The sequence below is a fragment of the Pseudoalteromonas sp. P1-7a genome (assembly GCF_001401855.1).
In the GTDB taxonomy this organism is placed as follows: domain Bacteria; phylum Pseudomonadota; class Gammaproteobacteria; order Enterobacterales; family Alteromonadaceae; genus Pseudoalteromonas.
The window spans coordinates 1-57,671 of record NZ_LKDU01000006.1; the positions used below are offsets into that span (position 1 = coordinate 1).

A 57,671-nucleotide genomic window follows, 5' to 3' on the forward strand; every position below is an offset into this window, starting at 1 on the left:
GGAGTGGCGGAATTGGTAGACGCGCTGGATTTAGGTTCCAGTATCTTAGGATGTGAGAGTTCAAGTCTCTCCTTCCGCACCATGTTCTTAATTAGAACTAAAACTCATCCAAATTTAAAGTTGGGATATCGCCAAGCGGTAAGGCACCAGGTTTTGATCCTGGCATTCCCAGGTTCAAATCCTGGTATCCCAGCCACTTTCTAAATTATCCTGTATTTTTCCTCATTAGCATATTTGTGTATAAATTCATTTATATTAACTGGCTTGCTAAAATAATACCCTTGTAAATAATCACAATCCATTAGCGTTAATGTTTGTTTAAGATCTTTATTTTCTATTCCTTCTGCAACTACTTTACAATTAAGCCGTGTGGCTAAAAACAATGTCGACTCAACAATCGCATAATCAGCTATTTGTGTAAGCATATCTTTTATGAATGATTGATCTATTTTTATTTGGCTTACAGGCAACTCTCGCAGTAATACTAAAGACGAAAAACCAGTACCAAAGTCATCTACACTAAATTCAAACCCTCTATTATTTAAATTTTGCATCATTGTGCGAGCGGCTTCTAGGTTTGTCATCATAGCGCATTCGGTTATTTCAAATATAATCGCGTCGCTTAGTGTTGGGTCATGCTTTACTAGCTCTTCAACAAACTCGTAAAACTCTGGGCTTTCTAAATCTTTAGTTGAAAGATTCACGTGCAACTGCCCTATAAAGCCAGCTGCTTTTAACGCTTTTAAATGTTTTATTGTTTCGAGCAGTACCCATTTTGAAATATTCAATATCAGCCCACTTTGCTCTGCAATACTAATAAACACTTCAGGGCTGATAAACGAGCCATCGCTTTGCGGCCAGCGTATTAATGCCTCTGCACCATGTACCTCGTTAGCTTTAGCATCAAAAATAGGTTGCAAGTAAAGCTCAAACTCATGGTTCTGAATCGCTTGTTTAATACGCGAGGTCATATTTGAAAGCTCGTTAGCACGAGCGCTCAGCGCCTCAAAGTAATGTACGTACAGTTGGTGCGTAGCTTTGGCTTCATGCAGTGCTAAGTCAGCTTGTTTTAATAACTCATTAGCATGCGACGAATGATTAGCAAAGGTGGTTATCCCGACAGTAACGTGGACACGTAAGCTGTGCTCGTAAATGTGAAATGGATGCTTGGTTGATTTTTTTATCGCTTCAATGCATAAATCAACAGTCTCATTAGTTGAGTCATCAATAATAAGTGCAAATTCATCGCCGCCCAAACGATATAGCTTAGCTATGCCGATAATATTATGACTGAGAGTTTTCGAAAAAATGCTGAGCAACATATCCCCTACTTTATTGCCGTATGAGTCATTAACAGACTTAAAGCGGTTTAAATCTATCAGCATTAAATAAAACGAAGGCTCGTACTTAACGTGTTTGTTAAGCACTTGGAAAAACTTTTTTCGATTAGGAAGGCCGGTTAAACTGTCGTTTTCGGCAAGGGTTCGTTGGCGCTTTGCAAAGCGGTCTATTTTTAAAATACTTTTATAACTAAGCTGAATAACTAAATATACAAAAGCCCCGCCGCCAAACAAAATGAGTGATACACTCGTTGCAATAAAGCCGTCAATATCGTTATTTACAAAATAATAAAGCACATACCAATAACCCACTATAAAGCTAAAAATAAGCGCTAGTAACAAAATCCACGATACACGGTTAGTTTTTTTACAAATTTTTATTGTAGGCACAATACTAAGCGTTAATAGCAAAGCGCCAACGATGAGTATAAAAATAAAAAAATTATCCACAAACACACTACTTTTATTTGATTAGTAGTTTGAGTATGGCAAAAAAATGTAATAACGGAATAAATTAATAGCAGATGTTCTAGTTACGTCAGAAGGGGAGTGATTGGCTGTGCATTTGTGCAGTTAGCCAATCACTTAAGTTGATTTAATTAAGCTCTCCACTAATGGCATATTTTAATACCCAGTTTTTTAAAGGACCGGTATTGTTAGCCATTTTTAAAAACTGACTACGCGCCCATTTAAGCGGCGTAATGTGATTAGAAAAACCAAAATAACACGCATCCATCATGCTCATCATTAACAGATTAGCCTTACGGCGGCTTCGCTCGTACTCTTTTAGCTTTATCGGGCAGCCAATATCATCAGCACCTTCAAGCTCCTGTGCCAGAGCAACCACATCTTGAAAACCTAAATTAACGCCCTGCCCTGCTAATGGATTAATTGTGTGTGCTGCATCACCCACTAGCACTACTCGCCCATTAGAGTAATTATTTGCATGCTGGCGAGTAAGCGGAAATACCGCATGGCTTTGTACCTCAAAATCGCCAGCAAGGGATGGAAATTTATTTAAAATATGCGCCTTAATTTGCTCAGCCGTTAATCCTTTAAACTTTTGTAAGGTGCTAGCGCTGTCGTACCAAATTAAATTTGCGTAGGGCGCCTGCATCGGTAGAAATGCTATAGGGCCTGTAGGGGTAAATTGTTGCCATGTTTTTACTTGCTGCGGCGCATCAAGCTTTATTAGTACACCCATGCAATGCTGCTGATATTGCCACCCCGTTACACCAATATTAGCTTTTGCACGTAGCTGTGATTGCCCACCATCAGCTGCTATAACTAAATCAGCAGTATAATGGGTATCGCCATAAATAAGGGTGATTGACGCACTATCTTGCTTAATAGCCGTTAAGGGAGCTGATTGCTCAATAACCTCAATGTTATAATGTGCAAACTGCTGCCAAAGGCTTGCTTGTATTAAATTGTTTTCAATTAAGTGGCCTAGGTGCGAGGTATTAATATCATCACAATCAAATAATAGGTTGTCGCCACCACGTTCAAACGCTTCTAACTGCTGATAAGGCGCTAAACGGTTTTGCCTTAAAATAGGCATAGCCCCTAGCTCATCCAGCAAGTTTTCTGAAAAACGATTAATAGCCGATACTCGAATATCTACTTGTTCACTTGCTAAAATAGCGTCGGCGTTTATCAGTTTTTTTTCTATTATTTGTACTGATTTTCCTTGCTGAGCAAGCTTTATTGCCATGGCCGCTCCGACCATCCCTGCGCCTACAACAATCACTTTGTTTTTAGTCATGTTTTTCATCATTTGGTTAATACGTGAAACTGTTTTGATTGTACCGTAACTCACAGGATGTATGCGAGAGTATATAACTATCACGCTATTAAACTGCCTATGTATTGATTTGAGATCACAAACATGAAAACTATACTTGGATCTGGGCGGGTATCCAGCTAAAATACGCGTCCTTTAAGTGAGCAACCTTGCTCCTTAATCCCGTTTTAAGCACATTTTTGTGCCACTACCGAATTGAACACGAGGCTATATTTCAATGAGCAAAAAGCTGCATATCAAAACTTGGGGTTGTCAGATGAACGAGTACGACTCTCAGAAGATGGCTGATCTTTTAGATTCAACCAACGGCTACCAGCTAACGGAAGAAGCAGCAGACGCCGACGTTATTTTACTTAATACCTGTTCAATTCGTGAAAAAGCGCAAGAAAAAGTATTTCACCAATTAGGCCGCTGGAAGTTGTTAAAAGACGACAAGCCAGATTTAATTATTGGTGTAGGTGGGTGTGTTGCCTCACAAGAAGGTGACTCTATTCGCCAGCGTGCCCCCTTTGTTGATGTTATTTTTGGCCCGCAAACTCTGCACCGTTTACCAGAAATGATTAAACAAGTGCAAGGCGACAAAGGCTCATCGGTGGTTGATATTTCGTTCCCAGAAATTGAAAAATTTGACCGCTTACCAGAGCCAAAAGCAGAAGGCCCGTCTGCATTTGTATCAATAATGGAAGGGTGTTCTAAGTACTGTACTTTTTGTGTTGTACCTTACACCCGTGGTGAAGAAGTTAGCCGCCCATTAGATGACGTATTATTAGAAGTTGCACAACTTGCTGAGCAAGGCGTACGTGAAGTAAATTTACTAGGCCAAAACGTAAATGCATACCGCGGTGAAACACACGATGGTGAAATTTGTTACTTCTCTGATTTAATTCGTTACGTAGCAGCAATTGACGGTATTGACCGTATTCGTTACACCACTTCGCACCCGGTTGAATTTACGCCAGATATTATTGATGCTTACGCCGATGTACCAGAGCTTGTAGATCACTTACACCTACCTGTGCAAAGTGGTTCAGACCGTATTCTTAATTTAATGAAACGTGGTCATACAGCGCTTGAGTACAAATCAACAATACGTAAACTACGCAAAATTCGCCCTAATTTAAGCATGTCGTCAGACTTCATTATTGGTTTCCCAGGTGAGAGCAAAGCCGACTTTGAAGCCACCATGAACCTGATTAACGACATTGGCTTTGATATGAGCTTTAGCTTTATTTACAGTGCGCGTCCAGGTACCCCTGCCGCCGACTTGCCTGATGACGTATCAGAGCAAGAGAAAAAAGAGCGCTTATACCTACTACAAAATCGCATTACGCAAATGGCACAGCAAATTAGCCGCCAAATGTTTGATACAGAGCAACGTATTTTAGTTGAAGGTCCTTCTAAAAAGAACCCAATGGAATTACGTGGCCGCACCGAAAACAACCGTGTAGTTAACTTTGTTGGCCCACACACAGTGATCGGTCAGTTTGTTGATGTACGTATCACCGAAGCGTTACCAAACTCTTTACGTGGCGATTTAATTCGTACAGAATCAGAAATGAACTTACGTCGTGATGTTGCTCCTTCAGCTATTTTAACAAAAGCGGCAAGCGTGGAGCCAAAAATCGATACAACCAACGAAATTGGCGTAGCTACTTTCGTACCGTAGTTGTATAAATTCATTGCGCCAGTAACGCTTACTGGCGCACCCGAATAGGAAGTAATTTTGAGTAATCAGTTAAAAACATTAGAGATTTATTTAGAACCTGCCGACAACAAACGCCTTTCTTCTTTATGTGGACCGTTTGACGAAAATATCAAACAAATTGAACGCCGCCTAGGTGTTGAAATAATCCACCGCGACAACTTTTTTAAAGTAACAGGTAAATTGCACTCAAGTGCCGCGGCCGTAGAAATTTTAAAAAACCTTTATGTTGATACTCAGCCTGTTCGTGGTGAAATTGGTGAAATAGAGCCCGATGACGTTCATTTAGCCATTACCGAATCAAAAGCCCTAGAACAAGACGTGCCGCAAAGTGCCTACGGCAAAGAAATGTTTATTAAAACCCGCCGTGGCGTAATTAAACCCAGAAACGATAACCAAGGTTTGTATGTTGCTAATATTTTGCACCACGACATTACCTTTGGTATTGGCCCTGCCGGTACAGGTAAAACCTACCTTGCTGTTGCCGCCGCAGTTGATGCCCTAGAGCGCCAAGAAATTCGTCGAATATTACTTACCCGCCCTGCGGTAGAGGCCGGCGAAAAACTAGGTTTTTTACCAGGCGATTTAAGCCAAAAGGTCGACCCATATCTGCGCCCGCTTTACGATGCGCTATTTGAAATGCTTGGCTTTGAAAGAGTAGAAAAACTGATTGAAAAACACATTATTGAAATTGCCCCACTTGCATACATGCGTGGACGCACATTAAATGATGCATTTATTATTTTAGATGAAAGCCAAAATACCACCGCTGAGCAAATGAAAATGTTTTTAACCCGTATAGGCTTTAACTCTAAAGCAGTAATAACGGGTGATATAACACAAGTTGATTTGCCACGCGGTGCGCGCTCAGGCCTTCGCCACGCAATAGAAGTACTTAGCGATGTTGAAGAAATTAGCTTTAACTTTTTCCAATCGCACGACATAGTTCGCCACCCTGTAGTTGGTCGTATTGTAGAAGCCTACGAGCGTAATGACGAAAGCGAGCGACTAAAGCGTATAGAAAAGCAAAAAGCCAAAGAGCAACTTGCCGCTCAACAGCCGCCGTCGACTAAAGAGTAATATTGTGAGCACCGAATTAGATTTACAAATAGCGTGTGAGTTTGACAACCTCCCAAGCGAAGAACAATTTGCACTGTGGGCCGACAAAGCCCTGAGTAAGTTTCGTGATGAGTCTGAGCTGAGCATTGTTATAAGCGATGAAGCCCAATCACAACAATTAAACAACGACTACCGTGGTAAAAATAAACCAACTAATGTGTTGTCGTTCGAATTTGAAGCACCGCCAGGCATTGATTTGCCATTAGTAGGTGATTTAATAATTTGCCCAGCCATTGTATTGGCCGAGGCAATCGAGCAAGAAAAGTCATTTCATGACCACTTTGCCCATATGGTTATTCATGGATGCTTGCATTTACTTGGATTTGACCATATAAAGAGTGAAGACGCTTTTGAGATGGAAAGCATAGAAAAGCAATTACTTGCAGAGCTAAACATAGCTGACCCATACCGGGACGAAATTTAAATTAACGGAGCATTTAGACGCAATGAGCGACGATAACTCGCAATCTAGCCAGGGTTCTTCTGGCAAAACGTGGATGGGCCGCATAGCCCAAATGTTGCAAGGGGAACCCCAGAATAGAGAAGAGCTGGTTGAAGTAATTGCCGACGCGCAAGAGCGTGACGTAATCGACCCAGAAACCAAAGAAATGATTGAAGGTGTGCTTGGTGTATCCAAGCTTAAAGTGCGCGATATAATGATCCCGCGCTCACAAATGGTCACACTTGAGGTCGACAGCCCCCTTGAAGATTTGATCCCCATGATGGTCGACTCCACCCACTCGCGTTTTCCGGTGGTGTGTGAAGACAAAGACCACGTTGAAGGTATTTTGCTCGCAAAAGACTTGCTGCCGCTTATTTTAAATAAAGATGAGCACCTACCCTCACTGCGAGAATATTTACGCCCTGCCATGGTAGTGCCTGAAAGCAAGCGCGTAGATACCCTACTAAATGAGTTTCGCCAGCAACGCTATCACATGGCAATTGTCATTGACGAATACGGCGGTGTGTCGGGCCTTGTCACCATTGAGGATATTCTTGAAATAATCGTTGGCGAAATCGAAGATGAGCACGACGAAGAAGAGGATCAACAAGACATTCGCCAACTTGCTAAGCATGTATACGTAGTACAAGCGCTCACCCCTGTTGATGACTTTAATGAGTACTTTAAAACAGGTTACAGCACCGATGAAGCCGATACCATTGGCGGCACGGTACTACACGCATTTGGCCATATGCCAAGTCGCGGCGAAACAATTGAAATAGACGACTATCAGTTCAAAGTAACTAATTCTGATAACCGTCGTATTTTACAACTGCAAGTCACCGTTCCTAAGGTTGATGAAAACGACAGTGAAGAAACTACTAACTAAACTCACCCTGTTAGTAAAAGATAAAAAAGCATGGCTCGCACTGGTTGCGGGCCTTATTTTAACTTTTGGCTACGCCCCTTACCAAATTTGGCCCATCGCATTTTTTAGCATTGCCGCCATTATTTTTTGTATCAACCCAAACAACACAGGTAAAGCGCACGCAAAAAGCGCCGCTAAATATGGCTTTATATTTGGCTTAGGCTGGTTTGGCGCAGGTATTAGCTGGGTGCATGTATCTATTGCCACCTTTGGCGGCATGCCGCTTATAGCATCGATCTCGTTAATGGCTTTACTGTGCTCATATTTAGCGCTGTTTCCAGCACTCGCGTTTTGGGCTGCAACTCGCTTTGCAAGCGGCCCTAAAAGCATGGGTGCACTGCTCATTGCCACCATAGCCATGAGTGAATATTTACGTGGGCACTTACTAACTGGCTTTCCGTGGCTAAGTTTTGGCTATACACAAACAGATGGCCCGCTCAGGCTACTTGCGCCCTTTATTGGCGAATTTGGCTTAACGCTTACCTGTGTAGCTATTGGTTTTGCCCTTTACAGGCTCACCCAAAAAGAGTTTAAAACCCCACTAATAAGCGCAGCCGCTTTAGCGTTACTCGTTATTGGCGCATTAAATACCGGTAATAATCGCTACTCTGGCAAAGAAATGTCGACCTTATTGGTGCAAGGTAATATTAAACAACACCTGCGCTTTGAACCCAGTGAGTTTTGGACCACCATGAGTAAGTACCAAGACCTAACGCGCCCACATTGGGATGCTGATCTTGTGGTATGGCCCGAAGCCGCGGTGCCCGAAATAGAAGCCCTGGCCGACACCTATTTAGCCAATTTAGACAGCGCGGCCTCGTTTAATAAAACCGCGTTAGTAACCGGTATTGTTGACTACCAGCTCGACACCAAAACCATTTACAACACCCTTATTGTGGTCGGTAATAAAGAGCACAACGACGAGCACGGCCATTACCGCTACCTAGACAAAAACCGCTACCGTAAGCACCAGTTGTTACCTATCGGCGAATTTGTACCATTTCAGGATATACTACGCCCTATAGCACCATTGTTTGATTTACCTATGTCATCGTTTACCCGTGGCGATAGAGTGCAAAACAACTTACGCGCCAATGGCTTTAACCTGCTGCCAGCCATTTGCTACGAAATCGTGTTTGCCGATTTAGTGCGCGGTAATTACCAAAGCGACTCAGACTTACTCTTTACGGTAAGTAACGATGCCTGGTTTGGCGACTCCATCGGGCCATTGCAACACATGCAAATAGCCCGCATGCGCGCATTAGAGTTACAACGCCCGCTGGTACGTGTTACCAACAATGGCGTAAGCGCCGTATACGACCCAATAAGCCACACACAGCAAACCATGCCACAGTTTGAAGCGGCGACCATGAAAGCCAATATAAAGCTTATACAAGGCGACAGCGTATACAGCCAATATGGCAATGTGTTTGTATGGGGATTTGTGTTGTTATTAGTGATTGGTGGATTTGGGGTTAGATTTAGGAAATAAAATAGGGTTGATAGCTGTGTGAAAACAGCTATTGAAAGAAAGGTGTCCTGTTGGGGTTCGCTTCGCTCTACCCAACCTACACAAATTACTTTTTAATCCAACCTATGCTTAAAATATAGCGAGTACCTTGCTCTATTTTTAATACTTGGTGCCGCTCAATATCAGGCCTGAAAAGTTTAACTCGGCTGTAATTCATAATTGGATTTTCACACAAAAACTCACCACCTTTCGCAGCATGCTTCAATACAATATTAAGCCTAAAATGTCTGCCAGTTTTAACTTTATCGGTATGCGGTTTTATTTCACTCCCCTGCGGGAATTTAATTAAGTAAGCATCAAATTTAAAAGGGAAGAGCATGTAGCACAATAACATTTTATCGTAGCCCGACTTTTGTCGGCCACGTTGCCAACTAAATAATTTATTTGCCATAAACTACACTTTCACTTGTTCTTAAAATCCCATAGAAAGAATATCAAAACCACTTAAATTTCAGTTTGGCTGAGTGTACTCTGCTCGCCTGTGGTCTTAGTAGATTGCAGTGAATATCAATATAGCTACTCTTACTTGGTTCTATAAACATGTCATCGCTTTTGCCTAAACAATTTCCAACAAACTTTCCGTTTTCATCAAATGTGGACGCAATAACACCACCAGCATAAATGCTTTCGTTGGTTGTATTTTTTAACTCTGCAGTAATTCTTACGCGCCCATTTTCTTTAAAAATATCAGAAAGGGTAAGTTTGTAATCATTACTTAAATCAGACGCGCTATCTAATGCTTTATTAGAAACCAGCTCTTTAAATCCACTATCCACCTCAGCAGCTATGGTAAGCGCGTATACACTGATGCCACCTAGCGTTGCTATTACAAACCCTACTCCCCAAAAAAAGCCTTTTAAAGTCTCATTAAAATTAGTACTCATTTAGTTCCTTTTTAATTTTTTACCACTGAATTTCATTAACGATGTATCCAAAGTAACTTTTTTCACCGACTAAGTTTATTCTCTTATTTCTAATTTTTTGTAGCTTGTGCGTATCTAAGTACCATCTAAATGAGCGTTCCTCGCCAGAGGATAAATCAATAAGGTTTAACCTTATACATTGCTGCTCATCATTTATAGTACAGGCACTTACATCGGTTAATAAATATTCTTTAGAGCATGGTTCCCCTAAATTATTTTCAGCATAATATAAGATGGGAACTACGCTTAAATTCCATAACGCTGTATATATTAAACAAGGGTACATCACTATCAAAAAACCTTTTACTAACTTACTGCCTTTAAAAAAGTGATTAGTCATTAAATAATTAAAGTTGTCATCACACCCATACTTTTTAAATAATGTATATATTACTGCCATGCTTAATATAGGTAATACTATCACCTCTATAATATGTAATTTTTTATTTGCAATGAAAGACGGATCGTTAAACTCGTACCACGTAATAAGTAACGCTAGATAACTCGTTAGTACGCATGCAATTAATAAATATACAAAGCTTTTATGAAGCTCTTTATGCTTTACATTTAACAATTAAAGTCTCATTTAATTTTTATGGTGAAATTATCTTTTAAGTATGCTTTTAAACCCATAATACCAGCTAAGCGCTGCGACTGTGCCATGAGTTTCATCTTCAAAGTAGCGTTGATTTATAACTAGATCATCGCTTGAGTGTGCTTTTAACTTTTTAGCGAATGCTAAGCCCCACTGGTAATTTGCTTTACCAATTTCGCCAAACGCTTCGCCGTTATTTGCAAAGGTAAAATATACATTGCCATTAAGCGGCTTATTTATAAGCTGTTTCTCATCAAAATAACGGTTTAGGTAGTTGTTATCCCACAGGTAGGTTGCATCAATAATTAAGTAATCTGTAAATAGCGCATGATTGCTAAGCAATACATAGCTGGCAAACAAGCCGCCAAAAGACTCACCTATTAATACGCGTTTAGTTGATGTTCGGTAATTTTTATTAATCAGTGGAATAAGTTCTTTTTCAAAAAAGGCGCTGTAGTTTGCAGCGTTGCCAATATTTTCAAACTTTTCGAGTAGCATCCCGTTAAATGTCCAATCAACATTGGTTGGGGTAAAATCGCGCTCTCTTATCGCATTTTTACTATTTGGAATGGCGACTATAATTGCTTGCTGTATTTGCTGCTCAAGCCGCTGAGTACTAAGTGCCTCGACTAGCCCGGCTACGGCTTTTAGATGTGTGTGGTCACCATCGAGCAAGTAAATAACTGGGTATACCTGGTTGGGGCTTTGATTGTAGCTTGGCGGTAAATAAACGCTAAAGCTGCGTTGTTCACCTAAAATAACGGACTTAAGCTGATAGGTTTTGGCTAAAGTAATAGGCTCTGAGGCATTTACATTTATTGTAAAAAATAAATATAAAAATATTATTGATAAGACTTTCATACATATCCTTGTATTAAATTAATAGCAAACCAAGAAGAAACGCCCTTCTTTCAACAATCAAAACACCGCTTTTATCACTATGCTATTCCTTAGCTCTTGAGGCTAACTTTTTATATATTGCATCTTTATCGCGTTTACCAATTGCGAGTACATACACCACAACTTCGTCATCAATGACTTCATAAGCAAGGCGGTACCCTGCCGTACGCAATTTTATTTTATAAACATTATCAAAGCCGCGTAGCTTTGAGGCTGGCACGTGGGGGTTATCTAAGCGCTCAGCAAGTTTCTTTTTAAACTGGCTTTTAAGTGATGGCGCGAGTTTTTCCCACTCCTTTAAGGCTGCTGGTAAAAACTTTAACTTATAAGTCATCTATATTAACTTCAACCGCTTGAGATAAATCGCCTCTGCGGCTCTCAACAACTTTAGTTAATTCATAATCATCCAATTGTTCCATTAGTTGCTCATACATTTGTGCAGGCACTAAGTACGCTGCAGGCTTATTATGATTTAATATGGCTATTGCAGCGCCATCTGCTTCATTTAAAAGCGCGGTTGGGTTTTTTTTAAGTTCTGAAATACTTGCTGAACAATCAGCTAAAACCTGTCTCATATAACACCTATAAAGAACTAAATTAAGATCTTATTTTAGCCCTTTTTTTATCTAAAGCTATATATTTTATAATTACTTATTTTCTAAGTAGTTTTTAAAGTCTCTTCTAGCGTTTGTGTATTTACAACCTGGTTCACACTGCCCTGAATAACCACTGTCGCTGATATTTTATCTTGAATGGCTTGCCTGTTTGGGTCCCAATATACTTGTAAAAAGCCTAATAAGCCCGTGGCAAAACCAGCGCCGTAACCGCCGTATCGGCCAAAGCAATCAAGCATACCTAACGGCTCACCGCTTAGTGCTACTACGCGGATATTACATACTTTTTTACCTGGTGTTTGTCCGCGCCATAATAACGAGAACAACGTAAAATAAACGGCGGCTCAACCAAAGCCAAGGCCTAGGTCTTGAATAATGCCTTTGCCCCACTGCAAAATGCTGGTGACAGGTTTGGTTTTCTCGCTTTTAGTGTCTGCTTTTTCAGTGATATTGCTTTTATGAGTTATTTCGCCCGAAATACTCTTTAGCTCTGTCTCATTATTTTTAAAATCATCTGCCGCAACGGGCTCATCATCAGATATGGCCATTAAGTGCAATAATGTGCGCGTAACTTCAATCCCTCCTACGTTTTGCATTTCAGCAAGCGCTGGCAATTGGCCAACTAAATTAGCACGAGCAACGCTTTGGCAAACATCATCGCAGTTTTTATTGTCGTCTGTTTGCGTTAAATAGGTGCGTATTATTGCTTTATCATGCACGCTTAGCTCATCGTTTTGCTGTGCTTTTTCTATTTGAGATGTTTGTATAGCGGTATCGCCTTCAAAAAAATCTATCGCTAATGAGAGCACGGTGAGTGCGCTTACAAATAAAAAGCTCGCTGCAAAAAGTTTTAGGGCTCTGCGCCAAAACGATGACATTTTTGGCAGGTATTGCTGCGCAGTGCCTTTATAAAAAGCCATGGCAGCCACAAAGGCAATTAAAGTGGCGCTTAGCTTAGCGGCCATAAATATCAAAGTGACATCAATAGTCATCGCCATTGCACGTTTGCTTGGGCTCGCTAATGGAATACCTAATAACGCTTGGTCAATTTTAAAGGCATATGGGGTGATCACGTCTTTGGTTTCAGAGTCTGATAACGCGAGTTGCTCTATCTCTTTGGTTTTCATTTTTATTTTTATGTTTTTAAAGTGGGTAAGCTATTTAACTTACGCGCTTTTTATTTTTATATCAATCCGCTTAATTAAGTGATCTATTTTGCAGATTGGTATTAGCTCAAGTTAAAAGTATTGATTTACCGGCATAAAAAAAGGGCTGCATACATGCAGCCCTTAAAATACTTTATTTATAAATAATTAAGCGGTTGGGTAATCGGTATAGCCTTGCTCTGCGCCACCAAATAAAGTGTCGGGGTTGTGGCTATTTAGCGGTTTACCTTGCTCTAAACGTGCTGGTAAATCTGGGTTAGACACAAACGGGCGGCCAAAGCCAATCATGTCGGCCCAGCCTTGTGCTAGGGCTTCATCGGCGCGCTCTTTGGTGTATTTACCTGCATAAATTAATACCCCGCTGTACGCTTTACGAATAGCCTGTTTAAACTCCACACTCATTAAAGGGGCGTCATCCCAGTCGGCTTCAGCAATATGCATATAACCTACGCCAGCATCATTTAGTGCGTGTGCCACGGCCAAATATGTTTGCTCTGGGTTATCGTCAACCGTGCCGTTAAGCGTGGTAAGTGGCGCAAGCCTTACACCTACTTTTTGACTGCCAATTGCATCACTTACTGCATTGACTACTTCAACTAAAAAGCGCAAACGGTTTTGTACACTGCCACCATATTCATCAGTACGCGCATTTGATTGCGAGTCTAAAAATTGGTTAATTAAATAGCCATTAGCGGCGTGTAGCTCTATGCCGTCAAAGCCTGCGTCTACTGCATTTATGGCCGCTTGGCGAAATTCGCCTATTACGTGTGTAATATCTTGCTTGCTCATCTCACGCGGTAACTGAGTATCTACAAAGCCAGGCTCGCCGTTAGTATCTACAAATACTTTTACGCCTTTTGCTGCAATGGCCGATGCTGATATTGGCTGCACGCCCCCTGTGTTATCGCTGTGTGTTACTCGCCCTACATGCCAAAGCTGAGCAAACATAACGCCACCAGCGTTATGTACTTTATTAGTTACTTTACTCCAGCCTGCTACTTGCTCGTTTGAATAAATACCCGGTGTCCAAGCGTAACCTTTGCCAAGTTTACTAATTTGTGTGCCTTCGCTAACTATTAACCCAGCACTTGCGCGTTGTGCGTAGTAAGTGGCCATTAAATCGTTTGCTATATCGCCGGGCTGCGTGGAGCGCGAGCGTGTCATTGGTGGCATAACAATGCGGTTTTTTAACGTTTTACCTGCAAGTTCTATTGGTGAAAAAAGTAATGTCATAATGCCTCCTAAGTTTGATGGCGCTCATAGTAACGCGTTTGAATAAATTCAAAAACAACAAAAAATGCAAAATAGTTTTGTCGAATTTGCAATAAAAACGAACGGTTACTAATCCTCCAAAATTATATCTATTTCCTTACAAGTACCTAGTAAAACTACATTCATTAAAAAAGCATACTACGGCTAGAATATTTAATTGATACAATATAACATACCAATAAATACATATTAGTAAGTAAAATTAAATGATAAATAAACTGCCCGTCACAGTGTTATCAGGCTTTTTAGGCGCTGGTAAAACAACCGTTCTTAGCCACATTCTTAACAACCGCCAAGCTAAAAAAGTGGCTGTTATAGTTAACGATATGAGCGACATAAACATAGATGCCGCCACTATTAAAAACGATATATCGCTCAGTCACAGCGATGAAAAACTCGTAGAGATGAGTAATGGCTGTATTTGCTGCACGCTGCGTGAAGATTTACTGCTTGAGGTAAGCAAACTTGCAAAAGAAGGTCGTTTTGATCATCTCGTTATTGAGTCAACCGGTATTTCTGAGCCACTGCCTGTTGCCGAAACATTTACCTTTGCTGATGAAAATGGCGTATCGCTAGGAGATATTGCCACTCTTGATACTATGGTAACGGTGGTTGATGCGGTTAATTTTTTAACTGATTACGAGCAAGCTAACGACTTACAAGATACAGGTGAATCCCTTGGTGAAGAGGACGAGCGAAGCGTTACCGATCTACTTATTGACCAAGTTGAATTTGCCGATGTAATTTTAATAAGTAAAACCGACTTAGTCACCAAAGCACAATTAAATAAACTCACAGCTATTTTAAACACACTCAATACCCAAGCTGAAATCATCCCTATATCAGCTGGAAAAGTTGATATTAATAAAGTAATGAACACCGGCCTTTTTGACTTTGAACGCGCAAAACAAGCCCCTGGCTGGCTTAAAGAAATGCGCGGTGAGCACATCCCTGAGACTGAAGAATACGGTATTAGCAGCTTTAATTACATTGCCCATCGCCCGTTTGACCCTGAAAAGTTTTATACGTTTTTGCACGGTACTGAGCAATTTGGCAAGCTCATTCGCTCTAAAGGCTACTTTTGGCTTGCCACACGCCCGCTATTTTGCGGCCAGTGGAACCAAGCAGGCGGCATTGCCCACTATGGGTTTGCAGGCATGTTTTATAAAGCCATCCCTAAAAAAGACTGGCCAACCGATCCTGAGCTACTTGCCGATATAAACAGCAAATGGGTAGAACCCTTTGGCGATATGCGCCAAGAGCTGGTTTTTATTGGTCAATCATTAAATAAGCAAGCCATGATTAAAGCGCTAGATGACTGCCTACTGCCTGAAGATGCCGTACTTAAAGGTAAAGATTTTTGGAGAACCTACAACGATCCGTTTCCAATTTGGGAGGAATTATAATGAACGCCCTAGCTCCTTTATCAGCGCAAGTAAAACCCACCGAACCACTACATAGACGTGCAGCTATAAATAGTGATGCCAACGTGCTACCGCAAATTTATAACGAAAATATCAACATTGCGGTTTGGCAAAGAAACCTCGAAAGCACATTAACAGAGGCGGTTAATACGCTCATAAATACAAATGCATTAAAACCACTTGAACTTGCACTATCGCCCGATAATGCGTTTGATCAATTAATTAAAGCGCTAAAGCCAACAGAACAAAATTACAATGAAGCTAAAGCGCTATGTGAAGATATAGCCCTACTCATTGAAATGTTTTGCTGCTTGTTTGATTTAAAACGTGCGGGTTTAAGGCTAAAAGTGTTAAACAACCCCATGTGCCCGCGTTTTCATGTAGACAAAATTCCATGCCGACTAGTAGCAACTTATCAAGGGGTTGCAACGCAGTGGCTAAATCACAGCGATGTAGACCGCTCAAAATTGGGGGCTGGTAATTTAGGTAAGCCCGATGAAGAGTCTGGCTTATTTACATCAACCAGCCATATTAATCAGCTAAATCAAGGCGATATTGCCCTACTTAAAGGTGAATACTGGGACGAAAACGAAGGCGCAGGCTTAGTGCACCGTTCACCACCGGTCGCTGCAAACGAGCAACGCTTATTGCTCACCCTCGATTTTATTTAAAATTTGCTTCGGTGATAAACTAGTGCGCGTTTATCACCCTGGTGATTACATTATACAAGCCTTGCGTATTAACCGGTTTAGAAACAAAGTCATCCATACCTACGCTTAAACAACGCTGCTTATCATCTTCGTAGGCATTAGCAGTAATCGCCACAATAGGGACATGAGCTTTAGTGTTTACCTCATTAGCCCTAATCGTTTGGGTACATTCGTAGCCATCCATATTAGGCATTTGGCAATCCATTAAAATTAAATCAAATCGGTTGCCTTCAAGTACTTTCAGCGCTTCTATACCGTCGGTTGCCATTACTAAGTTTGCCTTAGTGGGCTCTAACATTTTTGCAATTACTTGACGATTTATGGGGTTATCTTCAACTAATAATAGTGTTTTATCGTTCAAATTTGGCAGCGACTGTTGTTGTTTAACGGGCTTTGGTTTGTTTGACTGTGCTTTAGGTGCACTCACGTAAAACTTGAGTATGCTGCCTTTGCCAGGCTCGCTATTAAGGGTAATTTCACCCTGCATTTTTTTTATTAACCCTTGGCTAATCGCTAACCCTAATCCTGTACCGCCATATTTACGTGCAACACCTACATCTGCTTGTGTAAACTCGCTAAATAACAGCGCTTGTTGATCTTTTTCAATACCAATACCGCTATCGGCTACACTTACTAAAAGTTGCCCATTTTCATAATCAAACGATAAACGCACAAAACCGCGCTCAGTAAACTTATACGCATTAGAGAGCAAATTAATAATCACTTGGTTTAAGCGAAGATCATCTACTTTTACGCAATCTGGCAGTCTGTCACTTTGCTCAACAATAAACTCGACTTGATCCGAACTTACAATAGGCGAAAACAACGATTTTATATTGGCAATAAACGGCGCAAGATTAGTAGCCCGCGGGCTTATTTCCATTGCGTTGGCTTCTATTTTAGAAAAATCTAAAATGTCGTTTAAAATTTTCAGTAAATTTTGTGCACTTTTTTGCTGTGTATTTAACAGCTCACGTTGCTCATCAGTTAATGAATTATCGCGCAGTAACACCTCTCCCATGCCCAAAATACCATTCATAGGCGTACGCAACTCGTGGCTCATGTTCGCTAAAAACTGCGATTTAGCTACATTGGCTAAATTAGCCCTATTCACCGCTTTTTTAAGCTCTGTAGTTTGCTCAGTTACTTTGCTTTCTAGCTGCTGATTAAATTCGCTAAGTTGAGTATTTAATCCTTGGTTTCTGGTATTAGATGCTTGCAGGTTTTCTATTGAACGCTGGAGAGCGTTGGCCAATAGTTCAAATTGCTGCTGCAATTGTAATACTTCATGCCAACTGGAGTCTGTATTAAACGTGTGCGTTTTGGTTTTACTAAAACTTTGCATTAACGTAGTTAAACTAGTAATTGGCTGAACTAATAAATTAGCAAGTTGGTGTATAAAAATAACCACTAAAATCATCAGTATCGCACTTAGCAAAATGGTAGGAAGCCACGCTTTTGCCACCGCCATACTTAAATGTTTACGGTTGTAAAAGGTAATAACTTGCCAATTGTTTTGCGAGTCAATATACCGAGAACTATGGTACACCTCGTTTTTAGTTGAACGAAATAAGTTTTTATCACCTAAATTACTGGTGTTAAAGCCTTGTTCGCTAAAATGGCTCAGTATTTTAAATTCATCAAGCGAGCTAAATACCACCTTTTGATGCGCATCTAGCACCACTAAGTCGCCCGTGTACTCAAATAAGTTGGGTATAAATCGCTCCAAGCGATCTAGCTTTAAAGACCCTTCTACTACACCATAAAACGTGTTGTTACGATAAATAGGCGCAGAGAGCGCTACAATAGCCTCATTACCTAGGCCGCGCCCTTGAAACACACCACTGGTGTAACCAAGTGGATGGTCCTGCGCTTGAGTAAAATACCCTCTGTCTTTAACGCTGCGCTGCGCAAGGCTAAGCCCTTTAATTAAATCGTTAGGCGAACTAAGCTCTACAAAGCCATCGGGGTTTGCATACAAGCTGGTGGTAAAACCTGGGAATAAAAACATGAGTCGCTCAAGCTGCATCTTGCTGGGGGTCCCTGCCCCTATGGCATCGCTACTCATAACAATGGCGTTTCTATGAAATGCTAAATAATCATTTAATTGCGTGCTAATAGACTCGGCTTTTTCTTCTAGTTGAGCGTTTACTTCATACTCTAAGCGCGCATGGTGGTCGTTAACTAAAATAACACTGGTTAGCAATACCACTAAAATAATAATGACACTAACCACATAGCTTAAAATTTTTGCCAGCGGCCGCCCCTGATACGCACGGCTAGCGTAAGGTACAAATACGCTAAATAAATCAACCACTGCTAAGCTTATTAGCGCATTAATTAAGTACTTTGATATGGCGACTATGAGCGTTAACCAAGCTAAGCCAATAACAAATTGGCCTATAACCCATACAAAGGGTAAACCTATACATAACCAAAATACGCTGCCCAGAGGAAGGATAGGTTTAGAGCGGCGTAAACAAAAAACATAAAGCCAACAAAGCTCGAGTAAATACACAATACTCGGCCAACAATGGCCCCACCTATAAAGTAAAAAGCCAGAAACAATGGCAAGGCTTAAGCACGCGTAACGCAGTCCAGTAAATACCAAGCTGCATAAAACAAACAATTGCCCAAACAAAAATTCGGAGCTGTCGAAAAAATACAATGGCGAGAGATTTACTAACCCGCCTAATAACCCTAATAAAACAGCGAGTGTCCACTTACTTCTTTGTGGCATTAATTAACCTTGGGGCACTTTGTTAACACTTTACATGTTAAAATTAATGTAATTTTTACATTATTACGTACAAGACAAAGGTTGTCTAGCTGCAATAAATCAGGAACAGGTAAACATTACACCCTATAAAAAACAAACAACCTTAGGTAGCAAAATTATTTAAAAGAAAAGGTGTGCAATTAGCCGGCAACACATAGGTAGGTTATTTAGCGCTTATAAACACCATCAAAAAGCGTGTTATATGTTTTTACACTTACTCTTGTTATGACTTCCACTTAAATTTAACTTAATATCTTTAAGCAGAGGTTTAGCATTCGCGATTGCTAAATAGGCATTAGCTAATGTTTCTGGTCCTGCACAATAGTCTACATCGAGAATCACCGTTGAAACATTTACTGACTGTAATTTATCCTCTAGCTCAGAAAAAGTGAGTTTCGCGTTGGAGTTGCTAGTTAAATAATTTGATTCTTTTACATAAATAGTGATTGTTTCATCTGCTAGTGCGGTAAACGGCAAGAATAAAAACAATGTGATTGTAAAAATGATCCGCATAAAGCCTCCGTGGTGTACTACGCCTAAAAGCACTAAGCAACAATTGGATTTGTGATACTATAAAAGCCGTTGCAATTGGTAAATAAGCTAAAATGCTTTACTACCCAAAAGTAGGAGAAAAATGAAACACAGAGTAACAACAAAAACACTTTTAATACTTTAAGTAAAATAAACAACTCACCGATTACTTATGTTTATAACGTTCTGTCAAACAGCTTATTATGTGTTTAATTCACTCATTCTACTTTTTATACTTTCTGTATTTATATGCTTTTTAATATAGGGCCACTGTTTTAAACTTGCTTGAAGTGATGAAATAAACCCAATGACTAAACCAAGTAAAGATGAGCACGCAACAACCACAATTGTGCTGATTTCCTTGTTTTCGCCGAGTTGAAGTAAAATTAGTATTACAAGAGCTAACATAAGCCATAAGGCTGGGTTAAACCAAGCACGCATACATAAAGGTGGTCTATCATTTTCTATTTTAGTTAACCAACTTTGGAGAATTAATTTTTCTTTATTCATTAACTAGCCTCAAAAAAACACCCAACAACTTTGTCTCGACATTTGTCGTTTTATAAATTGAAAAATGTTCATATATAATAATGCATTAATCTTAGCTCTCGAATAAGTACCTGTAAATAATAAGTTAATACAGATTCAAAAGTTACTGATGTAGGAATACCCCCAAATGAAGAAGCAGTAATATTAGATAAACAACAATCGTAATGCTTAATATTTAACGGTGTTAGTAATAGATAATTTAAAAAGGAATGTATTTTCACCCAAATGAGGAATTTGGGTGGCAGTCTTACCAGCCACATCTCGGCACACACGTCACAAACTGTGGCTGCTCCCTTCCGGGCCTGACCAGGTTCGCCTGCTAGTGTTGCGAGAGGACCAATAAGACTACCATTGAGGGCCTTGGTTGGCGCGGGAAGGATTATCTCTACTTTTGGAGTGTTATTCAAGGGATAATCAAAAAAGAAAGTGCGATTGCATACTTCATATACAATCGCGGTTAAAAACAGCCTTTAATGCCTATTAATTACGCTCTAACTCGGCTTTAATTTTACGCAGTGCTGCTTTTACTTTTTTCATGTTTTCTGGGCCCATACGTAATAGCTGTTTTTGTGCAGCCGGTAATTGCTCCCATTCAGAAAACGCATACTGATAAGTAACCGAGTCACGCAGTAGCGGTAACTCGCCTTCTGGCTCCGGTGTATCGAGTAATAACTCAATAGCATCTTCTAGGGTTTGATTAAATTCATCATCGCCGTAACCAATTTCACTGTACGCGCTGTTGATTAATGGCTTGTATTGCTCGTACATGCGCACAGCTTGGGCGGCGCTCATGCTCGTAAATACTTTTACATACGGGGTGTAGCGCTCGTAGCTATTAGGGTCAATAGTTAAAATATCTCCTTCGTTCACGCTAAATTCTTCTTCTGGCTTAACTACGGGCGTATGCTTTTTAGCAATTTTGCCTTTGGCAATGTTATCTATAAATACAACACCACGGCGAATTACATCGTCGGTGACCATTAGGCTCATTACAGAGTCGCTTAGGTATTCATCCATTTTAGCAACCACTACGGTGTCGCTTTCATCAAGGGTTGGTAATGGCTCAACTTCAGGCTCTGGCTCAGCAGGACGCTGCGCTGGAACTGCAAGTTCAGCTGGTTTTTCTGGCTTTACCGAAGGCGCTTCAACCACAGGATCGTTTTCAGGTTTAAGCTCCATTACCGGTTGCTCTTTAGGTGTTTGCTCTACCTCTGTACGAGTTTGCGGCTCATCAGTGGGCGACAGCAAAACGAACGCAGCGGCACACACTAAAATGATTAGAATAATAACGGCGAATAAAAAATTGTTTTTAGGCGGACGTTTTTGAACATCTGACGCTTCTGGTTTATCTGACATACAAACTCCATAAATTTAAATGCATATTATACCAATCCGCAATAATACTTAATCATTTTGCGGGGCTAAACGTGTCACTACCTGCGTTAAAAAATTCTCATTTAGAACAACTAAATAGCAAATTTTTTGCCTAGCTATCAACACGTTTTTCCAGCCTCAAAATAGATCACTTAATTAAGCGAATTGGTATTACTCAGAGTACCCTGAGTGGAAAAAATTCACTATTGGTAATCACTATTACTTTTAATATAGGCTTTAGTATATAAACCTACACTTACTAATTAGAACAACCAGCCATAGTAACTCAGTTATTCTTTGATTCTTCTAGCTTAAAGACTTAAAGTTGATAAATAAAGAAAAGACGTTAAGCAGTTCAAGCATCACTATGAAAATCCAGCAAGTTGACCCACATAAACCTAAAATAGCCCTATTACTTACAGGTGGTGGCGCTCGCGCTGCTTATCAAGTAGGCGTGCTTAAAGCGCTTGCCCATAGTATGCCCCGCACCGCACCATTGCCCTTTAGAATTATTAACGGCACTTCTGCAGGCGCGATCAATTCTGCAGCTTTAGCCTGCTATGCCTCGTGTGCGCATTTGGCGGTACGCAAGCTTGAGTCGGTATGGAAGAACTTTTCAACGTCTATGGTCTACAAAAGCGACTTTTTAAGTGTATTTGGCCATATCGCACGCAATATATTAACCAGTTTTCAGTCTGAGCACATAAACCATCCACCTGGCAGTTTGCTAAATAACCGCCCTTTACGTGGTTTATTAAACGAAATTTTAGACTTACACCGCATTGAACGGAATTTACACCGCAATTATTTAGAAGCGATTTCTATTACGGCTTCAAGCTATACAACCGGTGACTCCGTTGCGTTTTTTCAGTCAAACACTAATAAGCCCTGGCAACGCGCTAAGCGAGAAGGGCGCCCAATGCGCATTAATGTTGAGCATTTAATGGCATCAAGTGCTATTCCTATGGTGTTTCCAAGTGTGAATGTGTTTAACCATTATTTTGGCGATGGCTCTATTCACCAGCTTTCACCACTCAGCCCATCTATTCACTTGGGCGCCGAAAAAATATTTATTATTGGTGTAGACCAGCCAAAAGAGTCTCACCCTGCAGGGTATTCGCCCCACTACCCTGGGCTTTCTGCTGTGGCTGGCCATTTACTCGATAGTGTATTTAGCGACACCATGCAAGCCGACCTTGAGCGCCTTGAGCGTGTAAATCGTACTTTGGGCCTGCTTCCGGCGCGCGACAAACATCAAGAGCTAAAACAAATAGATACCTGCATTATTAACCCATCAAAAAACTTTAACGATATTGCCGCGCAATACTACAGCGATATGCCGTGGGCTATTAAGTTGCTGCTGCGCACAATTGGTGTAAAAAAACATTCGCAATCAAGTTTAACTAGCTATTTATTATTTGAAAAACGCTACACTCAGCACCTTATTCAAATTGGCTACGAAGATGGCATGAAAAAGCTCCCTGAAATACGCCAATTTTTAGAGCTAGACTAAAGCAGTTGCTTTATTCAAGCCCATCAAGAAGGTAATGCTCTACTCGCTCTACCCGCCTTGGTTTACCTTGCAGTACCAGTACATCGTTTGCGCACAATGTGGTGTTGGTTGAGGGGTCGTCTATTTCTTGCCCCTCTCGGCGCAAAGCTTTTACGGTCACGCGGCGTTTAGATAAGTTAAGCTCGTCTATTGTTTTATCCACCGCATAGGCTTGATCCGGCAACGCAACTACGTGTAAGTATTCCAAGCGCTCAGAGGAGGTTTCTTCGCTGTCTTTAAAATAGCCGGCGTAAAAACTTTGCATAAGCGGGTAGCGATTACGGCGCTCTTTACTCACACGGCGCACAATGCGTGTCATTGGGACGCCCGACATCGACAACACATGTGAAACCAACATTAAGCTTGCCTCTAGCGACTCAGGTACCACCTCAGTAACACCGAGCTCTTTTAAGTTGTTTAATTGGCTGTCATCGCGGGTTCTTATTAGTATTTTAACGTTGGGCGCCAGTTGCTTTATGGCATCTATAACCACGTGTGCGTGCTCAAGTTCTGTAAAGGTGATAATCACTAAGCGTGCTCGCTCTACCCCTGCGCACTTTAAAATATCTTTTTGTTTTACATAGCCAAATATTACCGGCTCACCTGCAGCTTTGCCCTCTTGTACCAAAATAGGGTTACTTTCTATGGCAACGTAATCTATGGCTTCGGGTTTTAAAAATCGCGCTATAGTTTGTCCTACGCGTGAAAAGCCGCAAATAACCACATGATCGTTATATAAAGTGCTACTTTTAGGCTCGCTTTCCCTCGCCATACTGGGGTGATCTAAAATGCCTAATTGCTTTAAAATAAGTGGGGTTTTATCAATTAAAAATGGGGTTAGCGCCATCGAAAGCACCCCTAAGGCAATTAAAAATGAGGCTTGCTCTGAATTTAATAACGCATGCTGACTTGCCAAAGCAATAAGCACAAAGCCAAATTCACCCATTTGCCACAGCATAATGCCGCACGCCAGCGAGTCTTGATTGCGCTCATGCATTAATCGGGCACTTAAAGCCAGCACGGTAATTTTTAATATTAATAAACCAAATAACGCACCGATAATTACTACCCCGTGCGAAAGCACAAATAAAATGTCGAGCTGCATTCCCACAGTGACAAAAAACAGCCCCATTAATATATCGCGAAAGGGTCTTATATCGGCCTCTAGCTGATGGCGGTAATGGCTCTCTCCTAGCATCATGCCGGCTAAAAATGCCCCAAGCGCCATAGATAAACCAAACATGTAAGTTAAAAAGCCGGCAAATAACGCCACCAAAATAGTAGTAAGTACAAACAGCTCATCGGTTCGTACCTGCGCTATTTCTTTAAATACTTTAGGCAACACCCATTTACCAATCGCCCACAGTAATAAGCACACAAACGCGCCTTTTGTTAGCGCAAATGCCAGCGCCCAACTAATACTTTGCGAGTCGCTTGAGGCAAACAATGGCAAAATAATAAGTAAGGGTACAACGGCAATATCTTGAAACAGCAATACGCCCACCGCCAGCTGGCCACGACGCTGATTTAGCTCGCCTGTTTCTTTTAATAGTTTTACTACCACAGCAGTTGAAGAAAGCGCCATAATTGTGCCAATGGTAAAACTGGTGAGTAAGGAAAAATCTAAGCAATATAAAATAATAATGAAGAGCAAGCTGGTCACACCAACTTGTAACGAGCCCAGACCAAACACAATATTGCGCATAGCCATTAGCCGCGATATAGAAAATTCGAGCCCTAAACTAAACAGTAAAAATACGATGCCCAGCTCAGCAATAAACTCTATTTCGTGAGATTGAGTAAGCCAGCCAATGCCATGGCTACCGGCTAAAACACCCGTTGCTAAATACGCTAAAATAGGCGGCAAGCCAAGGCGCTTAAAAAACCATACAAAAAGTACCGCCGCCACTAATAAGCCAAAAATTTGAGCGTTTATACTTTGCAAACTCGGCCTCCAGCGTCAATAAAACTAGGAAATGAGCCTTAAATATAGCAACCATATGTTTATCAAGCAATTTTAAAATATGGCATAAAAATAGCTTAGTTATTGCAAAGTAACACCCTGGGGGAAGATTTTAATGGAAAATGTCCATATTTTGACACAACGCGTGTCTGGCCGCGGCGATTTTTTGCCGTTTTCGGCAGAACAAACACACACAAACGAAACAGCGGCAACGCACGACTTAGTTACTGAACTGCAAACAAGCCTTGTAATAGAAGATGTATTGGCTATATATGCAAAATTTGCCAAACAACTACTTAACTTTTCAGGGCTGCAGTTTCAATCAACGCTCGGTACTGCACAAACCTCAGACAGTAACACCAATGCTAGCCCATACTCTTACGATTTAGCTATTGGTCGTGAGCATTTAGGGCAGCTAATTTACTTTAGCCAATACCCTATTAGTAAGGCAATTGAAGCTAAATTACGTGCCTTGCACAGCGCCCTTGTATACCCACTGCGTAACGCAATGATGTATAGCCGAGTGTTAAAGCTTGCTACAAAAGATGCGCTCACCGGATTAAATAACCGCAGTCAATTTAATGACATTTTATCGCAAAAGCTCGAAAACTGTCGCCGTTACCAACGCCCTTTTAGTTTAATGCTGCTTGATTTAGATAACTTTAAACAAGTAAATGACAATTATGGCCACAAAGTAGGTGACGATGTATTGAAAGAGTTTTCGCAGGTACTTTGCAGTAGCATACGTGGCACCGACTCTGTGTTTAGATTTGGTGGCGATGAGTTTTCTTTAATTATTGAAGACCCCGAATTCACTACAAATAAAGTGATTGCTGAGCGCATAATGCACTTAGTCAGAAACTCAAGCTTAATGGCTAAATACAAAGTAACCACCAGCATTGGTTTTACCCTAGCCAATAGCCAAGATTGCGAAACAGAGATATTCGCTCGTGCAGACAAAGGCTTATACAAAGCCAAAGCATCAGGACGTAACTGCGCTAAAGCCTATTAATATTTACGTAGCTGAATTAATAAAAAAGCCTAGCTTCCCCCGCTAGGCTTTTTTATTGCAAAAAACTTCATTCTAAAACGTTGCACTCATAGCTAAAGCCTTACAAATTAGGTTTATTTATATCAGCAGGTTTAACTAATTTATAAATAAGCAATGCTGCACAAAAGCCAAAAAAGAAGCCACTCACTAAATTTAATAATGCCGCAATACTTGCAAGCGGTGTTAATAATACTAATACCAGTGGAATACTCACCCCTAAAATAAAAAATAACCCGCCTTTGCCTAGCCAATAAGCAAGTAATAAAACGGCCGAAACGATGCCGCCGGTTACAGCATAACCAAGCGTAATAATATTTAGCTCTAGCAATACATTGGCTATAACGGCAACTAACGCTGTTATTACCATGCCTATAGGTGCTTTATTAACTAACGATAAGCCTACATGTGGCTGTTGACTCATTTATTTACACTCCCAAAAAATACCATTTTCGTCTTTATGCTTTTCACTTACAAAATATCCCACTACTTGTACAAGTTCATCGTTATAAAATATTAACGGCACACGCCCTCTTAGCCATGGGGCTACTTTTGCATCTTTAAACCAATGTTTAAGCGTATTGCTTCCGGGTTTATTTACTGGCCTTATACGCACACTATTGCAATTAAAGCGCACTGTTACTTGTTCATTAGGTAATGGGGCTCGCAGGCCTTTACCTTGTTGCTTTATTAATACGCGCCCATCATTAAGTAAAAGCTCATTATCTGTTAGCGCTTCATCAGCTAAGGGTGTGTGTGGTGTTACAAAATACAAAAAACCTTGATGGCGACGTATTTGCCCCTCACTTAAATCAACTTGCATTTGCGCATCAGCCTGCGCATTTATGGCTTGATTAATTATTTGCAAAAGCTGCTTTTGTGAGGGCATGACTTGGGTAAATAAGCTAAGCCAAGCACGCACTACATTAGTTATACGCACATCGCTGTATGTGGTTATTTGGCTAACACTCAATGCTTGTTGGGCGTTTATACTTTGTTTTAAGTCAAGCTCAATGTATTCATCAAGTAGCGCTTGTTGTTGCTGTAGTAACTCAATGCTACGCCCTGCACAGTGCTCAAACCCTCTAAAACGCTTTGCAAGTAAAGGCACTACACGTGCACGCAAAAAATTACGATCAAATCGCTCATCTGTATTTGAGTCATCTATAATATGCGTAATATTAAACTCTGTGGCAAAGTGCTCTATATCACTGCGCGTAATACTTAAAAGCGGCCTGTAGCATATTCGCCCGCTAGGTAATTCACGCAATTTTTGCATTGCGCCTAACCCTTTTAAACCAGAGCCGCGCTTTAAACGCAGTAAAAATGTTTCTATTTGATCGTTTAAATGCTGCCCTAGCAAAATAACACTGCCCACGGGGCTTAGCTCATCAAGTGCTTTGTAACGTGCCTCTCGAGCTTGCGCTTCAAGACTTGTTCGTGCTTGTGGGTTTATTGTTACCTGCGCGGCATTAAACGGAACATTTAGCTCAGTACATACGTTTTGGCAAAAGCGCTGCCAGTCATTAGCGTATTGGCTTAAACCATGATTAACATAAATCGCGTTTACGTTTAACGTTGGTATTTCTTGCTTTAGTAAATGCATTACATGAAGCAACACCACTGAATCCACGCCACCCGAAAGCGCCACCGTAAAGTTATACTGCTGGTGCTTAAAAAAGTGCACAAGGGCCTGTTTAACATGCTGATAAATGAGTGAAGCTTGCATGGATACGCTTTAAATTTAATGTTTGCAGTATTTTAAAACAAAAAAGCCGCATAAGCGGCCTTTTTTAATAATAAATGCAATGATTAGCTAATTAGCAGTAACCAAACGACATTAAACGTTTGTAGCGTTGCTCTAGCATCTCTTCAAGCGATAGCGCTTGTAAGTCTGCAAGGTCGCGCTTTAAACGTGTTTTTAAGTTACGTGCCATAGCATCGTAATTGCGGTGTGCACCGCCTAAAGGCTCTTCAACTAAATTGTTAATTAAATCAAGCTCTTTAACACGCTCTGCTGTAACACCCATCGCTTCTGCAGCTAGTGGTGCTTTGTCTGCGCTTTTCCATAAAATTGAGGCACAGCCTTCTGGCGAAATTACTGAGTACGTGCTGTATTGCAACATGTTTACTCTGTCGCCAACACCAATGGCTAATGCACCCCCTGAGCCGCCTTCGCCAATAACCGTACAAATTGTGGGTACTTTAAGTGCCGCCATTACTTTTAGGTTACGTGCAATTGCCTCAGACTGACCGCGCTCTTCAGCGCCAACGCCTGGGTATGCCCCTGGCGTGTCGATAAAGGTCATAATTGGCATTTTAAAACGCTCAGCCATTTCCATTAAACGTAAGGCCTTGCGGTAGCCTTCTGGTTTTGGCATACCAAAGTTACGTTTAATTTTTTCAGCTGTATCACGGCCTTTTTGCTGGCCAATAACCATAACTGGCTCGCCATCTAAACGCGCTACACCGCCTAAAATAGCCGGATCGTTTGCAAAAGTACGATCGCCTGCCAACTCGTCAAATTCCGTGAAAATGCGCTCGATATAATCTCGAGTGTAAGGACGCAACGGATGACGCGCTAACTGCGATACTTGCCAAGCGCCTAAATTTGAGAATATTTCCTCTTTTTGCTTAGCGCTTTTTTCTTTTAGTTTGCTGACTTCCTCTTCTAACTCAAGGTCTAATTCGCCAGCGCGGCTTATGCTTTGTAATTCTTCAATTTTTGCTTCTAATTCTGCAATCGGAAGCTCAAAATCAAGATAATTGAGGCTCATGCTCTAAACTACCTAATCAGTTAAATTCTAGTTCTACATCTTGTGCCGCCATAAGTGATAACTTGTGAATTAAGTCGTCGCTGGGCGTAACACACCATTCGATCCCTAGGGTTAATTGGGCCAACGCATCGGGGCGCTGGTAATAAACCTTGATCGGACACGTTCCCATTTTATAAGGTTCGAGTACTTTTTGTAATTTATCGAAGAAACCTGCCTCGATTTGCACCATGTTCAGCGTCATTTTAATCGCTTTGAGGCGTTTTTCACGCGCTTGAGCAATGGTGTTTATTTCTCTGGCGGTCATTGTAATGCCACCGGAGAAGTTATCAAAGCTGACCTGTCCAGATATTACCAAGATATTGTTTACTTGAAGCATTTCTTGGTACATTTCGAACTGTTCAGGAAACAAGCGTACATCAATACGGGCGCTCTTGTCATCTAAAGTTATTAAGCCCCAACGATTTCCTTTTTTATTAATTAAGGTCCGCGCTGAAATAACTAACCCCGCCGCTGTAGAGAGTACATCACGATTAGTTGGCTGTAAATCCACCAGCTTACCGCTGGTGTAATGTCTAAGCTCGCGCCGATACTGATTTATCGGATGCCCTGTTAAATAAAGGCCTAGGGTGTCTTTTTCGCCATCAAGCCACTGGTTATCGGTAAGCGGCGTGGCTTTTATAAAGGCTTGTTCAACTTCATCAGGCTCGGTAGCCAGTAAGCCAAATAAATCGCTTTGCCCAAGTTGCTCAGCTTTGTTGTGCTGATCGGCTGCGCGCATGGCATCTTTTAAACTTGCCAGTAATGTTGCGCGCCCTGCTTGAGTTTTCTCTGGCCCTAGTTGGTCAAGTGCACCGGCGTAAATTAATTTTTCGGTTACCCGTTTATTTAAGCGTTTTAAATCTACACGGGCACAAAAATCAAATAAGTCTTTAAACGGGCCGCCTTTTGCGCGCGCTTCTAAAATGGCCTCTACCGGCGCTTCACCTACACCTTTAATAGCACCAATACCGTAAACAATTTCACCTTTGAGGTTAACCGTAAACTTAAATTCTCCGGCGTTTACATCAGGCGGTAATAAGGTGAGCTTCATGTTTTCGCATTCATCCACCAAGATCACTATTTTGTCGGTGTTATCCATATCGGCCGACATTACCGCAGCCATAAATTCTGCCGGATGGTGCGTTTTCATCCACAGCGTTTGGTACGATACCAGTGCATACGCTGCCGAGTGAGATTTATTAAAACCATAACCGGCGAATTTTTCTACCAGGTCGAAAATTTTAATTGCCAGTTCGCCGTCTATACCATTATTGCGAGCGCCTTCTTCAAAGGTTGAACGCTGCTTAGCCATTTCTTCGGGTTTTTTCTTACCCATTGCACGACGTAGCATATCGGCGCCACCAAGCGTATAACCTGCAAGTACCTGGGCAATTTGCATTACTTGTTCTTGGTACAAAATAATGCCGTAAGTAGGCTCAAGTATGGGCTTTAAGCTTTCGTGTTGATATTGGGCATCGGGGTAAGAAATTTCTTCTCGGCCAAGCTTACGGTCAATGAAGTTATCTACCATGCCTGATTGCAGCGGGCCTGGGCGGAACAAGGCTACCAATGCAATCATATCTTCAAAGCAATCGGGCTTTAATCGGCGTACGAGGTCTTTCATGCCGCGCGATTCTAGCTGGAATACCGCGGTTGTTTCGGCGCGCAGCAATAGCTCTATACTTTTTTTATCATCCAGTGGAATGGTGTTTATATCAACGGGGTCTTTACCTTCGCGCTTCATTCGCTCGTTGGTCATATCTACCGCCCATTGCAAAATGGTCAGTGTACGTAAGCCCAAGAAATCGAACTTTACCAGCCCCGCTGTTTCTACGTCGTTTTTATCAAATTGGGTAACCGGAAACTTACCTTCGTCATCGCAATAAAGTGCAGCAAAGTCGGTAATGGTCGTCGGCGATATTACAACACCACCGGCGTGTTTACCGGCATTACGTGTACACCCTTCAAGGATGCGACACATGTCGATTAAATCTTTTACCTCTGAGTCGCCATCGTAGGCTTCTTGTAAACGCGGCTCTACTTCAAACGCTTTGGCAAGCGTCATCCCCGGATCGCCTGGGATCAATTTAGAAATGCGATCAACAAACCCATAAGGGTGGCCAAGTACACGGCCTACATCGCGTATTACCGCTTTTGCAGCCATGGTACCAAAGGTAATAATTTGTGATACCGCGTCCCGCCCATACAATGCCGACACATGGTCAATTACCTCATCACGCCTATCCATACAAAAGTCGACATCGAAATCGGGCATTGATACACGTTCAGGGTTTAAGAATCGCTCAAAGAGTAAGTCAAATTCCAGCGGATCTAGGTCGGTTATTTTAAGGGCATACGCCACTAATGAACCGGCACCCGAACCACGCCCTGGCCCCACTGGTATATTGTTATCTTTACTCCACTGAATAAACTCCATTACGATTAAGAAGTAGCCTGGGAAACCCATTTGGTTAATTACATCTAGCTCTACTTTTAAGCGAGCGTCGTATTCGCCCCGTTTTTCTTGTCGCTCTTGTTCATCAGGGAATAAAAACTGTAGGCGCTCTTCAAGGCCGTCTTGTGAAACTTTAACCAAAAAGTCTTCAATTTTTAACGAGCCTGTGGGGTAATCAGGCAAAAAGTACGTGCCTAATTGCACCGTTACGTTACAGCGTTTAGCTATTTCTACCGTGTTTTGCAGTGCTTCAGGAATGTCGCTAAATAGTTCCGCCATTTGCTCAGGCGTTTTTAAATATTGCTCTTGTGAAAAGCGCTTAGGGCGGCGTTTGTCATCAAGGGTGTAGCCATCAAAAATAGCCACGCGAATTTCGTGCGCTTCAAAGTTCTCAGGTTTTAAAAATACCACTTCGTTGGTGGCAACAACTGGCAGCTGCTCTTTGTGTGCCAGCTCTACCGCCATATGCAGGTAGTCTTCTTCAAGTGGACGGTCGGTACGGATAAGCTCTAAATAGTAATGATCGCTAAAATGCTGCTTATAAAAGCTCACTACAGATTCAATAACGCCTGGGTTATTTTTTAATAAGGCTTTACCTAAGTCACCATCTTTTGCGCCTGAGAGAATAATAAGCCCTTCTTTGTGCTTAATTAGCCATTCTCGGTCAACCACTGGGCGATGAAATATATGCCCGCGTTGATACGCTTCGGATATCAATAAGGTAATATTTTTATAACCGTCGTTGTCTTTAGCTAGCAACGTAATGCGACAAGGTTCGTCTGGAAATTCTGGGCTGCGCAGCCAAAAATCAGCGCCGACAATCGGCTTTATACCCGCACTGTGCGTGGCACCATAAAACCGTACCAAACCACAAAAGTTCATTTGATCTGTGATTGCCAGCGCTGGCATTTCGAGCTCCTGCGCTTTAGCAACAATAGGTTTGGTTTTAGCTAGGCCGTCGACCATCGAAAAGTCTGAATGAACGCGTAAATGTACAAAATCTGGAGCGGCCATTATTTATGCCTCACCTTTTGCTTGCATTAACACACGTTGTACCGGCTTAAAGCTTTTACGGTGCTCATTTATAGCACCGTATTGCTCAAGCGCTGCAAAATGCGCTTTAGTTGGGTACCCTTTATGCCCTGCAAACCCGTATTGCGGGTAACGTTTGTCAAGCTCAAGCATTTCCTCATCACGCGCTACTTTAGCTAAAATAGAGGCTGCTGAAATCTCGGCTACTAAGCTGTCGCCTTTCACAACAGCCTGAGCAGGCATTACTAATTTAGGCAAACGGTTACCATCTACAAATACAAACTCTGGTTGTGTGCTTAGCCCTTCAACTGCGCGCGTCATTGCAAGCATCGTTGCGTGTAAAATATTTAGCTCGTCAATTTCAGTTGGGCTGCAACGACCAATAGCGTAGCACAAGGCTTTTTGTTTTATTTCTATAGCCAGTGCTTGGCGTTTTTTGTCGGTAAGCTTTTTAGAGTCAGCTAAACCTGCAATCGGGTTGGCTGGGTCAAGTATTACCGCAGCGGTAACAACATCGCCGACAAGTGGGCCACGCCCTACTTCATCTACTCCGGCAATAAAGGTTACGTTAGGTCGTTCAATTTGCATTTATTAACTCCGCCACAGCTTTGGCTGCTTGTTTGCTGGCATCTAATCTAATTTGTTCGTGAATAGCTAAAAAACGTGCCTTTAGTTCTTTATTATCAGTATTTAGCATAGGTGTAAGTGCGCTTGTTAAATTAGCCACATTGCATTCACTTTGTAAAAACTCCGGCACGAGCTCTTCATCGGCTAATAAGTTTGGCAGCGAAAAATATTTAATGTTAAAGGTAAATAAAGTTTTAAAAATCCAATAGCTCATTGGCTTAATTTTATAACCCACAACCATAGGCTTTTTATATAACATGCCTTCAAGTGTGGCGGTGCCCGATGCAAGTAATATGGCATCTGCCGCTTGCATGGCTAGTTTTGACTGCCCATCAAGTAGGTTTACATTTAAGTTTGGCGCTGTGGCATTTAAAATATCACTAAATTGCGCTTTGCGTTTTTCATTTACCAATGGCACCACAATTTTAAGATTTGGGTTTTGCGCTTGTAACTGCGCTGCTGTTTTTATGTAGGTTTCGCTTAATAAGCCCACTTCAGAGCCGCGGCTACCTGGCAGTAATGCCAGTACTTTGTCATCAAGGCTTAGGCCTAGTTCTGCACGCGCTTGGCTATCGTCATGCTCAAGTGCTATATCGTCAGCTAAGGTGTGCCCAACAAATGTGCACGGTACTTGGTGCTTATCGTAAAATTCTTTTTCAAACGGTAGCAAAGCAAGCACTAAGTTAGTAGCAGCACTTATTGTATGAATTCGCTTTTCACGCCATGCCCACACTGATGGGCTTACGTATTGAATGGTTTTAATGCCTGCATCTTTTAAAGGCTTTTCTACGCGTAAATTAAAATCGGGCGCATCAATGCCGATAAATACATCGGGTGGGTTATCAACAAAATGTTGTACTAACTGTTTGCGTATTTTAAGTAAACGCGGCAATCGGCCTAATACTTCAACCAGCCCCATTACAGAGAGCTCGTCCATGTCGTAAAGGGTTTTACAGCCTTGCGCCTGCATTTTTGGCCCTGCAATGCCTTCAAAAATAGCATCAGGAAAGTGCATTTTTAGTGCTTTAATTAGGCCTTCGCCTAAAATATCGCCCGACAGCTCACCGGCCACAATACCAATACGTAGTTGTTTTTTCTCTTTATTCATTCGACTTTGTTTATCAGGCGTTCATAGCGGTTAGTTTACCGTGTTTTAGAGTTTGATTAAACGCTTTAAATAGATGGTTTTTGCAACCAAAATAGACACAAGCAATTGTATGTTTTTAATACTGATGTAGCATGGTGGATATATATTAACTTTTTCTAATATGTTTATTGACAAAAATTGTGCAAACATCAATAATATTCCAAACTTTCAGTAATTACTGAAAGTTCATTATATTTAACATTGCCAATTATTGATTGCCTTGTTAATCCGTCACCCTCAAGGAGCCAAAAATGATAGATGAAACCTTTGTGGATCTATCGCGATTACAGTTTGCTGTTACCGCACTCTTCCATTTTTTATTCGTGCCTTTAACCATAGGTATGACCTGGATTTTAGTTATTATGGAATCGGTTTATGTGATGACCGGTCGCGAAATTTATCGTGATATGACTAAGTTTTGGGGAAAGTTGTTTGGTATTAACTTTGCTATTGGGGTGGCAACGGGCCTGACCATGGAATTTGAGTTTGGTACTAACTGGTCTTATTACTCGCATTACGTGGGTGACGTGTTTGGTGCGCCGCTCGCTATTGAAGGCTTAATGGCATTCTTTTTAGAATCAACCTTTGTGGGTATGTTCTTTTTAGGCTGGGATAGGCTAACTAAACGCCAACATTTGGGCGCTACATTTTTAATGGCGCTAGGTACCAATATGTCGGCGCTGTGGATTTTGATTGCTAACGGCTGGATGCAAAACCCAGTGGGGGCAGAGTTTAACTACCAGACTATGCGCATGGAAATGACTAACTTTGCTGAGCTTGTATTTAACCCTGTAGCACAAGTTAAGTTTATTCATACGGTATCGGCAGGTTACGTAGCCGCTTCTATGTTTGTGCTGGGTATTAGTAGTTGGTACATATTAAAAGGTCGCGATTTAGCCTTTGCTAAACGCTCTTTCTCGGTGGCATCGGGCTTTGGTTTAGCATCAATATTGTGTGTTATTTTATTAGGTGACGAATCAGGCTACGAAGTAGGTGAAGTTCAAAAAGTAAAATTAGCCACCATAGAAGCAGAGTGGCACACCGAAGAAGCCCCTGCTGCGTTTACCGCATTTGGTTTTCCAGACTCTGATGAGCAAGTAACCCATGCAGCAGTTAAGATTCCCTACGCATTGGGCATTATTGCTACTCGCTCTTTAGATGAGCAAGTGATTGGTATTTCTGATTTAGAGAAAAAACACGAAGTGCGTATTCGTAACGGCATGGAAGCGTACGAATATCTCGAAAAACTTAGAAATGGCGATGACAGCGAAGAAAACATCGCTAAATTTGATGCTCTTAAAGATGACTTAGGCTATGGCTTGTTGCTCAAGCGCTATACGCCTAACGTGGTAGATGCCACAGAGGAGCACATTCAAATGGCAGTAAAAGACTCCTTCCCTAAAGTGGGGCCTATGTTTTGGTCATTTAGGATTATGGTGGCCTGTGGTGTAGCCATGCTAGCAGTATTTGTATTGGCATTTTATTACAACGCCCATCGTATTATTGAGCAAAAACGTTGGTTGCTATGGGCTGCGGTATTAAGTATTCCGCTACCATGGATTGCAATAGAATTTGGCTGGATAGTTGCTGAATATGGCCGTCAGCCTTGGGCAATATCTGAAATTTTACCGACCTTTTTAGCCACGTCGTCACTGACGGTAAATGATATTTTAATTAGCTTAACTGGATTCATTATTTTTTACACTGGCCTTGCCATTGTAGAAGGCTGGTTAATGCTGCGCTTTATTAAACAAGGCCCAAGCTCGTTGCATACCGGTAAGTATCACTTTGAGTTACCAAACAAAGCAGATAAAGACGCAGGAGAGCAATTATGATTTTTGATTATGAAACATTAAAAATGCTGTGGTGGTTGCTCATTGGCGTACTGCTAATAGGCTTTGCTATCACCGATGGCATGGATATGGGCGTAGCTATGCTGCTTCGCCTAGTGGGTAAAACAGACTCAGAGCGCCGCACGGTAATTAACACCATTGGCGCACACTGGGACGGTAACCAAGTATGGTTTATTACCGCAGGCGGCGCTTTATTTGCAGCGTGGCCTATGGTGTATGCCGCTGCATTTTCGGGCTTTTACTTTGCCATGATGCTGGTACTGTTTGCGCTATTTTTTAGACCTCTTGGCTTTGATTACCGTTCGAAAATAGACTCTAAACGCTGGCGTAATAACTGGGATTGGGGCCTATTTGCAGGCAGCGCTATACCCGCTTTAGTATTTGGTGTGGCATTTGGTAACCTATTTTTAGGGGTACCGTTTAACATAGATAACTTATTACGTGTAAGTTACCAAGGCTCGTTTTTTGGTTTACTCAATCCATTTGGCCTACTGGCTGGTTTAGTTAGTATAGCCATGTTAATTGCCCATGCGGGTATGTGGCTACAACTGCGCACAGCAGATGCGGTTGCACAGCGCTCAGCGCAATATGGGCGCTACGCCTTAGTGGTATTTATTGTATTGTTTGCAGCTGCGGGTTTTTGGGTGGCAAACATAGATGGCTACCAAATTGTGTCTATGCCTGATACGCAAAGCCACGCGGACCCGTTGGCAAAAGTCGTCAGCACAGCGCAAGGGGCATGGCTTAATAATTACAGCGAGCGCCCATGGACAATGACCTTTCCTATTTTAGGCTTTGTTATGGCACTCAGTGCACTACTTTTCTCAAAATTAAACAAGCCAGCGCTTGGGCTTATTTCAACCAGCATAATGTTAATTGGCGTTATTATGACGGCAGGTGTGTCGTTGTTTCCATTTATTATGCCATCTGTTAATAACCCTGATATTAGCTTAACTATTTGGGATGCCGTGTCGAGCCACAGAACGCTTAATATTATGTTTGTTGCTGTTGTTATATTTATTCCGTTAATACTGGCCTACACCACCTGGTGTTACGTAAAAATGTGGCGCAGAGTAACGGTAGACGAAATTGAAAATAACACGCACGGTAGCTACTAAGGAGACTAAATTATGTGGTATTTCGCTTGGATTTTAGGTGTACTTTTAGCCTGTACCTTAGGTGTTATAAATGTAATGTGGTACGAGTTTCATCAAAATAAAAACAGCATAGCTGATGATGAACAACCGATGCACGATTTACTAAACGAAGCTAACAACACAAAAGATGACGACTAACCCCCGACCAAATCGCGCGCAGCAGCAATCTCTGCGCGCTTTTTTAAAAAAGCAAAGTAAGCCTGCGGGTGCATGGTTAAAGTTAAGTATTGCGCTGGGCACATTTAACGCTATTTTAATGATTGCAGGCGCGTATTTACTGGCTCACACTATTCATAACGTTATGTTTGCAGGTGCAAGCCTTAGCCAAGTAACTCACTTACTTTGGCCGCTTGCGGGGATTATTTTACTCAGGGCTCTATTTTTAGCTATTAGCGAAAGGCTCAGTGCTTATGCGGCACTTAAAATAAAATCGGCTATGCGCCAAACCTTATTAACCAAATTGACGCAACTTGGCCCAAGTTATATTGAACAACACGGCCAAGGCGCTACACTCAACACCTTACACGATGGCGTTGAAGCACTGCACGATTACTACGCTAAATATTTACCTGGCGTTGCTTACAGCGCGCTTATTCCGCTAGCAATATTAGTGGTTATATTCCCTACCGATTATAAGGCTGGCTTAATCTTTTTATTAACCGCCCCGCTTATTCCATTTTTTATGATTTTAGTTGGTCATAAGGCTGAAGCACTTAATCAACAGCGATGGAAACAACTTGCCGTACTTGGTAATTACTTTTTTGACCGCGTACAGGGGTTAACACAACTTAAATTGTTTAACGCAACGCAAAAAGAGCTTAAACAAATAGCCAACATTTCTGATGACTTTAGGCACGCCACACTCAGTGTTTTAAAAATTGCCTTTTTATCATCATTCGCACTGGAATTTTTAGCCACTATTAGTGTGGCACTGGTGGCGGTAATTATTGGTTTTAGGCTGTTTTTTGGCACGCTTGATTTTGCAACTGGCTTTGTTGTTTTACTACTCGCTCCAGAGTTTTATTTACCCCTGCGCCAATTAGGCAGCCACTACCATGCCCGTTTGCAAGGTATTAGTGCCGCAGCCGATATGATCGCTATTTTAAATGCCCCACTTCCTGAACAATCACAGCAACATGACACAACGTTTGCGGCGCCTTTAAACTCAATAAGCATAAACAACTTAAACTTTACTTATCCAAATAGTCATGAAGGCATCAAAAATATAAACCTTACGTTACCCGGTAAAGGGTTAGTCGCTTTAGTGGGCGCAAGTGGCTCAGGTAAAAGTACTTTATTTGATTGTTTATTAGGGTTTCACCCACAGGTGATTGAGCAGATAAGTATTAATAATAAACCACTTGATGCGACAAGCATTAATACATTACAAAATTCAATAGCGTGGATACCCCAAACACCCACGCTATTTTATCAAAGCATTAGCGATAATATAAAAATAGCCAAACCAGATGCTACACAATTAGAAATTGAGCAAGCAGCACGCCAAGCTGGCGCTTTAGATTTTATAAACACATTACCAAATGGCTTTAATACATTGATAGGTGAGCAAGGAGAAGGGCTTTCTGGCGGGCAAAAACAACGTATAGCCCTTGCTCGGGCGTTTTTAAAACAAGCCCCTATTTTAGTGCTTGATGAACCCACAGCCCACCTTGATAGCCAGACCGAACAGCTTATTCAGCAGGCTATAACACATTACGCTAAAAACCATTTAGTGTTGGTTATTGCTCATCGGCTAAATACGGTGAAAAACGCGAATAACATCCTTGTTATGCAAAATGGCGAAATAGCACAGCAAGGCACCTACTGCCAACTTGAGCAGCAACAAGGCGCATTTAAATCACTCCTTAATTTGCAAGCGCAAGGAGCAAACAATGACTAATTTTATTAGGCTATTAACGCTTTGCCGCCCGCATTATAAAGCCATGCTACTGGGTACTTTTTTAGCAACGCTAACGGTACTTGCAAACGTGGGCTTATTAGCCATATCGGGGTGGTTTTTAGCCTCAATGGCGGCAGCGGGTATTGCTGGCGTACACATGAACTACTTTACCCCTGCAGGAACCATTCGGTTTTTAGCGATTGTACGAACTGCATCACGCTATGGTGAGCGCCTAGTAACGCATAACGCGACATTTTTACTACTTAGTGAAATACGCGTTAATATGTTTGCCACGCTAAGCAAGCTAAATAATGTAGATTTAGCAATGAGTCGCAGCGCCGATTTAGTTAACCGCTTACAAAATGACGTAGATGCGCTCGATAAATTTTACTTAAACATACTACTGCCAATGCTGGTGGCGCTATTGAGTGTGCCAATTATCATGGTATTTATGGCGGCTTATAATGCCAACGTTGCGCTAATTTGTTTTATCGGCATTTTATTAATCGGTGTTGTTTTACCAGCTCTATTAAGTGCTAAATTAAATAAAAATAGTCATAAAGAAACACAGCTCAGTGCACAACTCAGATCAGAGCTTTCTGACACCCTAACAGGCCTTAGAGAACTGAGTATTTATCAAGCTCGTGCAGGGCAAATTTCAAAATGCAATGAACTCAACGAGCAGTATAACCAACAACTTTTTAGTCGTCATAAAGCACTAGCAAATAGCGACGGTTTAAGTTTGCTGGTGGTACAACTCGCTATGCTTGGCGCAATAGTCACTATTGTACCTTTGGTTTATAGCGGCGCTATGTTAAATGTTGAGCTGGCTATGCTAAGCCTATTTGTATTAGCAAGCTTTGAAAGTGTTTTACTGCTCCCTAACGCATTTATAGAGCTGCCCAATGTACTCAAAGCTGCTGAGCGCCTATTTACACTTGAAGATAAAGTTACAGCCCAAGAAGCTAATAGCGCTAAGTTAATTGAGATACAGTTTGATAAAAACAACACAACTTTAGCGCTTAATAACATTGCCTATAAATACCAAGAGCACACCGCTTTAACTAATATCAGCTTTACCCTTAAAGCACAGCAAAAAGTAGCGATTGTAGGCAGAAGCGGCAGTGGTAAAAGCACATTGGTTAATTTACTCACCGGTTTATGGCCAGTGCAGCAAGGCAGCATTAGGCTAAGTGATGAAAATAACGCAGAAGATCTTCACGCACTAAGCAGCAACACCCGCGCAAACGTTATTAATATACTCGCGCAGCAGCACCATATTTTTGATGGCACACTTAGTGAAAATTTACGCTATGCAAAGCCAAACGCCACAAAAGAAGAAATGCTTGAAGCCATTAACCTTGCCCAACTAGCGCCTTGGTTTAATGCGCTACAAGATGGTCTAAAAACACGTTTAGGCACAGGCGGAAGAAGCGTTTCTCAAGGCCAATCAAGGCGTATAGCCATTGCGCAAGCTTTATTACAAAACCCAGCCATTTTAGTCCTTGATGAGCCTACTGAAGGGCTTGATAATCAATCTAAGCAAACGGTAATGAACGCTATTATGCAGGTAATGAGTAACGCAAGTGTACTCACCATTACCCACGACCCAGCTCTTTTAGCGCAAATGGATAATATTATTTGGCTAGAAAATGGCAGCTTAGTAGCACAAGGTACTCATAAAGCGCTTAGCGAAAAGTATACCGATTACGTTGCCTTAACTACTCGGTTTTAAAACGCTGATTGATACATCGATAACGCCGACTTTAGGGTCGGCAATTTTTTTAAACATACCTAGCGATAAATCAATAACCCGCCCTCTAACGTAAGGACCTCTATCGTTTATTCTTACGATTACCGATTTATTATTTGCCAAGTTTGTAACCTTCACTTTTGTACCAAAGGGTAAATCTAAATGCGCAGCTGTGGATGCATTTTGGCTAAATGTTTCACCGTTTGCCGTTGTACGGCCATGGTATTTATTAGCATAATAAGAGGCTTTACCTAACTGAGTACGCTCGCCATTGGCAGAGGTAACTATAGGTTGGCTGCTACACGCAGCTAAAATTGATAAAAAACTGAGAGTAAAAATTAACTTAGTAAAAGACATAACTGCGCTTTAATTATAAAAATTCGCGCAAAGGTTAACCTTACGTGGCTGAGTGTGTACTGAATTAAAGTATGCTTCAGGCAATAAAAAACCACCGTCGATTACTCTAAGGTGGTTTTTTTAAAGCATAAAACGCTTATCTTACGATTCCGCGCTCAGAACTTTTCACAAAATCAATCATAGTTTGTACTGCAGGGTACTTAGCGGCATCTTCGCTGAGCGAGGCAATTGCTTCATCAACACTTAAGCTCTTACGATAAAACGCTTTATAAGCACGGCGTACAGCCATAATTTCATCGCTTTCAAAGCCACGGCGCTTCATACCTTCTTTATTGGTCGCTGCAGGGCCTGCAGGCATACCAATGGTGGTTACAAATGGCGGTACATCTTTATTAACACCTGAGTACATGCCAATAAAGGCATGATCACCAATTTTACAAAACTGATGCACACCTGAGTTTCCACCTAAAATAACCCAATCGCCTACATGCACATGGCCTGCAACGCTTGCATTGTTAGCAAATATAACATTGTTACCAATTACAGCATCGTGTGCAACGTGGGTATACGCCATAAATAAGTTATTGCTACCAATTTTAGTAACACCTTGATCCTGAATAGTACCACGGTGAATCGTTGCGCACTCACGAATAACGTTATTGTCGCCTATGATTAGCGTGGTTGGTTCGTTGTTATATTTTTTGTCTTGGCAGGCTTCGCCCACTGACGCAAATTGAAAAATATGATTGCCAGAGCCAATTGTAGACGGCCCTTTAATAACAACGTGAGACTCAATAATACAGTCATCACCGATCACAACATCATTGCCAATATAGCTATATGGACCAACTGAGACATTGTTGCCTAGTTTAGCGCCAGGTTCGATTATTGCTGTAGAATGGATCACTATTAAAACTCTCTTCTCGCACACATAATTTCGGCACTACATACTACTTTGCCGTCGACTCTTGCTTCAGCGGCAAATTTCCATATATTGCGACGCTCTTTTAAAAACTCTACATGTAAATGCATAGTATCGCCAGGTACTACAGGCTGCTTAAAACGCGCATTATCTACTGCAGCAAATAAGTAAAGCTCATTATCGCCACGGTTTTCAACGGTTTTAAAACCAAGTAAACCAGTTGCTTGCGCCATTGCCTCTAATATTAGCACACCTGGGAAAATTGGCTGGTTTGGAAAGTGACCAGTAAAAATCGGCTCATTAACTGTTACGTTTTTAATCGCATGTAGTTTTTCACCTGGTGTAAAATCAATAACACGATCAACTAAAAGCATCGGGTAACGATGGGGTAATAAACTTAAAATTTCTTGAATATCAAGGCTATTTAATTCGTTTGCCAAAATAGCATCCTTATTTGTGTTCAACGTTTATGACTTAGCCAATGCTTCAAGCGCTTTAAGACGAGCTTTCATGTCTGAAAGATTACGCAAGTGAGCAATTGATTTACGCCATTCTTTATTAGTTGTATGGGGCATACCAGATGAGTAAATACCCGGCTCGGTGATCGATTTAGTCACCATACTCATGCCGGTAATTATAACACCATCACATACTGACATGTGACCATTAATTGCTGTCATCCCGCCAATTTGGCAGTTTTTGCCTATGGTGACACTGCCAGCCAGTACAGTACAACCTGCAATGGCAGTACCCGAGTTAACTTCAACGTTGTGTGCTATTTGACATTGGTTATCAATGATTACATTGCTATGTATAATCGTGTTATCAAGTGCGCCACGGTCAATTGTTGTGCTTGCGCCCACTTCAACCTTGTCACCAATAATCACAGAGCCTAGCTGCGGTATTTTAACCCACTGCCCGCGCTCGTTTGCATAGCCAAATCCGTCACTGCCAACCACTGTATTTGCTTGGAACAAACAATCAGCGCCAATTTCAACATCGTGATAAATAGTTACACTCGGCCAAAGCTTTGTGCCAGAACCTATTTTAACACGTTCGCCAATAAAACTGTTCGGACCAATTTGTGCATTATCACCAATAACAGCGCCAGCTTCTATCACTGCATTTGCACCAATGGCTGCGCTAGCACTTACCGTTGCACTTGGGTGAATAGTGGCACTGGCATGAATACCCTGCTGCGCCGATTGCGGGGTTGTATCCATAAATTGTGCAAGCTTTGCGTAACTTACATACGGATTACCAACAATGATTTTTGCGCCATTAAAATACGGCGCATCGGCTTCGCTAAGAATAACTGCGCTGGCTTGCGTGGTTTCAAGCTGAGTGCGATATTTTGAGTTCGCTAAAAATGCAATATGCCCAGAACGGGCATTTGCAAGTGTAGCTATTTTTGTAATTTCTAAAGCGCCATCACCTTGAAGCCCGGCGCCTAGAAGTTCCGCAATATGCGAAAGCGTATAATTTTGCATAGAGTGATTATTTCTTACTAACTGCTGATACAACTTTGCTTGAAAGATCAGTTACTTCTTTAGGGTTAAAGTAAATAGTTGTGTCTTTAACTTTAACTTCATCGAAGTCGCCGTCTTTAGCAATTTCTTCAATTGTTTTAATGATTAAACCTTGAACTTTAGCAAGCTCTTGGTTTTGACGTGCTTTAATTTCTTGCTCTAAAGGACGGCCTTTTTCAGCAAGGTTTTTTTGCATGCCTTGGATTTTATCGCGTAATGCATCTTTTTGAGCTTGGCTCATAGTAGTGCTTTCACGCTTAAATTTTTCTGCTTCAAAGCGGATATCGCCTTGTAGTTTTTCCAGCTCTTGACGACGCTCAGCAAACTCAGTTTGTAAAGACTGCTCAATTTTAGCCATTTGAGGAATTTGCTTGTAGATCTCTTGCATATCAACAATGCCTACTTTGTGAGCGAAAGCACTTGCAGAGGTGCCCATCATCAATGTTGCTAACACGGCTACTGCTGTTGATTTAAATAATTTTTTCACAAAAAACTCCTTTAGAAAGTGTTACTAATATTAAAGCTGATGGTCTTTGTATCGTCATCTTCTTCTTTTTGCAATGGATACGCAAAACTAATCAGCATTGGACCCATTGGAGAGATCCATTGTAAAGATAAACCGGTCGATACCCTAAAGCGCATTGGATCAGAGTAATCGTCTAACTTAGCACGCTCATCTGGCGCTAAGTTTTGGAAACGGTCAACGTTAAATTCAGTATCCCATACGTTTGCAGCATCTACAAAGAAACTGGTACGTACAGAGCTGGTGTTTTCTTCATCTAAGAACGGCGTAGGTACAATTAGCTCCATACCTGCAACCGCTTTTGCATTACCACCAATACGCCCTTGCGGTACTAAAATATCAAACTCTTCTGAGCCACCAATACTACCGGTTGTCGTCCCATCAGCATTTGGAGTACCTGGAATTGATAAAGGAATACGCGATACAGCACGAGGTAATATTGTATTACGGTCAAAGCCACGTAGTTCCATTTCAGTTATACGGAAGTACTCTTGAAACGGCAGTGTTTGCTCATAGCCATTAGTCGACCCATAGCCATTACCGTAACCAAGCGCTGCACGTGTTGAGAACACCCAACGGTGGTCATTAGAAATAGGCCAGTAAAAGCGAGAATCGTAGTTCAGTTTAAAGTACTGAAGATCTGAATTAGGCGTTGTGGCTGTTAAATTTAATGTTTGGCGCGAACCCGCTGTTGGGAATAAACCACGGTTAACGGTAATACGCGACCAACCAACGCTTAGCTCATATTTAGTAAAGTCAAAGCCAGCATCTGGGTTTTCTTCATCTAAGAAGGTTTCGCGAAGTACACGTGTTTGCTCGTATTCAGCAATTTCTGATAGTTCTTCTTGAATCCAACGTACACCAAAGTTAACACGGTTCACCGCATCAATTGGGAAGCCAATGTTGGTACCAATACCATAACTTGTTGACTTATAATCTACTAAGCTAAATTTACTGGCATCGTAGTTGTTGTAGAAAACACTGCTGCCTTGCGATACGCCATCTGGCGTAAAGTAAGGGTCGGTATACGACAAGCTAATGCTTTCTGAACCTGTCGAGGTATTTAGGTTTAAGCCAATTTGGTTACCCGTACCTAAAAAGTTAGATTCGGTGACACCAATATTAAACTGTAAACCTGCATATGAACCATACGCTAAGCCCGCATTAAAGCTACCTGCCGATTGCTCTTTTACCATAAAGTCTACATCAACTTGGTCATCCACACCTGGGACTGGCACTACGTTAAAATCAACAGTTTCCATGTACGGTAAACGTTGGATTTGCAGTTTTGAGCGCTCAAGGTTTTGATTAGATAACCATGCACCTTCAAGTTGTGTCATTTCGCGGCGAACTACTTCATCAGCGGTATTTTGGTTACCACCCACAATAATACGGCGAACGTATACACGTTTACCCGGATTTACCGACAGCGTAAGTTGCACTTCTTGTTTTTCATCGTCAATTTCTGGAATTGTACGAACTTCGGCATTGGCATAACCAAAGCGCGCTAAATAGCTTTTTATAAATTCTTCAGATGAAGTAACTACAGAGCCGTTATACAGCTCACCGGCGCGAAGTGGAATAACGCTTTTGATTAGCTCTTCTCGGCCAAGTAAATCACCAATAAAGTCAAAACCTTTAACCGTATATTTAACACCTTCAGTTAAGTTAGCTGTTACATACACTGACTCTCGCTCAGGGCTTACTGATACTTGCGTTGAATCAATATTAAAACGTAAGTAACCACGGTCCAGATAAAAACTACGGATTTTTTCTAAATCGCCTTCAATGGTTTGTTTTTGGTAACGGTCGCTACCCATAAACTGCCACCATGGTAAATCTTGTTGCGATTCAGCAAGCTTTAAAAGTTCTTCGTTAGAGAATAATTCGTTACCCACTAAGTTGATTTGACGAATAGAGGCGGCTTCGCCTTCGTCAAATTCTAGCTTAAGCTTTACACGGTTACGTGGCAGCTTAGTTACGCTAATATCAACGGTGGCGTTGTATTTACCAATACTGTGGAAAAACTCAACTAAGCCCTTTTCGATATTATCGATAACAGTTTTATCAAGTGGTTCACCTTGGCGAATATCTTGCTGATCGAGTGATTCGTTAAGCTGCTCATCTTTTATATCTTTATTGCCTTCAAACTCAATAAAGCTAATAGTAGGACGCTCAGTAACTTTGAAAATAACGTTATTACCATCGCGTAACGCTTTGATGTTGTCAAAGTGACCTGAACGATAAAGTGACTTTATTGTTTTTGAAATCGTATAGTCATCAACGTTATCGCCCACATTGATAGGAACATGCGTAAGTGCTGCACCAAGTGCTACACGTTGCAAGCCTTCAATTTTTAAATCTTCAACAATAAAGGAGTTTTGGCCTAGGGCTGCAAAGCTTGCACCCAATAAACTTGAAACTGCCAAATGTTTTTTTATAGCCATTTTATTATCTTTATCCTTTACAACTGTATTACCGCTTAACATCAAAACTAATAATTAGTGATGCTTACAATCGTGTTCTAATTAGTAATTGTCACGCTGTAACTACAAACGCGATACATCATTGAACAAAGCGAAACATGTTAAAAATATGAGCAGCAAGGCGCCCACTTTAAAACCAAATTCTTGTGTCTTTTCAGAGACCGGCTTTTTACGGAAAAGTTCAATTATGTAATACATTAAGTGTCCGCCATCAAGCACTGGCAGAGGCAATAAATTAAATACACCCAAGTTAACGCTTATTAGCGCTAAAAAGCTTAAAAAGGCAACTAGTCCGTAGCTTACGCTAGTTCCTGCCCCAACTGCAATGCCCACAGGACCACTTAAATTTTTAACCGAAACCTGACCTGTAATTAAATTACCAATCATGTCAAAGCTAAGCGTTATAAGGCGCCAAGTCTCTTGAGTACCACGAGCAATACTATCAAGCGGACCAAAGCTTCGGGTCTCAACATAGCCCTCAGGCCAAGGCTGAACAACCGGCGCAACGCCTAAAAACCCTTGCTCAACACCTTGTTCATTAATACGCGATTTAGGCGTTACTATTACGCTATTTATACTATCTTGTCTTTTTACACTAAATTGTAAAGATTTGTTAGCCGATTGCGTAATAAGATTAACTAATTGCTGCCAATCGCTTATTGTTTCACCATTTACGGCGATAATCGTATCGTTAACTTGTAAATTTGCCACTTCGGCAGCAGAGTTTTTAGTAATAGCCGCAATCGTTAATGTGGCTTGGGGTCTAAAGGGGACAATACCTAACGAACTCAGTGGTGGCACATCTTGTTTATCAAGCTTCCAACCTTCGACGTTGAGTATTTTTGTTTGCTCTTGGTAGTTCTGATTACGCACAACAACGGGCACGCTTTGTTCACCTAAGCTCGACATAAGTGCAAACGTTGCATCTTGCCAAGTAGTAATATCATCACCGCCAATTTTAATAATTTGCTCTGAGGGCATAATGCCCGCCTGCTCTGCACGGCTTCCCTCGGTAATGCTACCTACCACAGGTTTTACCGACTGTACGCCCACCATATACATAGTAGCAAGCGCTACAATGGCGAATAAAAAGTTTGCCAACGGCCCGGCGGCAACAATCGCTATACGCGCCTGAACAGATTTAGCGTTAAATGATAAATGACGCTCACTTTGAGGTACTTCATCAACACGCTCATCAAGCATTTTAACGTAGCCACCCAGTGGGATAGCAGCTATTACATATTCTGTATTATACTTATCGTGCCATTTTATAAGTGGTTTACCGAAGCCAATTGAAAAGCGCAGTACTTTAACGCCCATCTTACGGGCAACCCAGAAGTGTCCATATTCATGAATAGCAACTAAAATACCTAACGCTAAAATAAACGAGCCAAGGTTCCAAAAAAAATCTAACATATTAATGAATCACTTTTGTTACTAGCTTTGCCGCACGTTCACGGGCTAATTTGTCACACTCTAAAATCTCTTCCAAACTTTGTACGTTCGTAAATGTCGCATCGTCGAGTGTTTGTGCATTAATTTTATAAATGTCAGTAAAGCCAATTTGACCTTTTAAAAATGCCGCAACAGCAATTTCGTTTGCCGCGTTAACGGTGGTAGTTGCACCTTGCCCGGCACTGCACGCGTTAATAGCGAGTTGTAAATTTGGATAACGGTCGAAGTCGGGCTTAGTAAACGAAAAATCACAAAGATCCGAAAAGTTTAGTGGCTTCACGCCAGCATCTATCCGCTCAGGATAAGCAAGCGCATGCGCTATAGGCGTGCGCATATCAGGGTTACCCATTTGCGCTAAAATAGAGCCATCATGGTATTGCACCATAGAATGAATAATACTTTGCGGGTGGATCACCACATCAATATCGCGGGTGTCACAATTAAACAGCCATTTAGCTTCAATAAATTCAAGCCCTTTGTTCATCATGGTGGCTGAATCTACCGATATTTTTTGCCCCATAGACCAATTTGGATGCGCGACGGCTTCACTTACTGTTACCGCTTTTAAGGTGTTTATATCGCGCGTTAAAAATGGACCACCGGAGCCGGTAAGTAAAAGTTTGCTTACGCCATTTTTTTGTAAATTTTGATCAACATTTGCGTTTTGAAGTGAGTGAGGTAAGCACTGAAAAATAGCGTTGTGCTCGCTATCAATGGGTAACAATGTGGCTTTGTGCTGTTTTACCTTATCAATAAACAATTGCCCTGACATAACCAACGATTCTTTGTTGGCCAGGAGTACTTTTTTACCGGCCTCAACAGCACTAAGTGTAGGCAGTAAACCGGCAGCGCCCACAATAGCCGACATAACGGTATCTACATCAGGGTGGGCGCATAAATCGCTCATAGCCTGCTGTGAATGCATTACTAAGGTTTGGCATGGCGTATTATTTAAATAAGACGATAGTTGCTCTGCAGCGCTTTGTGTAGCCATAACTGCATATAACGGCTCATGCTCAATACACAGTTCAGCCATTTTTTTTGCATTGTTGCCTGCTGTTAAAGCAAATACGTTAAATAACGTTTTATTTCTTGCGACTACGTCTAATGTACTTAAACCGATTGAACCTGTGGCGCCTAAAATAACAAGTTGTTGCTGTTGGCTCATAAACTCAAGGTCCATGCATAACACATTACAAACATAGGTGCTGCAGCAGTTAAGCTGTCGATTCTGTCTAAAATACCGCCGTGCCCAGGTAAACAGCGGCCGCTGTCTTTTAGGCCTGCTTCACGTTTAAACATACTTTCGAGCAAGTCACCAACAGCCGAAAATAAAGCAATAAATGCGGTCATTAAGGCATAAATAGGCCATACAGCAAAATCAACACCGGTAAAGTGGCAAAATGCTAAAACAAATATAATTGATGCAACCACACCGCCGGCTAGACCTTCGATGGTTTTGTTTGGGCTTACCTTTGGCATTAATTTGTGCTTACCAAAACTTTTACCTGTAAAGTAAGCCCCTACATCGGCACTCCACACAATACCCAGTACAACTAAAATCAGTACCGAGCCAAAATGCGTTGATTCAGCGTATTGGGCGCTGCGTAAGGTGTTAAGTGCTAGCCACAGAGGAACCAAGGTAAGCAACCCTGCAATACCACGCATTACTAAGCCTTCGTTCCATGCTTTAGCCATAGCTGGGTAGCGCCAAATTAAATAACTGGCCACAATCCACCATGCAAACGAGAGCGTAAACAGGTAATTAGCATCACCAACCAACTGGCCGTTTTGCCACAAAGACTCTATTGGCCAATGTAAATTTAATAGCGCCAATAAGGCGGCGATTAACACAACAAATGCGCCGCGCTTTAATTTTCCACACAGACCCATAAATGCAGACCACTCCCACGCGCCAAGTAAAACAATAATACCGGCGAAATAACTAAATAAAGTTAGTGGAGTATAAAAAACCAAGGCTAGCGCTAACGGCGCTAATACAACCGAGGTTAAAATTCGTTGTTTTAACAAAATTGTGACCCTTATTCTATTTTAGGTTTGAGCGAGTAATTGTTTTATTTGTTCGCCCGTACAACCAAAACGTCTTTCTCTGGCAACGTAGCACGCAATGGCCTCTGCAAATGCGGCTTCGTTAAAATCAGGCCAAAGAGTGTCGGTAAAGTAAAGTTCCGCGTATGCAGCTTGCCATAGTAAAAAGTTACTAATACGAACATCACCACCCGTGCGAATTAATAAATCCGGCTCGGCTTGGTCTGCCATGCTCATATGCTGTGCTATGCGCTCTTCTGTAACATCCTCAGCCTTGAGTTGTCCGTTTTCAACTTGTAATGCAAGTTGCTTTGCTGCATTTACCATATCCCATCTACCGCCATAATTAGCGGCTACATTTAAATGCAAACCGGTGTTATCTGCTGTTAGCTCATGCGCAGCGTTTACTTTGCTACGTAAACTTTCAGAGAATCGTGATAAATCTCCAATAATGGTCAGTTTTACATTATTTTTATGAAGCTTTTTGACTTCCTTTGTTAAAACAAACAAAAAAAGCTCCATTAACGTGTTTACTTCGTCTTCGGGGCGGCGCCAGTTTTCACTACTAAAAGCAAATAAGGTTAACGATTGTATCCCTAATTTAGTACAAAACTGAACAGATTGACGAACTGCGTCCACGCCTTTTTTATGCCCGAACACACGAGGTCTATTTCTAGCTTGTGCCCAACGCCCGTTACCATCCATGATGATGGCAACATGTTTAGGTAAGCATTGCTGTGAAATTGTGTCAGCGTCTAGAACCATAAATATTGAGTATTCCATAAAAAAACGCCGCCTAGTATACCCTAGACGGCGTTTCAAAACTAATATATTTCATAACCTACATTGAGGTTATTTAGCTGCTTAGATTTCCATCAACTCAGCTTCTTTAGCAGTTAACTGCGTATCCATTTCTTTAATGAATTTATCTGTAAGCTTTTGAATTGTATCTTCTGCTTGACGCGCTTCATCTTCAGAAATTTCTTTATCTTTTAATAACGATTTAATATCGCCGTTAGCATCACGACGAATATTACGCACAGCAACACGGCCGCTTTCTACTTCGCCACGTACAATTTTAATTAAATCTTTACGACGCTCTTCTGTAAGCGGAGGAAGTGGCACGCGAATTACTGTACCTGCAGACATTGGGTTTAAACCTAAGTCAGACGCCATAATTGCTTTTTCTACAGCTTGCGCTAAAGACTTATCGAATACGCCAATAGCCAGAGTACGAGAGTCTTCGATTGTTACATTAGCCACTTGGTTAAGCGGTGTATCAGCACCGTAGTACGATACCATGATACCGTCTAATATTGCCGGATGAGCACGGCCCGTACGGATTTTTGATAATTGACTACCTAGTGCTGCTACACTTTTTTGCATGCGCTCTTGCGCATCTTTTTGAATATCGTTAATCACGGTTTAATCCTAATTATTTGATTACTTCATCTGAGGCTTGTGAAGAGATAAGCGTGCCTTCTTCTTCACCCATAATTACGCGTTTTAACGCGCCTGATTTATTCATGTTAAATACGCTCAATGGCATATTATGATCGCGAGCGAGTGTAAACGCCGCTAAATCCATTACTTTTAGTTCTTTATCAATAATTTCATTGTAGCTTAAATGACGATAAAGCGTGGCATCTGGGTTTTTAACCGGATCATCACTGAATACGCCATCAACCTTAGTGGCTTTAATTACCGTGTCGGCTTCAATTTCAATACCGCGTAAACACGCAGCAGAGTCAGTGGTAAAGAACGGGTTACCTGTGCCTGCTGAAAAAATAACAACGCGGCCAGATTTCAATAAGCTAATTGCTTCGGCCCAGTTATATGCGTCACACACGCCGTTTAGTGGAATTGCCGACATTAAACGACAATTAACAAATGCACGGTGTAGCGCATCACGCATTGCAAGGCCATTCATTACCGTTGCAAGCATACCCATGTGATCGCCCACTACGCGGTTCATGCCAGCCTCAGCTAGCGAGCCACCACGTAAAAAGTTACCACCGCCGATAACCAAACCCACTTCTACGTCAAGCTCTACCAGCTCTTTAATCTCTTGAGCCATACGATCTAATACTTTAGGGTCGATGCCGAAGCCTTCGTCTCCCATTAAAGCTTCACCACTTAATTTAAGAAGAACACGTCTAAAAATAGGTTTACGATTGATAGTCATAGTATTGGGGCCAACTTTTTATTGAATTATGGGTAAAAAATAACCGCGCTTATGATAAACATAAAAGCGCGGTTATTTTAAAGAATTTCTAAGCGTGACGCAAAAGCAAATAGTACTTTAATGGCATCTAATTTCCTTATGCATCACAAATAGTTAATCTTACTCGCCTTTAGCAGCTGCAATTTGAGCAGCAACTTCAGCAGCAAAATCTTCTTCTTTCTTCTCGATACCTTCACCAACTTCTACACGTGCGAAGCTAGTAACTGTTGCGTTTTTCTCTTTAAGAATTTCGCCAACAGATTTCTTAGGCTCCATGATGAAAGCTTGACCAGTAAGAGAAACCTCACCAGTAAATTTCTTCATGCGGCCAACAACCATTTTTTCAGCGATTTCAGCAGGCTTACCTTCGTTCATCGCGATGTCGATTTGTACTTGCTTTTCTTTTTCAACAACGTCAGCAGGTACATCTTCAGGCGTTAAGTACTCTGGGTTTGACGCAGCAACGTGCATTGCAATGTGCTTAAGAGTCTCTTCATCAGCAACACCTGCAACAACAACACCAATACGCTCACCGTGACGGTATTCAACAAGTGTTTCACCCGTGATGTACTGAAGGCGACGTACGTTGATGTTTTCGCCAATCTTAGTTACTAGCTCAACACGGTCTTCTTCAAACTTAGCTTGTAAGTCTTCGATAGTGATTGTTTCAGCGATAGCAGCGTCAGCAACTTTGTTAGCAAATGCTAAGAAGCTTTCGTCTTTTGCTACGAAGTCAGTTTGACAGTTAACTTCTACAAGTACTGCAACACCATCGTTTTTCTTGATGATGATAGTACCTTCAGCAGCAATGTTACCTGCTTTTTTAGCAGCCTTTGCAGCACCGCTCTTACGCATGTTTTCAATCGCTAACTCGATGTCGCCATCAGTTTCAGTTAACGCTTTTTTACAATCCATCATGCCAGCGCCAGTACGCTCGCGTAATTCTTTAACTAGGGCAGTAGTTACAGCCATTAGTAAATCCTCAAATCAGGTATTAGATAAGCGGGTAAACCGCTCTACAAGAATAGCAAGTCTTCACCTTAAAAAGATGAAGACTTGATGACAGCTAATTACTCAGCTTCTACAAAGTCGTCTTTCTCAGCTTGAGCAACGATGTTGTTCTCACGACCTTCAGTGATAGCAGCTGCAACAGAGCTAGTGTAAAGGTTGATTGCACGGATAGCATCATCGTTACCAGGTACGATGTAATCAACACCGTCTGGGTTAGAGTTAGTATCAACGATTGCAACAACTGGAATACCTAGGTTGTTAGCTTCACGGATAGCAATGTGCTCGTGATCAGCATCGATAACGAAGATAGCGTCTGGAAGGCCACCCATGTTTTTGATACCGCCAAGGCTCTTTTCAAGCTTTTCCATTTCGCGAGTAAGCATTAACGCTTCTTTCTTAGTTAACTTCTCGAAAGTACCGTCTTGGCTTTGCGCTTCAAGGTCTTTAAGACGCTTGATTGACTGACGAACTGTTTTCCAGTTAGTTAACATACCACCTAACCAGCGGTGGTTAACGAAGAACTGGTCGCTTTGTAAAGCAGCTTCTTTAACTGCTTCGCTTGCTGCGCGCTTAGTACCAACGAAAAGAACTTTACCTTTGTTTGCAGCAGCACTTGATAAAAACTTAAGTGCGTCGTTGAACATTGGTACTGTTTGCTCAAGGTTGATGATATGTACACGGTTACGTGCGCCGAAGATGAAAGGCTTCATCTTAGGGTTCCAGTAACGTGCTTGGTGACCAAAGTGAACACCAGCTTGAAGCATATCGCGCATTGAAACGTTTGCCATTTTGTAAATCCTCTATGTAGTTTAGGGTTAGGCCTCCACATATCCCATAGCACCAACACCGAAGTATTTAAACTTCAAATGCACCCAAGTGTATGTGACGATACGTGTGTGTGTTAAAATAAAATTGTGTTTGCCTTAAATACAAAAAATCATTTAAGAATTTATTTGTAAAAAGACGGCGCGCTTTATACCATATTAAAATTAAATACTCAACGTCGCGTGCAAAATTTGTGCGACGATAAATGTTAAAAAATGCAACTTTGGAGCCTCAATGAGCGCTGTGATCAAGACCCCTGAAGAAATTGAAAAAATGCGTGTAGCCGGGCGTTTAGCGGCAGACGTACTTGAAATGATTGAACCACATGTAGTGCCGGGTGTGACTACTGATGAGCTAAATACAATTTGTCATGATTATATTGTAAATGTGCAAGATGCTATCCCTGCGCCGTTAAATTACCACGGTTTTCCTAAGTCGGTATGTACCTCTGTAAATCATGTAATTTGTCATGGCATTCCAAATGACAAACCGTTAAAAGATGGCGATAGCGTCAACATTGATGTCACCGTAATTAAAGATGGATACCATGGCGATACCTCTAAAATGTTTCATGTAGGTACACCTAATATTCAAGGTAAGCGTCTTGCACAAGTAACACAAGAAAGCTTATACCTTGCTATAAAAATGGTAAAACCTGGTGTGCGTTTAGGCGATATTGGTGAAGCAATCCAAAAATACGCTGAGAGCTTTAATTACTCTATTGTACGTGAATACTGCGGCCACGGTATAGGTAGCGAATTCCACGAAGAGCCACAAGTAATGCACTACGGTAAAGCAGGTACAGGCGAAACCCTTAAAGCGGGTATGTGTTTAACAATAGAGCCAATGGTTAACGCAGGTAAGCGCCAGTGTAAACTTTTAAAAGATGAGTGGACTGTTGTTACACGCGACCGTAGTTTGTCTGCACAGTGGGAACATACCTTATTAGTGACTGAAAATGGTGTTGAAATTTTAACGCTGCGATCGGATGATACTATCGACAGGATTATCGAACACTAATAACAAAACCACAGCATATGATAAGTACAGCTTGTTATATGTGAAAGGTTCAATAAGGAGCCAGCCCACGTGGCATTACCCAACAAAGTAAAAAAGTTGCTTAGCGATGCTGAGCAGCTGAGCGATTATCGCGATTGTTCTAGCTATTTTTATAAGTGGTTACATAACGAATTCTCTAAGCAACCAGTTGGTAATTTAATTAATGCCCGGGCAGAGTTTATAGACCGCCTGCTAATTAAACTGTTTCATGTTTACGATTTAGCTCATGAACCTGATCTAGCCCTTATTGCTGTGGGCGGTTACGGGCGTGGCGAGTTACACCCCTACTCCGACATTGACTTTTTATTGCTCGTTACGCAACCGCCTAGCGAGCAAATCTGCGAAAAAATAGGCCAGTTTGTTACCATGCTTTGGGATCTCAACCTTGAGATAGGTCACAGTGTGCGTACCATTGAACAAGCCATAGAGCAAAAGCGTGAAGACGTTACCTTTGCTACCAGCTTGCTTGAAAGTCGCCTTATTTTTGGTAACCACATTGAGTTTGAAAAACTCAAAACACATATTATCGAGACCCCCGTTTGGCGCTCCGGCGAATTTTTTGTGGCCAAAGTACAAGAGCAAAACTTACGTCATAAAAAATGCCATGGCACAGCGTATAACCTAGAGCCAAACATTAAAGAAAACCCAGGTGGACTGCGCGACTTGCAAACCATTATTTGGGTTGCTAAAAAGCACTTTAGAGCCGAAACCTTACAAGAGCTTATTAACCACGGCTACTTAACGCATGAAGAGTTTCAGGAGCTTTCAGAGTGCCTAGAAAACCTTTGGAATATTCGCTTTGCATTGCATTTAGCCGCTGGGCGCTCAGAAAACCGCTTACTGTTTGACCATCAACCCAACGCCGCAGAAATACTCGGGTTTGGAAGTGATGGTAAAGCGTCAGTTGAGCGTATGATGAAACGCTTATTTAGAATAATGAGCCGCGTACGCGAGCTTAATCAAATGCTGTTATCTTACTTTGAAGAAAGTATCATGCCAGAGAGCAGCGAAGCACCGATAATAGAGTTAGACAAAGACTTTGAACGTGTTGGCCACCAAATAAGGGTTAAAAACCCATCGGTATTTTTTAGACGCGATCAACTGTTTGTTTTGTTTGAGCATATTGCCGACAACCCCGAAATTACGCATATTTATCCAAGTACTATTCGTACCATTAGGCAAGTACGCAGGCGCCTATTAGGTGATTTACAAGATTATGCGGCATGTCGCGAAGCATTTATGCGTATTGTAAAACACCCAAACGGCATGGGCCGTGCATTTACGCTCATGCACAAGCACGGCATGTTGGCCGCTTATTTACCACAGTGGCGTAATATATTTGGGCAAATGCAGTTTGATTTATTTCATGCCTACACGGTAGATGAGCACACCCATAAATTAATCAATAATATTTACCAATATTTTGATAAATCTAAAGTGAGCGAGTTTCCTATTTGCAGTGAAATAGTAACCCGTATGGATAAGCCCGAGCTGCTTTATTTAGCGGGTATTTTTCATGATATTGCGAAAGGCCGTGGGGGTGATCATTCAGAGCTTGGATCGGTTGATGCTATTGCTTTTTCTAAACTGCATGGTTTCCCCTCATCTGATGGCAAGCTTATTTCGTGGCTCGTTGGTAACCATTTACTTATGTCGGTTACAGCACAACGTAAAGATATAAATGACCCAGGTGTAATTAAAGACTTTGCATCACGGGTAAAAAATGAGCGCCAGCTCGACTACCTCTATTGTTTAACCGTTGCCGATATACGCGCTACCAACGATAATTTATGGAATGATTGGAAAAACACGTTACTGCGCGAACTCTACCTGCATACTCAGCGCGCATTGCGCCTAGGGCTTGAAAACCCAATGGATCAACGCGACCAAATACGCGATAAAAAACACCAAGCTAAACAGCGCTTACTTAATTTGGGCTACCTAGAAAACCAAATTGATTTAATTTGGAGCCGCTTTAAAGCCAATTACTTTACTGCCTTTAGCGAGCAGCAAATATCATGGCAAAGTGAACACCTATTAAAATGCGCAGACTTGAGCTTACCCAGTGTCATTGTTTCTGATAAAGCAATGCATGGTGGCACGCAAGTGTTTGCTTATAGCCCCTACTCTGGGCCGTTATTCGCTCGCTTAGTTAGCGTAATTGGTTCTAAAAAAGCGCAAATACAACACGCGCAGGTGCTTACAACTAAAGATGGCTACGCCCT

52 protein-coding genes, 1 tRNA gene and 1 other RNA gene (1 of these 54 running past the window's edge) are annotated in these 57,671 nt (G+C 41.5%); 17 read left to right on the forward strand and 37 right to left on the reverse strand.

Going from position 1 to position 57,671, the window contains the following annotated elements:
* Window positions 1–121 precede the first annotated feature (121 nt).
* A tRNA-Gln gene (locus AN389_RS06005) sits at window positions 122–196 on the forward strand.
* Between the two features lie 4 nt (window positions 197–200).
* Here AN389_RS06005 and AN389_RS06010 read toward each other — a convergent pair.
* Window positions 201–1,790: a bifunctional diguanylate cyclase/phosphodiesterase gene (locus AN389_RS06010; protein WP_055019451.1), complete on the reverse strand. Its 1,590-nt coding sequence runs from the start codon at window positions 1,788–1,790 to the stop codon at window positions 201–203.
* 145 nt (window positions 1,791–1,935) lie between these two features.
* A complete protein-coding gene (locus AN389_RS06015) occupies window positions 1,936–3,117 on the reverse strand; it encodes an FAD-dependent monooxygenase (protein WP_055016176.1) in 1,182 nt (393 codons plus the stop codon).
* 244 nt (window positions 3,118–3,361) lie between these two features.
* Between AN389_RS06015 and miaB the strand changes: the two genes are divergently transcribed.
* From miaB to lnt, 5 genes are read left to right on the forward strand one after another with little or no spacing between them, the layout of a single operon-like run.
* Entirely contained in the window at window positions 3,362–4,810 is a 1,449-nt protein-coding gene (miaB, locus tag AN389_RS06020; RefSeq protein WP_055016128.1) for a tRNA (N6-isopentenyl adenosine(37)-C2)-methylthiotransferase MiaB, read from the forward strand.
* Between the two features lie 57 nt (window positions 4,811–4,867).
* Window positions 4,868–5,926 (forward strand): PhoH family protein, encoded by a 1,059-nt coding sequence (locus AN389_RS06025; protein ID WP_055016129.1) that lies wholly within the window; start codon window positions 4,868–4,870, stop codon window positions 5,924–5,926.
* Between the two features lie 4 nt (window positions 5,927–5,930).
* Complete coding sequence (ybeY, locus tag AN389_RS06030; protein ID WP_024033864.1) at window positions 5,931–6,389, forward strand: rRNA maturation RNase YbeY; 459 nt, start codon at window positions 5,931–5,933, stop codon at window positions 6,387–6,389.
* A 22-nt stretch (window positions 6,390–6,411) separates the two neighbouring features.
* Entirely contained in the window at window positions 6,412–7,296 is an 885-nt protein-coding gene (corC, locus tag AN389_RS06035; RefSeq protein ID WP_004589463.1) for a CNNM family magnesium/cobalt transport protein CorC, read from the forward strand.
* Window positions 7,277–8,827 carry an apolipoprotein N-acyltransferase gene (gene lnt, locus AN389_RS06040; RefSeq protein ID WP_200910099.1) on the forward strand — a complete coding sequence of 517 codons (1,551 nt, stop codon included), beginning with the start codon at window positions 7,277–7,279 and terminating at the stop codon, window positions 8,825–8,827. The genes corC and lnt overlap by 20 nt, the downstream gene beginning before the upstream one ends.
* A gap of 85 nt (window positions 8,828–8,912) precedes the next feature.
* Here lnt and AN389_RS06045 read toward each other — a convergent pair whose 3' ends face one another.
* From AN389_RS06045 to AN389_RS06080, 9 genes are all read right to left on the reverse strand, one after another.
* A complete protein-coding gene (locus AN389_RS06045) occupies window positions 8,913–9,257 on the reverse strand; it encodes a hypothetical protein (protein ID WP_055016131.1) in 345 nt (114 codons plus the stop codon).
* 43 nt (window positions 9,258–9,300) lie between these two features.
* The gene (locus tag AN389_RS06050) at window positions 9,301–9,750 is read right to left on the reverse strand and encodes a hypothetical protein (protein WP_055019452.1); all 450 of its coding nucleotides are present in this window, start codon (window positions 9,748–9,750) and stop codon (window positions 9,301–9,303) included.
* A 19-nt stretch (window positions 9,751–9,769) separates the two neighbouring features.
* Complete coding sequence (locus AN389_RS06055; RefSeq protein WP_055019453.1) at window positions 9,770–10,363, reverse strand: hypothetical protein; 594 nt, start codon at window positions 10,361–10,363, stop codon at window positions 9,770–9,772.
* Between the two features lie 30 nt (window positions 10,364–10,393).
* On the reverse strand, window positions 10,394–11,245 hold the full coding sequence (locus AN389_RS06060; protein WP_055019454.1) for an alpha/beta hydrolase: 852 nt from the start codon (window positions 11,243–11,245) through the stop codon (window positions 10,394–10,396).
* Between the two features lie 82 nt (window positions 11,246–11,327).
* The gene (locus AN389_RS06065; RefSeq protein WP_055016135.1) at window positions 11,328–11,618 is read right to left on the reverse strand and encodes a type II toxin-antitoxin system RelE/ParE family toxin; all 291 of its coding nucleotides are present in this window, start codon (window positions 11,616–11,618) and stop codon (window positions 11,328–11,330) included.
* The gene (locus AN389_RS06070) at window positions 11,608–11,859 is read right to left on the reverse strand and encodes a type II toxin-antitoxin system Phd/YefM family antitoxin (RefSeq protein WP_055016136.1); all 252 of its coding nucleotides are present in this window, start codon (window positions 11,857–11,859) and stop codon (window positions 11,608–11,610) included. The genes AN389_RS06065 and AN389_RS06070 overlap by 11 nt, the downstream gene beginning before the upstream one ends.
* Window positions 11,860–11,942: 83 nt before the next feature.
* Complete coding sequence (locus tag AN389_RS20810; protein ID WP_408003048.1) at window positions 11,943–12,224, reverse strand: RDD family protein; 282 nt, start codon at window positions 12,222–12,224, stop codon at window positions 11,943–11,945.
* A gap of 18 nt (window positions 12,225–12,242) precedes the next feature.
* Window positions 12,243–13,025 (reverse strand): RDD family protein, encoded by a 783-nt coding sequence (locus AN389_RS06075; protein WP_408003049.1) that lies wholly within the window; start codon window positions 13,023–13,025, stop codon window positions 12,243–12,245.
* A gap of 186 nt (window positions 13,026–13,211) precedes the next feature.
* The gene (locus AN389_RS06080) at window positions 13,212–14,297 is read right to left on the reverse strand and encodes an alkene reductase (protein WP_055019455.1); all 1,086 of its coding nucleotides are present in this window, start codon (window positions 14,295–14,297) and stop codon (window positions 13,212–13,214) included.
* A gap of 245 nt (window positions 14,298–14,542) precedes the next feature.
* On the opposite strand from AN389_RS06080, the gene zigA reads away from it, so the two are divergent.
* Both zigA and AN389_RS06090 read left to right on the forward strand, forming a co-directional pair.
* On the forward strand, window positions 14,543–15,742 hold the full coding sequence (zigA, locus tag AN389_RS06085; RefSeq protein ID WP_055019456.1) for a zinc metallochaperone GTPase ZigA: 1,200 nt from the start codon (window positions 14,543–14,545) through the stop codon (window positions 15,740–15,742).
* Window positions 15,742–16,431: a DUF1826 domain-containing protein gene (locus AN389_RS06090; RefSeq protein WP_055016140.1), complete on the forward strand. Its 690-nt coding sequence runs from the start codon at window positions 15,742–15,744 to the stop codon at window positions 16,429–16,431. The genes zigA and AN389_RS06090 overlap by 1 nt, the downstream gene beginning before the upstream one ends.
* 19 nt (window positions 16,432–16,450) lie before the next feature.
* Here the strand turns inward: AN389_RS06090 and AN389_RS06095 are convergent, their stop codons facing one another.
* The 5 genes from AN389_RS06095 to AN389_RS06110 all read right to left on the reverse strand — a co-directional run bounded on the left by AN389_RS06095 (window position 16,451) and on the right by AN389_RS06110 (window position 21,685).
* Window positions 16,451–19,210, reverse strand: a complete 2,760-nt coding sequence (locus AN389_RS06095; RefSeq protein ID WP_055019457.1) for a response regulator — start codon at window positions 19,208–19,210, stop codon at window positions 16,451–16,453.
* Window positions 19,211–19,447: 237 nt separating this feature from the next.
* A complete protein-coding gene (locus AN389_RS06100; protein WP_055016142.1) occupies window positions 19,448–19,762 on the reverse strand; it encodes a hypothetical protein in 315 nt (104 codons plus the stop codon).
* 219 nt (window positions 19,763–19,981) lie between these two features.
* A complete protein-coding gene (locus tag AN389_RS06105; protein WP_055016143.1) occupies window positions 19,982–20,290 on the reverse strand; it encodes a hypothetical protein in 309 nt (102 codons plus the stop codon).
* 284 nt (window positions 20,291–20,574) lie between these two features.
* An RNA gene (gene ffs, locus AN389_RS20135) (signal recognition particle sRNA small type) lies at window positions 20,575–20,671 on the reverse strand.
* 138 nt (window positions 20,672–20,809) lie between these two features.
* Complete coding sequence (locus AN389_RS06110; protein WP_055016144.1) at window positions 20,810–21,685, reverse strand: DUF3014 domain-containing protein; 876 nt, start codon at window positions 21,683–21,685, stop codon at window positions 20,810–20,812.
* Between the two features lie 385 nt (window positions 21,686–22,070).
* Here AN389_RS06110 and AN389_RS06115 point away from each other — a divergent pair, with 385 nt between their 5' ends.
* The gene (locus tag AN389_RS06115; RefSeq protein ID WP_055018247.1) at window positions 22,071–23,216 is read left to right on the forward strand and encodes a patatin-like phospholipase family protein; all 1,146 of its coding nucleotides are present in this window, start codon (window positions 22,071–22,073) and stop codon (window positions 23,214–23,216) included.
* A 10-nt stretch (window positions 23,217–23,226) separates the two neighbouring features.
* Here the strand turns inward: AN389_RS06115 and AN389_RS06120 are convergent, their stop codons facing one another.
* Window positions 23,227–25,200: a monovalent cation:proton antiporter-2 (CPA2) family protein gene (locus AN389_RS06120; protein ID WP_055016146.1), complete on the reverse strand. Its 1,974-nt coding sequence runs from the start codon at window positions 25,198–25,200 to the stop codon at window positions 23,227–23,229.
* Between the two features lie 133 nt (window positions 25,201–25,333).
* On the opposite strand from AN389_RS06120, the gene AN389_RS06125 reads away from it, so the two are divergent.
* A complete protein-coding gene (locus AN389_RS06125; protein WP_055018248.1) occupies window positions 25,334–26,230 on the forward strand; it encodes a GGDEF domain-containing protein in 897 nt (298 codons plus the stop codon).
* 100 nt (window positions 26,231–26,330) lie between these two features.
* On the opposite strand, the gene AN389_RS06130 is transcribed toward AN389_RS06125, so the two are convergent.
* From AN389_RS06130 to lpxB, 6 genes are all read right to left on the reverse strand, one after another.
* Complete coding sequence (locus AN389_RS06130) at window positions 26,331–26,690, reverse strand: hypothetical protein (protein ID WP_055016148.1); 360 nt, start codon at window positions 26,688–26,690, stop codon at window positions 26,331–26,333.
* A complete protein-coding gene (gene tilS / locus AN389_RS06135; RefSeq protein ID WP_055019458.1) occupies window positions 26,691–27,995 on the reverse strand; it encodes a tRNA lysidine(34) synthetase TilS in 1,305 nt (434 codons plus the stop codon). It lies immediately after the preceding gene.
* 91 nt (window positions 27,996–28,086) lie between these two features.
* Window positions 28,087–29,043 (reverse strand): acetyl-CoA carboxylase carboxyl transferase subunit alpha, encoded by a 957-nt coding sequence (accA, locus tag AN389_RS06140; RefSeq protein WP_055016150.1) that lies wholly within the window; start codon window positions 29,041–29,043, stop codon window positions 28,087–28,089.
* A gap of 16 nt (window positions 29,044–29,059) precedes the next feature.
* Window positions 29,060–32,551 (reverse strand): DNA polymerase III subunit alpha, encoded by a 3,492-nt coding sequence (dnaE, locus tag AN389_RS06145; RefSeq protein ID WP_055019459.1) that lies wholly within the window; start codon window positions 32,549–32,551, stop codon window positions 29,060–29,062.
* A 3-nt stretch (window positions 32,552–32,554) separates the two neighbouring features.
* Window positions 32,555–33,157, reverse strand: a complete 603-nt coding sequence (gene rnhB / locus AN389_RS06150) for a ribonuclease HII (RefSeq protein ID WP_055019460.1) — start codon at window positions 33,155–33,157, stop codon at window positions 32,555–32,557.
* Window positions 33,147–34,304 (reverse strand): lipid-A-disaccharide synthase, encoded by a 1,158-nt coding sequence (lpxB, locus tag AN389_RS06155; protein ID WP_055019461.1) that lies wholly within the window; start codon window positions 34,302–34,304, stop codon window positions 33,147–33,149. Before lpxB ends, rnhB begins: the two co-directional genes overlap by 11 nt.
* Window positions 34,305–34,594: 290 nt before the next feature.
* Between lpxB and AN389_RS06160 the strand changes: the two genes are divergently transcribed.
* The 5 genes from AN389_RS06160 to cydC are packed head-to-tail and all read left to right on the forward strand — an operon-like array spanning window position 34,595 to window position 40,988.
* Window positions 34,595–36,178, forward strand: coding sequence for a cytochrome ubiquinol oxidase subunit I (locus tag AN389_RS06160; RefSeq protein WP_055016154.1), 1,584 nt, complete (start codon window positions 34,595–34,597; stop codon window positions 36,176–36,178).
* The gene (cydB, locus tag AN389_RS06165; protein ID WP_055016155.1) at window positions 36,175–37,314 is read left to right on the forward strand and encodes a cytochrome d ubiquinol oxidase subunit II; all 1,140 of its coding nucleotides are present in this window, start codon (window positions 36,175–36,177) and stop codon (window positions 37,312–37,314) included. Before AN389_RS06160 ends, cydB begins: the two co-directional genes overlap by 4 nt.
* A gap of 12 nt (window positions 37,315–37,326) precedes the next feature.
* The gene (gene cydX, locus AN389_RS06170) at window positions 37,327–37,491 is read left to right on the forward strand and encodes a cytochrome bd-I oxidase subunit CydX (protein ID WP_004586934.1); all 165 of its coding nucleotides are present in this window, start codon (window positions 37,327–37,329) and stop codon (window positions 37,489–37,491) included.
* A complete protein-coding gene (cydD, locus tag AN389_RS06175) occupies window positions 37,481–39,253 on the forward strand; it encodes a thiol reductant ABC exporter subunit CydD (protein ID WP_055019462.1) in 1,773 nt (590 codons plus the stop codon). The genes cydX and cydD overlap by 11 nt, the downstream gene beginning before the upstream one ends.
* Window positions 39,246–40,988 (forward strand): thiol reductant ABC exporter subunit CydC, encoded by a 1,743-nt coding sequence (gene cydC, locus AN389_RS06180; protein WP_055019463.1) that lies wholly within the window; start codon window positions 39,246–39,248, stop codon window positions 40,986–40,988. The genes cydD and cydC overlap by 8 nt, the downstream gene beginning before the upstream one ends.
* On the opposite strand, the gene AN389_RS06185 is transcribed toward cydC, so the two are convergent.
* The 14 genes from AN389_RS06185 to rpsB all read right to left on the reverse strand — a co-directional run bounded on the left by AN389_RS06185 (window position 40,971) and on the right by rpsB (window position 54,350).
* Window positions 40,971–41,363 (reverse strand): septal ring lytic transglycosylase RlpA family protein, encoded by a 393-nt coding sequence (locus tag AN389_RS06185; RefSeq protein WP_055018254.1) that lies wholly within the window; start codon window positions 41,361–41,363, stop codon window positions 40,971–40,973. The genes cydC and AN389_RS06185 overlap by 18 nt on opposite strands.
* 136 nt (window positions 41,364–41,499) lie before the next feature.
* Window positions 41,500–42,270 (reverse strand): acyl-ACP--UDP-N-acetylglucosamine O-acyltransferase, encoded by a 771-nt coding sequence (lpxA, locus tag AN389_RS06190; RefSeq protein ID WP_055016159.1) that lies wholly within the window; start codon window positions 42,268–42,270, stop codon window positions 41,500–41,502.
* A gap of 2 nt (window positions 42,271–42,272) precedes the next feature.
* On the reverse strand, window positions 42,273–42,725 hold the full coding sequence (fabZ, locus tag AN389_RS06195; protein WP_055018255.1) for a 3-hydroxyacyl-ACP dehydratase FabZ: 453 nt from the start codon (window positions 42,723–42,725) through the stop codon (window positions 42,273–42,275).
* Between the two features lie 27 nt (window positions 42,726–42,752).
* Window positions 42,753–43,775 (reverse strand): UDP-3-O-(3-hydroxymyristoyl)glucosamine N-acyltransferase, encoded by a 1,023-nt coding sequence (lpxD, locus tag AN389_RS06200; protein WP_055019464.1) that lies wholly within the window; start codon window positions 43,773–43,775, stop codon window positions 42,753–42,755.
* Between the two features lie 7 nt (window positions 43,776–43,782).
* Window positions 43,783–44,301 carry an OmpH family outer membrane protein gene (locus AN389_RS06205; RefSeq protein WP_055016162.1) on the reverse strand — a complete coding sequence of 173 codons (519 nt, stop codon included), beginning with the start codon at window positions 44,299–44,301 and terminating at the stop codon, window positions 43,783–43,785.
* Between the two features lie 11 nt (window positions 44,302–44,312).
* Entirely contained in the window at window positions 44,313–46,784 is a 2,472-nt protein-coding gene (gene bamA, locus AN389_RS06210) for an outer membrane protein assembly factor BamA (protein WP_055019489.1), read from the reverse strand.
* Window positions 46,785–46,886: 102 nt separating this feature from the next.
* Entirely contained in the window at window positions 46,887–48,239 is a 1,353-nt protein-coding gene (gene rseP, locus AN389_RS06215) for a sigma E protease regulator RseP (protein WP_055016163.1), read from the reverse strand.
* 1 nt (window position 48,240) lies between these two features.
* Window positions 48,241–49,446: a 1-deoxy-D-xylulose-5-phosphate reductoisomerase gene (gene ispC / locus AN389_RS06220; RefSeq protein ID WP_055019490.1), complete on the reverse strand. Its 1,206-nt coding sequence runs from the start codon at window positions 49,444–49,446 to the stop codon at window positions 48,241–48,243.
* Window positions 49,443–50,309 carry a phosphatidate cytidylyltransferase gene (locus tag AN389_RS06225; protein ID WP_055016165.1) on the reverse strand — a complete coding sequence of 289 codons (867 nt, stop codon included), beginning with the start codon at window positions 50,307–50,309 and terminating at the stop codon, window positions 49,443–49,445. Before AN389_RS06225 ends, ispC begins: the two co-directional genes overlap by 4 nt.
* Window positions 50,310–50,330: 21 nt before the next feature.
* The gene (locus AN389_RS06230; RefSeq protein ID WP_055016166.1) at window positions 50,331–51,110 is read right to left on the reverse strand and encodes an isoprenyl transferase; all 780 of its coding nucleotides are present in this window, start codon (window positions 51,108–51,110) and stop codon (window positions 50,331–50,333) included.
* 81 nt (window positions 51,111–51,191) lie between these two features.
* Entirely contained in the window at window positions 51,192–51,749 is a 558-nt protein-coding gene (gene frr, locus AN389_RS06235; protein WP_055016167.1) for a ribosome recycling factor, read from the reverse strand.
* Window positions 51,750–51,762: 13 nt separating this feature from the next.
* Window positions 51,763–52,512: a UMP kinase gene (gene pyrH / locus AN389_RS06240; protein ID WP_055016168.1), complete on the reverse strand. Its 750-nt coding sequence runs from the start codon at window positions 52,510–52,512 to the stop codon at window positions 51,763–51,765.
* A 159-nt stretch (window positions 52,513–52,671) separates the two neighbouring features.
* Window positions 52,672–53,523, reverse strand: a complete 852-nt coding sequence (gene tsf, locus AN389_RS06245) for a translation elongation factor Ts (protein ID WP_055016169.1) — start codon at window positions 53,521–53,523, stop codon at window positions 52,672–52,674.
* 98 nt (window positions 53,524–53,621) lie between these two features.
* On the reverse strand, window positions 53,622–54,350 hold the full coding sequence (rpsB, locus tag AN389_RS06250) for a 30S ribosomal protein S2 (RefSeq protein ID WP_004586918.1): 729 nt from the start codon (window positions 54,348–54,350) through the stop codon (window positions 53,622–53,624).
* A 238-nt stretch (window positions 54,351–54,588) separates the two neighbouring features.
* On the opposite strand from rpsB, the gene map reads away from it, so the two are divergent.
* Together map and glnD are read left to right on the forward strand one after the other, a co-directional pair.
* Window positions 54,589–55,407, forward strand: coding sequence for a type I methionyl aminopeptidase (gene map / locus AN389_RS06255; RefSeq protein ID WP_268795581.1), 819 nt, complete (start codon window positions 54,589–54,591; stop codon window positions 55,405–55,407).
* 69 nt (window positions 55,408–55,476) lie between these two features.
* Window positions 55,477–57,671: the 5' portion of a [protein-PII] uridylyltransferase gene (glnD, locus tag AN389_RS06260; RefSeq protein WP_055018257.1), read on the forward strand. It continues 424 nt past the right edge of the window; 2,195 of the gene's 2,619 nt are visible here — the first part of the coding sequence; it begins with the start codon at window positions 55,477–55,479; the stop codon falls past the right edge of the window.

Coding starts and splice junctions, on each gene's coding strand:
- AN389_RS06125 (WP_055018248.1), top strand. CDS start 25,334: ATGGAAAATGTCCATATTTTGACACAACGCGTGTCTGGCCGCGGCGAT.
- AN389_RS06045 (WP_055016131.1), bottom strand. CDS start 9,257: ATGGCAAATAAATTATTTAGTTGGCAACGTGGCCGACAAAAGTCGGGC.
- AN389_RS06185 (WP_055018254.1), bottom strand. CDS start 41,363: ATGTCTTTTACTAAGTTAATTTTTACTCTCAGTTTTTTATCAATTTTA.
- AN389_RS06015 (WP_055016176.1), bottom strand. CDS start 3,117: ATGATGAAAAACATGACTAAAAACAAAGTGATTGTTGTAGGCGCAGGG.
- AN389_RS06095 (WP_055019457.1), bottom strand. CDS start 19,210: ATGCCACAAAGAAGTAAGTGGACACTCGCTGTTTTATTAGGGTTATTA.
- AN389_RS06130 (WP_055016148.1), bottom strand. CDS start 26,690: ATGAGTCAACAGCCACATGTAGGCTTATCGTTAGTTAATAAAGCACCT.
- tilS (WP_055019458.1), bottom strand. CDS start 27,995: ATGCAAGCTTCACTCATTTATCAGCATGTTAAACAGGCCCTTGTGCAC.
- corC (WP_004589463.1), top strand. CDS start 6,412: ATGAGCGACGATAACTCGCAATCTAGCCAGGGTTCTTCTGGCAAAACG.
- rpsB (WP_004586918.1), bottom strand. CDS start 54,350: ATGGCAAACGTTTCAATGCGCGATATGCTTCAAGCTGGTGTTCACTTT.
- pyrH (WP_055016168.1), bottom strand. CDS start 52,512: ATGACTATCAATCGTAAACCTATTTTTAGACGTGTTCTTCTTAAATTA.
- AN389_RS06115 (WP_055018247.1), top strand. CDS start 22,071: ATGAAAATCCAGCAAGTTGACCCACATAAACCTAAAATAGCCCTATTA.
- AN389_RS06065 (WP_055016135.1), bottom strand. CDS start 11,618: ATGACTTATAAGTTAAAGTTTTTACCAGCAGCCTTAAAGGAGTGGGAA.
- cydD (WP_055019462.1), top strand. CDS start 37,481: ATGACGACTAACCCCCGACCAAATCGCGCGCAGCAGCAATCTCTGCGC.
- AN389_RS06070 (WP_055016136.1), bottom strand. CDS start 11,859: ATGAGACAGGTTTTAGCTGATTGTTCAGCAAGTATTTCAGAACTTAAA.
- AN389_RS06050 (WP_055019452.1), bottom strand. CDS start 9,750: ATGAGTACTAATTTTAATGAGACTTTAAAAGGCTTTTTTTGGGGAGTA.
- accA (WP_055016150.1), bottom strand. CDS start 29,043: ATGAGCCTCAATTATCTTGATTTTGAGCTTCCGATTGCAGAATTAGAA.
- ispC (WP_055019490.1), bottom strand. CDS start 49,446: ATGAGCCAACAGCAACAACTTGTTATTTTAGGCGCCACAGGTTCAATC.
- miaB (WP_055016128.1), top strand. CDS start 3,362: ATGAGCAAAAAGCTGCATATCAAAACTTGGGGTTGTCAGATGAACGAG.
- cydC (WP_055019463.1), top strand. CDS start 39,246: ATGACTAATTTTATTAGGCTATTAACGCTTTGCCGCCCGCATTATAAA.
- lpxB (WP_055019461.1), bottom strand. CDS start 34,304: ATGAATAAAGAGAAAAAACAACTACGTATTGGTATTGTGGCCGGTGAG.
- rseP (WP_055016163.1), bottom strand. CDS start 48,239: ATGTTAGATTTTTTTTGGAACCTTGGCTCGTTTATTTTAGCGTTAGGT.
- zigA (WP_055019456.1), top strand. CDS start 14,543: ATGATAAATAAACTGCCCGTCACAGTGTTATCAGGCTTTTTAGGCGCT.
- cydB (WP_055016155.1), top strand. CDS start 36,175: ATGATTTTTGATTATGAAACATTAAAAATGCTGTGGTGGTTGCTCATT.
- lpxD (WP_055019464.1), bottom strand. CDS start 43,775: ATGCAAAATTATACGCTTTCGCATATTGCGGAACTTCTAGGCGCCGGG.
- bamA (WP_055019489.1), bottom strand. CDS start 46,784: ATGGCTATAAAAAAACATTTGGCAGTTTCAAGTTTATTGGGTGCAAGC.
- cydX (WP_004586934.1), top strand. CDS start 37,327: ATGTGGTATTTCGCTTGGATTTTAGGTGTACTTTTAGCCTGTACCTTA.
- AN389_RS06110 (WP_055016144.1), bottom strand. CDS start 21,685: ATGTCAGATAAACCAGAAGCGTCAGATGTTCAAAAACGTCCGCCTAAA.
- AN389_RS06160 (WP_055016154.1), top strand. CDS start 34,595: ATGATAGATGAAACCTTTGTGGATCTATCGCGATTACAGTTTGCTGTT.
- tsf (WP_055016169.1), bottom strand. CDS start 53,523: ATGGCTGTAACTACTGCCCTAGTTAAAGAATTACGCGAGCGTACTGGC.
- AN389_RS06060 (WP_055019454.1), bottom strand. CDS start 11,245: ATGAAAGTCTTATCAATAATATTTTTATATTTATTTTTTACAATAAAT.
- AN389_RS06105 (WP_055016143.1), bottom strand. CDS start 20,290: ATGAATAAAGAAAAATTAATTCTCCAAAGTTGGTTAACTAAAATAGAA.
- AN389_RS06075 (WP_408003049.1), bottom strand. CDS start 13,025: ATGAAAACCAAAGAGATAGAGCAACTCGCGTTATCAGACTCTGAAACC.
- AN389_RS06090 (WP_055016140.1), top strand. CDS start 15,742: ATGAACGCCCTAGCTCCTTTATCAGCGCAAGTAAAACCCACCGAACCA.
- dnaE (WP_055019459.1), bottom strand. CDS start 32,551: ATGGCCGCTCCAGATTTTGTACATTTACGCGTTCATTCAGACTTTTCG.
- rnhB (WP_055019460.1), bottom strand. CDS start 33,157: ATGCAAATTGAACGACCTAACGTAACCTTTATTGCCGGAGTAGATGAA.
- AN389_RS06100 (WP_055016142.1), bottom strand. CDS start 19,762: ATGCGGATCATTTTTACAATCACATTGTTTTTATTCTTGCCGTTTACC.
- AN389_RS06230 (WP_055016166.1), bottom strand. CDS start 51,110: ATGGAATACTCAATATTTATGGTTCTAGACGCTGACACAATTTCACAG.
- AN389_RS06080 (WP_055019455.1), bottom strand. CDS start 14,297: ATGACATTACTTTTTTCACCAATAGAACTTGCAGGTAAAACGTTAAAA.